The following is a 55,167-nucleotide window of genomic DNA, read 5'->3' on the forward strand; positions in this document are numbered from 1 at the left end:
CCCCCCCCCCCCCCCCCCCCCCCCCCCCCCCCCCCCCCCCCCCCCCCCCAAAAAAAAACGACACCCCCCCAGATTACTACGCGTCTCGTGGGCTCGGAGATGTGTATAAGAGACAGACCCCGAACTCATCCGACATCGGAACCCGAGCACCCATCGCCTATCGCGATGCAGCGAACCGCTCGATCGTCGCCGACGGCGTTACATACGCCTACCGCGAGCTGGGCCCGACGGGCGGTGTGCCCGTCGTGTTCTTCGTCCATCTGGCTGGCAACCTCGACAACTGGGACCCCCGGGTCATCGACGCGATCGCCCAGGAGCGCCACGTCATCGCGTTCGACAACCGTGGGGTCGGTGGATCGACCGGAACGGTCCCGCACACCATCGAGGAGATGGCCGCTGACGCCGTCAGGTTCATCGGGGCGCTCGGTCACGACCGGGTCGACGTCTTCGCGTTCTCCCTCGGCGGGATGGTCGCCCAGGCGCTCGTGCTCGCCAACCCCGACCTGGTCCGCCGGCTCGTCCTCACCGGCACCGGGCCCAAGGGCGGCAAGGACATGGACAAGGTCGCGCGCGTCACCTACTACGACATCCTCCGCGCCACGCTGACCCGCTCTGACCCGAAGGAGTTCCTCTTCTTCAACCGCGACGAGACCGGCAAGCAGGCAGCCAAGGCCTTCGTCCGCCGCCTCGGGGAGCGCACCACCGACCGCGATCGGAAGGTCTCGACCCCTGCCTTCCGCACCCAGCTGAATGCCATCAAAACCTACGGGCGGTCGGCCCCGGCCGACCTGTCACGGATCACTCAGCCCACACTCATCGCGAACGGCGACAACGACCGCATGGTCCCCAGCGCCCTCTCTCACGACCTGCACCGACGCATCCAGGACTCGGAGTTGATCATCTACCCCGACTCTGGCCATGGCGGGATATTCCAGTTCCACCCGGACTTCGCACCCGTCGCAGTGAAGTTCCTCGGCCCCGCCTGACCACGCGGCCGCCTCGTGGTCACCCGGTCCTGCGGCTCGGCGGCTCAGCGCTCCAACGAGCCCGCACGCCTGACCGCCCGAACGGCTCGAGGAGGCCCGAGCAACCGCGCACACATGCGCAGCGGCTCCCGCGACGCGGACAGCAGTTTCCCGAGCACATCGGCGGCCAGACCTCGGCAGCTCCGGCAACCAACGACCTTCCGCAGCGCATGCCGACCACCTTGAACCAGCGTCATACCGCCGCGTATGGCAATCGTGCGGTAGGGCGGCGGAGGGGGCCGGTCCCACCCTCGACGGCTGTCTCCGGGCGTCAGCGGAATCTCAGGCGGGGAACACGCCGCTGGAGAGGTACCGGTCGCCGCGGTCGCAGACCACGAAGACGATCGTCGCCCCCTCGACCTCCTCGGCTACTTGCAGGGCGGTCCAGCAAGCGCCGCCCGCCGAGACACCTCCGAAGATGCCTTCTTGGCGGGCCAGCTGGCGGGCCGTCTCCTCGGCGTCGGTCTGGGTGACCTCCACGGTCCGGTCCACCGCCGAGGGGTCGAAGATCTTCGGCACGTACTCCGGGGGCCAGGCGCGGATCCCGGGGATCTTCGAGCCCTCCGCGGGTTGTGCCCCGACGATCTGGACACCGGGGTTGCGTGACTTCAGGAACCGCGAGACCCCGATGATCGTGCCAGTGGTGCCCATCGCGGACACGAAGTGTGTGATCCGTCCGTCGGTCTGGCGCCACAGCTCCGGGCCCGTCCCGTCCTCGTGGGCACGGGGGTTGTCCGGGTTGCCGAACTGGTCCAGGACCCGGCCGTGGCCCTCCCGCTCCATCCGCGTCACGACGTCGCGGGCCTCTTCCATGCCGCCGCGCGCCGGGGTGAGGACCAGGTCGGCTCCATACGCCTTCATCGTCTGGATCCGCTCGGTGGAGGCGTCCTCGGGCATCACGATGACCAGTGGGTAGCCGCTGATCGCCGCCGCCATCGCCAAGCCGATCCCGGTGTTGCCGGACGTGGCTTCCAGCAGGGTGTCGCCGGGAGAGATCTCCCCTCGCTCCTCGGCGCCGCGGATCATGCTGATCGCCGGCCGGTCCTTCACCGAGCCGGCCGGGTTGTTCCCCTCGAGCTTGGCGAGCAGCAGGTTGCCGCGGCGTTCGTTCTCCAGCCCCGGAAGGCGCTGCAGACGCACCAGCGGCGTGCCGCCGATGACGTCCTCCATCGTGGGGTACAGCGGAGGCTTCCTCACCCGCCGCAGTCTATGGCGGCGGTCGCCGCAGAACCGCAGCCGACTGCTCGACCTCCACGTATCCACCGAGCACGAAGAGGTCCGCGAGGATGACGTTCGTCCGGGAGGCCGACCACCCCTGCCAGAAGGGTCCGAGGCGCGTCCTTTCGCCGCGAGGCGACGAGGTTCGGCGTCTCCCGAGGTTCGCGGCTATAGGTCCCTGGGGTGCGCTGCCCTCCATGCCGACCACGCGTCGCTGCCGTGGCGAGCGGCACCGACCAGCCGCGCCAGCTGCCAATATCAGATGCCGTGGGGTGGTTGAGGATTAAAATACAACTTGTGCGGCACCCTTGCCGTCCACTCTCGGAGGTGGCTTCATGGACGTGGTTTTCCTCATCGGTCGCATCCTCTACGCCTACCTGTTCCTCGGGTCCGCGGTGGGGCACCTGACGAAGGCCGACGACATGGGCGGCTATGCCGCCTCCAAGGGCATCCCGGCCGCCAAGGTCATGGTCCGCCTCTCCGGGGTGCAGATCCTCGTCGGTGGACTATTGATCCTCCTCGGCGTCTGGGGTGACCTTGGATCGCTGCTCATCGCACTTTTCCTGCTCGCCACCGCCTTCCTGATGCACCCGTTCTGGAAGGAGACCGAGCCGATGGCCGAGCAGATGGAGATGATCCAGTTCAACAAGGACGTGGCGCTGGCGGGCGCCGCGCTCGCGTTCTTCTGGGTCTTTCAGAACGGTGTGGGCCTGACCATCACCGACGGGCTTTTCTCCTAGCGAGCAGCGCCTCATACCAGCACGTCAAAGCCGTGCGCTGAGGCGTCCCCAACCCCGGCCAGGGTTCGAGTGTCCGTGTCGGTGCCGAGGTCCCGGGCGAATCGTGCTCGGGTGCGTGAGGTCGACCGCCGACGGCCCGTCGTAGGCTCGCGCCATGAGCGAACGGGTGGCGGTCTACCTCGACTTCGACAATGTGGTCATCTCCCGTTACGACGACGTCCACGGCAAGCAGGCGTGGCGGCACGACGATCCGCGCAAGCATGGGTGGTCGACAACCTCAAAGGACCCGGTCGACGCGAAACTGGCTGCGGCGCGAGTCGACATCGGGGCGATCATCGACTATGCGGCGTCCTTCGGCAGCGTGTCGCTGAGCCGGGCCTACGCCGACTGGTCGGTTCCTGCGAACGCGGCGTACAAGGAGGAGCTGATGGGGCGAGCTCTTCACCTCGTTCAGCTGTTCACGGCCTCCGGGGTCAAGAACGGAGCCGACATCAGGCTCGCCGTCGACTCTGTCGAAGACCTCATGCGCCACCCCGAGATCACGCACGTGGTCCTTGTTGCTGGAGACTCCGACTACGTTCCACTCGCCCAGAGCTGCAAGCAACTCGGTCGCTACGTGGTCGGCATCGGCGTAGCCGGGTCGACCAGCAGGGCGTTGGTGTCAGCCTGCAACGAGTTCATCGACTACGCGCACCTGCCAGGGGTCACTCCGCCGCCGGTGGCCAAGCCGGTAGAGACCGCGGCGCCGGCCAAGAAGGCCGTCGCGAAGAAGACTTCCCGGAACTCTACGTCTGCGGACCTCGCGGCAGAGGAGGCGACCAGCCTCCTCGTCCGTGCCATTCGGGTCGGACTACAAAAGGGCGATGACGACTGGGTCTACGCGGCGGGGGTGAAGAGCCAGATGCAGCGAATGGATCCGGCCTTCACTGAGAAATCGCTGGGGTTCACCAGCTTCCGAGCGTTCGTGGAGTCGCGGAGCGACAAGGTGGAGACGAGACAACTCGCCAACGGCCAGTTGAGCGTACGGCTGGCCTGAGCTGCCGCCCAGGCCATGGCGGCTGCCTGACGGTGCGTCACTTCGCCGCGAGGCGACGACTTGCGTCCCAAATCAGCCGAGTGAAGACGCACCAACGCCCGCAGCGCGACGAGCTCAACAACCACACCTGCCGCCACTCACGAGGGCTCGACGTGGGCTGTTGTTGACATGCCGAACCGCTACTCGACGAAGATGCCGACCGAGACCACCGCACGCGTGCTCGCAACGGAACAGTCCAAGACGGACAAAATCCCCCAAACCTGTGACAACCCTCCGGTCACGGCCGAGACTTGCCGGACAGGGGGACACCGACCATGGGAAAGCGTCCTCACGCACTCACAACGCGAACGTAGACAGGGACCAACCCATGACTGACAATCCGACCCAGCCCATGCCCGCCCCCCAGGGGGTGCCGCACCTTCCGCCGCCCGTCGGCCAGCCAGTCAGTGCGCTGACCGACACGCCGCCGCCGAAGCAGAAGATGGGCCGGGGCAAAAAGGCAGGGCTCTGGACCGGAGGCATCGTCGCCGCGCTCATCGTCTTCGGCGCAACTCAGGGCACGCCGCCGGCGACCACGCCGACTGCGGCCACCGTCAACTCATCGAGCCCGTCGACCCCCGCGGCAGCCGCCCCAGCCACCCCCACCGTTGACCCTTCCATACAGGCGTCGCTCGACAAGGTCGCCGCAGACAAGGCAGCCGCCGATGCCAAGGCAAAGGCCGCCGAGGAGGCAAAGGCCAAGGCCGCCAAGGCAGCCGAGGACGCCAAGGCCAGAGCCGCGGAGGAGGCGAGGAAGAAGGCCGCCGCCGAGGCCGCGAAGAAGAAGGCGGCTGCCGACGCGGCAGCCAAGAAGGCGGCTGAGGAGGCAGCGGCGCGAACCGCCGGGCAGGAGCAGGCCATCGGCAAAGCCCAGGAATACCTCGACTACCAGGCCTTCTCTCGGAGAGGGCTGATCGAGCAGCTCCAGTACGAGGAGTTCTCCAAGGCCGACGCGACCTACGCGGTCGACCACATCACCGTCAACTGGAACGAGCAGGCGGCGAAGAAGGCGCAGGAGTACCTCGACTACCAGCATTTCTCGCGCAACGGGCTCATCGGCCAACTGCGGTATGAAGGTTTCACCAAGTCCCAGGCCACCTACGGCGTCAAGGCTGCGGGCCTTTGACCCAACCACCGACCTGGTGTCTCCCAGTAGAAGGCGCCTCGTTTCGCACCTGACGGTGTGAGCGAGCCCGCCTACGATGCCAGCACTACGTGCGTGACAGGTCGATGACGATGGGGGCCATTGGGCTAAGCGGAGGCCCTGAGCTCCGGCCGCAGCTGGCGCGTCACAGCGCCGCGAGCGGTCAGTGGCACCACTGCGGACCTGCCGACTCGCGGGGCTACAACCACCAGGACAACCCGCTCAACGCTCTCGGGCGGACCGTCCTTGGAGGCTGGGCCAAGATGGGGCGGTGGAGCCGCACCCTGAAGCCATCCGCGTCCTCATCGTCGACGACCACGCCCTCTACCGGCGTGGACTGCGGACCGTGCTCGCCGTTGAGGACGACATCGAGGTGGTCGGCGAGGCGGCAGACGGGGTGGCGGCGGTCACCCAGGCGGAGGCGACCGTTCCCGACGTCATCGTGATGGATGTCGGTATGCCGAAGCGGGGCGGCATCGACGCCTGCCGACTCATCAAAGAACGCGTCCCGTCGGCGCGCATTCTCATGCTCACCGGCTCAGAGGACGAGGCCGACCTTTTCGACGCCCTTCGCGCGGGCGCCACCGGGTACCTCCTGAAGAACGTGACCGACGAGATCGCCGACGGGATCCGCGGCATCTTCGACGGCCAGTCCCAGATATCGCCCTCGATGGCGACCAAGCTGATCGGCGAGTTCACGCGGATGAGCGAGCGCTCCTCGGGATCGGACGCCGCGCTTGGAGTCGAACCGCCACACCTGACCGAGCGGGAGCTCAGGATCCTCGAGCTCGTCGCGCGGGGCCGGAGCAACAACGAGATCGCCGACGAGCTGGTGATCTCGGTGAACACCGTGCGCAACCACATCCGCAACATCCTCGACAAGCTACAGATGCACTCGCGGCTGGAGGCGGCGTTGTACGCCGTGCGCCGGCGACTCATCGACCCCTGCGAGTGAGCCCTCGACCTGACAGGCCTGAACGAATGCGTCTGGCCCCTGACGACCGTCAGGAGCAGCGTCACATCGCCGCGTGACGCTCGGCGCCCTGCCGGACGGGCACAGGAGTCAGTCGAGGTGGGCGCCGGTCTCTCGGGGGAGGAGGGCCGCTACCAACGTCTCAACCAGCCAGTCCCGGTACTCCCTCTCCGTCCAGCCGCACTGGGTGACGAGTGCCTCGTAGTTGGCTTGGCCGCACACGGTGTACACGATGTCGCCCGCCCGCTCGGCGGTCAGCCCGGGGCGTAGCACTCCGCGCTGTTCGAGCATCTTCCCCAGGCCAGCGCGCAGGCCGTGCCGCCGCTCCGCCGCGATCTGCTCGCGCAACTCGATCAGCGATGTATGGCTGGTCGAGGCCGCGTCGAGCACCCGTAGCAGGGGACCGACCCGCGACCAGATTCCTGGCTGGGTGGCCGCATACAGCTGCAGCTGCCGCACCGGGTCCGGTTCGTCGATGATCCGCCGGATCGCCGGGCGTTCGATCACCGGAACGTCAGCACGCTCCGCGCCCCCAGCCACGGCTGCCCGCACCGCGTCACCGAGGAGGCCGGCCTTCCCGTTGGCCGAGCGGTAGACAGTCTCCACCGCAACGCCGGCCTCAGTCGCGATCGCCGGGATGGTCGCCCCCGCGAACCCCCGCTCCACGAACAGCCGGTGGGCAGCCTCGACGATGCGCGTGCGGGTGCGGGCGGCCTGCGCCCTGCGCAACTGCGAGTCGTACTTGCGTCTTGCGTTGCTCGACATTGAGGAGAACGATACTGGCATCAATATGGGCGACGGGGGGCTCCCCCGCCATCGAGAACAGGTGGAAGTCATGTCCAAGCTCATCGAAGCCAGCGCCGACATCGCCCGGACGCCGCATGATGTTTTCGACTACGTCTGCGACCCGGCACGGCTGCCGGACTGGCAGCCGTCGGTGGAAGTCGCCGCGTTCGAACCGCCCGGAGTGCCCGCGGCGGTGGGCGTGCACGGGCACGAGGTCCGGCGGGTTCCGGGCGGCGGGCGGACGTTCCGGTGGGAGGTCACGGAGTGTGAGCCAGGGCGGCGTTGGAGCATCAGAGGCATCGACGGCGCCGTCCGCGCGCACGTGACGCTCGCGTTCGCTCCGACGAGTGCGGGCACCGGCACGCACGTCGACTACCGGCTCTGGTTCGAAGGGCATGGCATCGGCAACCTGATCCGGCTGCTCGCGAGCAAGGGCGCGCGCAAAGAGGTCCCTGCGAACTTGGCGCTGCTCAAGCAGCGGCTCGAGGCGACCAGCGCGCGGCGCTCGAACGGATCGGACCTCTAGCGACGCAACCGGCACTCGGGTATCTCCAACAGTCGGCCGTCTACGGACGTGCACCGCGCCGCGAGGAGCGGCGCGTGAGGGGCTTATGTCCGCCGCGTCGACGACCAGGTCCGCAAGGTTGCCCGCGTCTCCCGACGGTTCACGGCACTATCCGGCCACCAGACCACACAGGTCGCGCTCAGGCGAACCGACAGCCGGCACAGCGTGAACGTGGGCTCGCCGGCAGGCAGGTCGTTCCGAGAGCGCCTTCCTCGCGGTGTGCGCGAAAATGCCCTCGTTCCGCTTGTGATCGGGTACGGCTGCGACATGGCAGTCCCCGATCTCCTGGCCCGCGTCGCCTCGTCCGCTGGTGGACAGATACTGCGCGTCGCAACCCAAATCGCCGCCGCCCGGCCGGCTACCAAGCCCCTCCACCCGCGCGGCTCCGTCGTCCCAGGCACACTGCACCGGTTCGGCGCCGAGGAGGAGACCGGCGCCGCATGGCTGGACCAAGTCGGTGAGGACCACGTGCTGGTACGGCAGTCACGAGCGGTCGGTACGCCTGCCCCCGTGCCAGACATATTCGGGCTCGCAGTCCGGGTCCCGAGCGACGGCGGCCGGCACGGCGATCTGCTGTTCGCCTCGACCGGGCTTGGACCGCTGACCCGTTACACGCTCACGCCGGCCCGGTCGCCCTACCAGAGACCGCTGACGACATTGCTGCCATATCGGACGCCCGCCGGTGGAGTTCTGCTTTCTGCGGTCTTTCACGACGCGACGACGGTGGCGCTTGCCTGGGCCATCGGCTCGGGCCGGTGGCACCCATTTGCGCAGCTGGTCCTTCACCCCGCCCCGGTCGGTGACGAAGACGCCCGGCTGTCATTCGACCCCATCCGCAACCCCTTGCCCGGCCTGGACACCTACGCCTGGGTTCGCCGGCTCCGCGAGCCGGCCTACGCCACCGCTCGACGTTCCCGCGGGTCTTGACCGCTTGAGCCGCAGTCGCGACGCGAATCGGGTCGGCACCGTCCACCTGACGGCACTCGACGCCAGCGACGAGTGCCCCACTCCGCCCGTGTGTGTCGCGGACGCCGCACTGGATACCGCAGCTGCTGAAAGACTCGCGTCATGGCAGCAGGCCGCCCTGGTGACCACTGGCGCACGACATCTTCGTCTGGAATCGGCCGGCGTCCGGCGAACCGGCTGACTCGCTGATCCGCGAGATCGCGGCGTCGGGGCGCCCAACGACTGGAGGACGACGACGCCTTGGGCAAGCGCCTCGGAACCTGTGGCCCCAATGGGGTCAGGTCGACGATGAGGCAGCCCGCTCATGGCCGTGGTGCGCAAGGGGCCGGCCGGTGGCATTCTTCGTCTGAGGGCTAGGTGAGAGGCAGATGTAGATGGCCCGCGATGCTTCCGTCGACGACAAGTGGCCAGCGAAAAGGTTCCACGTGGGCCGCGTACAGCGCGTCGCGAACACGGTGATCGGGACTCTCGCTTCCTGGGGCCTCGTACCGCACACGTACACGCTGTCCGTCCGCGGCCGGAAGACCGGTCGCTTGCACTCGACACCGGTCACCCTGGTCGAGACGGGCGACGAGAAATGGCTGGTCGCACCGTACGGGCCGGTGCACTGGGTGCTCAACGCCCGCGCCGCCGGCAGGGTGACTCTCAGCCGGCGCCGCACCTCGACCGAGTACGACGTGCGGGAGCTTCCGCCGGCGGAGGCGGCGCCGGTGCTGCGGCAGTACCTGCAGGTGGCTTCGGCCACACGGTCCTACTTCACCGCGTCCAAGGACGCCCCTGTTGAGGACTTCCTCAAGGAGGCGGGTCGGCATCCCGTGTTCGCCCTCGTTCCGACGACGCGCCCCTGAGGACTGTGTGACCTGCCAGGCGCGACCTCGGGTGCAGCCGCAGTCCGGATCAGGCGTCAGTTTCCGCAAGGTTTCGATCGCTGGGAGGGCCCGCCTGAACCGGGACTCCGGCGACGAGGACGGCGACGGGTCGGCTCAGGGCGGACAGATCTCGGGAGAGGTCGCCATCCACGACGAGCACGTCGGCGACATGGCCCGGCGCCAGCCGGCCGGTCACTCCCGGCAGGCCACAGGCTCGAGCGGTGACGGAGGTCGCCGCGGCCAGTGCCTCAGCGGGGGAGTACCCGGCTTGGACCATCTCCTCGACGACACGCCAGACGTTGCCGTGCTGCTTGGCGGGGGCCATCCCCGAGTCGACGCCGGTGATCACCTGGATGCCGTGCTGCCGGAAGCTGGTCAAAGCCGTGATGCGAGAGGCGTAGAACTCATCGAAGTCCTTGACGCCGAACCGTTTCATCAGCTCCGCGAGCGGTGGCGGCGGCGCAGGCATCAAGGCGTGGAAGCTGCGGTCGTTGCCCATCGTCAGATCCACGTACACGCCTCGGCGAGCCACCTCGTCCAGGAGTTGCTCACCGATGCTGGACCCGTGCGCCGCCGAGAGCCCGCTGAAGTGCTCGATCCCGTCGACGCCGGCCGCCGCCGCATTCTCCATGGCGACCAGCGAGTGGGCATGCGCCACGAGTGGAAGCCCGGCCCGGTGTGCCTCATCGACCAGCACGGCCAGCTGCGCTGCGGTGAACTGCGCGCCCAGCTGCGTCACGCCGTCCGGAAAGACGGCTCCATGGGCTTTCGCTCCCGCTACCCAGGGGTAACACTGGGTTAGGAGGCGAGGCCAGTGAGCAGTGACGTCAGGGAGGACCCGTCCACCGAGCAGGCCGACCGCACCGGCCGTGTCGACGCCAGCGAGCAGGAGTCCCGCGCGGTCGTCGAGGCGGCGCGCGAGAAGGGGTGGGAGCGACCGAGCTTCGCCAGGGGCCTCTACCTCGGCCGCTTCGACCTCGACCTCGTCCACCCCCATCCCCGGGCCGACCCTGCCGACGACGCCCGGGGTGAGGAGTTCCTGATCCGGATGCGCGAGGTCTGCACCCGCATCGACGGCACCCGCATCGAGCGCGAGGCACAGATTCCCGACGAGGACGTCAAGGCACTGGTTGATGTGGGCGCCTTCGGCATGAAGATCCCGCGCGAGTACGGCGGGCTCGGGCTCACCACGTCGTCCTACGGCAAGGCGCTGATGCTCGCCAGCTCCGCCCACCCGAGCATCGGCGCGCTGCTGTCGGCCCACCAGTCGATCGGCGTCCCAGAGCCGGTCAAGCTCGTCGGCACCTCCGAGCAGAAGGAGGCGTTCCTGCCCCGCTGCGCCGCGGGCGCCATCTCCGCGTTCCTGCTCACCGAGCCCGACGTGGGGTCCGACCCGGCCCGGCTGGCAACCACGGCCATCCCCACGGCGGACGGCACGGCATACTTCCTCGACGGCGTGAAGCTGTGGACCACCAACGGCGTCGTTGCCGAGCTGCTCGTGGTCATCGCGCGGGTGCCCCCGCATGACGGCCGGAAGGGAGGCATCACCGCGTTCGTCGTCGAGGGCAGCTCCCAAGGGATCACCGTCGAGCGACGCAACTCCTTCATGGGGCTCAAGGGGATCGAGAACGGCCTGACCCGGTTCCACCAGGTGCGGGTCCCCGCAGAGAACCGGCTCGGCAACGAGGGCGACGGCCTCAAGATCGCGCTCACCACCCTCAACGCCGGGCGGCTGGCCATCCCCGCGATGTGCGCGGCGGCGGGCAAGTGGGCTCTGAAGATCGCGCGCGAATGGTCCTCCGAGCGGGTGCAGTGGGGCCGGCCGATCGGCGAGCACGACGCCGTCGCCGAGAAGATCGCCTTCATCGCCGCCACGACGTACGGCCTGGAGTCGGTGCTGGAGCTGTCGGCGCAGCTCGCCGACGCCGGCAGCAAGGACATCCGGATCGAGGCCGCACTGGCCAAGCTGTGGGCCAGCGAGATGGCGTGGAAGATCGCCGACGAGCTCGTGCAGATCCGTGGAGGACGGGGATACGAGACCGCCGAGTCCCTGCGCGCCCGCGGCGAGCGAGCCGTGCCCGCCGAGCAGATCCTGCGCGACGTGCGGATCAACCGCATCTTCGAGGGCTCGAGCGAGATCATGCGCCTGCTCATCGCCCGGGAGGCCGTCGACGCCCACCTCAAGGCGGCCGGCGCGCTGGCGGACAAGGACGCGACCATCCAGGACAAGGCACGGGCCGCGCTGGGAGCCAGTGGGTTCTACGCGAAGTGGCTCCCGCACCTCGTGGCCGGCCGCGGCACCGCGCCGATGTCGTACGCCGACTTCGGACCTCTCGCCGAGCACCTGCGGTTCGTGGAGCGGTCCAGTCGCAAGCTGGCGCGGCACACCTTCTACGGCATGTCCCGCTGGCAGGCCAGGCTGGAGTACCGGCAGGTGTTCCTCGGCCGGGTCGTGGACATCGGCGCCGAGCTGTTCGCCATGACGGCCGCATGCAGCCGGGCGGAGATGCTGCGCGTCGACGACGACGTGCGCGGCCGCCACGCCTACCAGCTCGCCGACGCATTCTGCGACCAGAGCCGGCTGCGGGTGGAGACGCTGTTCGCCGCCCTCTGGAGCAACACCGATGCCACCGACTCGCGGCTGGCGCGGGGTGTGCTGGCCGGCGACTACACCTGGCTCGAGGAGGGCGTGCTCGACCCCAGCGAGGGCACCGGACCGTGGATCGCCGCGTGGTCGCCGGGGCCCAGCGAGGCGGAGTCGGTCTGGCGCCCCCTCCGGTGACCACCGGGCTTGCCACCTCGCACGCCATCATCCGCGAGAGGTGATCTCTCGCAATGCCTGCTCGGTTTGCCGGGCGATCGCGTCCCCGTCGTCCGATTCCAGCACCTGCACCGCGTCGGCCGCCCAGTGGCTCCAGTCCTGGATGGCCTGGTGCACATCGCAGATCAGCCGCATGGAGAGCACGTTCGTGTGCATCCGCTCGGGAAACGGCTGCTCGCCGCCGGCCATCGCTCCGAGCTGTCGGAGAGACTCGCGCGCCTGTTCGCCGATCAGGTCGATCGAGGCGCGCAGCTCGGCCAACCCGGTCTGGTCGCCGAAGAACACCTTGAGGGCGGCTTCGGACTCGACCTGGGTCGGTGCGCTCGGTTCGGCCAGCCACGCGCGCAGCGCCTTTCGGCCGGCTCGGTTGATTCGATAGACGGTGCTGGCCCGCTTGCCGGTCGCAGTCTTCTCGGCATCGGCCCAGCCGAGGGCGACGAGCCGCTTGGCCTCCAGGTACACGGCGCGCTCGGCGCGCGGGAAGAACCAGCGCAGGCTGCGCTCCGACTGGCGGGCGAGCTCGTAGGTCGTCCAGGGACGGACGGCCAGCAGGCCGAGCACCGCGTAGGAGGTGGAGGTGGGGCGAAGGTCGGCCATGGGCTTGACCATACTGCATGATGCAGTATATCAATACTGCATCATGCAGTAACCGCCTTGGAGGAACGCCATGATCACCACCGTCCCCCCGCTCGCCCGCACGGACCTCGGCGTCGGCGACCCGGCCCTTCTGCACCTGCCCGGCTGGTGCGGCGGTCGCGAGGTCTTCGATCCGCTGCTGGAACACGCAGCGCGGCACCACCGCTCGATCTCGGTCGACCTGCCCGGCCACGGCGACTCGCCCCGACTTGCGACGGACTTCGGTGCCGCTCAGGTGGCCGACGCCGCTGTGGCGCTCATCGCCGCCGAGCAGCTGACGCGCGTCGTGCCGGTCGCCCTCTCGCACGCCGGCTGGACGGCCTTGGAGGTGCTGCGTCGGCTCGGCCCCGATCGCGTACCGGCCGTCGTGCTTCTGGACTGGATGCCGCTGGGCGCGCCCCCGCAGTTCGGCGATGCCCTCGCCGCGTTGCAGGATCCGCAGGCGTGGCTCGCGGCGCGGGCCGGCCTGTTCACCATGTGGGGTGAGGGCGTCGACCACCCGGCGGTGCTCTCGTACATCGCCTCGATGGGCGGCTACGGCTTCGAGGCGTGGTCACGCGCGGGACGGGAGATCGCCCGAGCCTTCGCCGCGGAGCCCGTGCGGTTGGCGGCCTTCGGCCGCCTCCCCCGGCCGGTGCCGGTCCTGCACGTCTACGCGCAACCGCGCGACGACGCGTTCCTCACTGCGCAGCGTGCGTATGCCGTGGAGCACCCGTGGTTCAGCGCCGCCCGGCTCGAGGCGAGCAGCCACTTCCCGTCACTCGAGGTGCCGGAGCAGGTGATGGGCGCGATCGGCGACTTCCTGAGCGGGCTGCGATGAGCGGACTGCTCGTCACCGTCGCGCACCCCGACGACGAGACGTTCGGCTCCGGCTCCGTCATTGCACTGGCAGCCGAACGCGGCCTCGACGTCACCGTGTGCTGCGCGACGCGCGGCGAGGCGGGCGAGGCACCGGGGGTCGAGGCAGACCTGGGCGCCCTTCGCGAGGCCGAGCTGCGAGCGGCGGGCCGCGTGCTCGGCGTCTCCCGCTTCATCCTTCTCGGATATCGCGATTCGGGAATGGATGGTGCTCCGGCGCCCGGCACCCTGACCGCTGCACCTTTCGAGGACGTCGTCGCCGACCTCGACCAGGTGATCGACGAGGTCCGACCCGATGTGGTCGTCACGACCGATCCTGACCACGGCGACGGCCACCGTGATCACGTGGTGATCGGCCGGGCCACCGTGGCCGCGGCGTCCCGGCGGGCGGACCTTCGCGTCTACGGCTGGGCCCTGCCCCGCGACCTGCTCACGCGCTGGTTCGCCGAGCTCGAGCACGTCCGTCCCGAAAGCGCCCACTTGGACCTCGTCCGGCAGGGGCTCGGCCGACCGGAGGAGCAGATCACCGCGGCCCTGGACGTCGCACACCTGCAGCCGCTGCGCGAGCGGGCGATCGCGATGCACCGCAGCCAGCGCTCGCCTTATGAAGGGATGCCACCCGGTCTGCGCGACGACTTCCTGCGCACCGACCGCCTCGTCCGGTTGCACCCGAAGTGGCCGATCGGCGAACCGGACCACGACATCTTCTGAGCCGGCGTCCGGGCGTTGAAGTGCTGTTGCCCTGTCACCGCGGGTGTCAGATCGGGCGGTAGACCACCTGGCTCAACGGTGTGCCAGCCAGTCTCCGTAGAACAGCGCGAGGCCCGCTGAGGCGCAGAGGCCGGCGATGATCCAGAAACGCGCCACGATCGTCACTTCGGACCACCCGACCATCTCGAAGTGGTGGTGCAGCGGCGCAATCTTGAAGACGCGCTTGCCGGTGAGCTTGAAGCTGACGACCTGGATGATCACCGACGCCGTGATGATGACGAAGAGGCCGCCGAGGACGACGAGAAGCAGCTGGGTGCGGGTCATGATGGCGAGCCCGGCCAGCGCTGCACCCAGCGACAGGGAGCCGGTGTCGCCCATGATGATCTCGGCCGGGGAGGTGTTCCACCACAGAAACCCGAAGCACGCGCCGGCGATGGCGCAGGAGACGACCGCGAGGTCGCGTGCGTCGGTCACGTCGTAGCAGCCCGGCCCCGGCGCGACCGTGCAGCCCTGGTTGTACTGCCAGAGCGCGATGGCTGTGTAGGCGCCGAAGACCATGACCGATGCGCCGGGCGCCAGACCGTCCAGGCCGTCGGTGATGTTGACGCCGTTCGAGGCGCCCGCGATGAGAACGCTCGCCCACACGATGAACAGCAGCAGGCCCCCGACCGGGCCGGCGACGGCGAGATCGAGACCGGTGTCTCGGATGAAGGAGACCGCCGTCGATGCCGGTGTCCGTCCGCCTGAGGTCGTCAAGAGCAGGGCGCCGAGCGCGAAGACGACGGTGACGAGCGTCTGACCCAGGAGCTTCTGTCTGGACGTGAGGCCGAGGCTGCGTTCCTTGCGGATCTTGATGTAGTCGTCGAGGAACCCGACGACGCCCAGTCCGACGAGCAGGAACAGTACGAGCAGGGCGCTCAGCGACATGCCGCGGTGGCTCGCCTTGAAGACCCCGGACGCGCCGAGCCCGGCCAAGATCGCGTGCGAGGCGAAGTAGCCGGCCAGCGCTGCCCCGATGATCACCGCGCCCCCCATCGTGGGCTTGCCGCGCTTGACGTGGTGGTGTACGAGGTCGTCTCGGATGAACTGACCGTACCGATGCCGGACCAGGAGCCGGATGAACGGCTTCGTGCAGAGCAGCGCCACCGCCATCGAGATCGCGCCGGCCAGCAGAACGTTGACCATCGTCCCTCTTGCCTGTCCTTTCCTCCACGGTCGGGTTGCGTCGTGGCCGAGCCCTGCCGGCATGCGTTGGCCGCGTGGCCGGTCAGGTGCCCGTCAACCTTAGGCGCCATGACGACGCCGGCCCAGGATCCGTACGTCTCGGGCATTCTGGTGGTCCGTCCAGGACCGACTGCACAGCGCCAACATCAGCCGAGGAGCGCGCGGATGTCACTCACACGGATCCACAACCTGTCCATCTCGCTCGATGGGTTCGCCACCGGCGAGCCGCAGTCCGCCGAAGCACCCTTCGGGCATGCGGGCGAGCGGCTGCACGAGTGGATGTTCGGCACTCGGTTCTGGGACGCGGGCGGAACTGCCGGGGTCGACGACGCCTTCGCTCAGCGCCATGGTCCCGGCATCGGCGCCGAGATCATGGGCGCCAACAAGTTCGGCCCACCCGGATGGCGGGATGACCCGGACTGGCAGGGCTGGTGGGGCCCGAACCCGCCGTTCCACACACCGACCTTCGTTCTCACGCACCATCGGCGGTCCTCGATCGAGATGGAGGGCGGAACGACGTTCCACTTCCTCGACGCTGCCCCAGCCGAGGCACTCGACATCGCCAGGGAAGCAGCCGGCGGCCAGGACGTGCGGGTCGGCGGCGGCCCCACCGTCGTCCGTGACTTCCTCGCCGCAGGGCTCGTCGACCACATGCATCTCGTCCAGGTCCCGATCGTGCTCGGTCGCGGCGTCCGTGTCTGGGACGGCCTGGAGGCGCTCGAGGATGCCTACGACGTCGAGGCGGTCTCCTCTCCCAGCGGCGTCACCCACCTCACCTTCACGCGCAAGGCCTCGTGACCGTCGCCTCAACGGAAAGCCCACAGGGCAGACGAGCTCAGCCGCGACGAGGCGGGGCCGTGCTTCCTCGGACGACCAGCTCGGTGGGAAGCGTGGTGGACGCGCTGGGCGCGGTGCCGCCGTTGAGGAGGTCGAGGAGCAGCCGGCCGGCGAGGACGCCCTGTTCTGCCGGTCGTTGCCGCACCGTGGTGAGATCGCTCAGCTCGGCCACGGGGTGGTCGTCGATTCCCACCACCGACACGTCATGCCCAGGCTGGAGCCCGGCGCGTCGCAGGGTGCGGATCGCGCCGAGAGCCACCTCGTCGGAATGGGCGAACACCGCGGTCGGAGGCTCGGGGTGCCCGAGGAGCCGGCTCATCGACGCGGCTCCATGCTCGCCCCCCCAGGGCGCGGTGACGACAAGGGTGGGGTCGACCTCGATGCCGGCGCGCTCGAGCGCCTCGTGGTAGGCGGGTGATCGAGTCGAGCTCAGCCCCGGTTGGTCCGGGTCGAAGGCCTCGAGCATCCCGATGCGGGTGTGGCCGAGATGAAGCAGATGGTCGACGGCCTGCCGGCTCGCTTCGTGGTCGTCGATGTGCACGCAGGGGTAGGCGGCCGACTGTCCGCCGGCTGCGACGATGTGGACGCCCATGGTCTCGAGGCGGGCGCGCTCGGCGTCCTCCACCTGGAAGCCGATGACGACGACCGCATCGACCTTGCGCCGGGCCGGGAGGCGCTCGAAGAAGTCGTGCCGGTCCCGGACGCCGCCGACCTGGTAGAGCAGCACGTCCAGCTCGGCCCCGCGCAGGACCGAGTCGAGGCCCTCCACGACCGAGCCGAAGAACCACCGGGAGAGGTGAGGCACCACGAGGGCGACCCGCCCGGTGTTGCCCTTCGCCAGCCGTGAGGCCTCGGGCGACACGACGTAGTGGTTGTCCTCGGCCACGCGTAGCACGCGTGCGCGGGTCGCCGGGGCGACGTTCTTCGCGTTGCTGAGGGCGCGTGACGCTGTGCCCACGCCGACGCCGGCCATGCGGGCGATGTCGGCCAGGGTCACCTTCGCCGGTGTCACGTCTGCCACGGCGACAGGATAGACGACTGGAAACGCTTTCACCATCACCTTGGTCCCAGTGGTTGGAGGCTGCGCCTTGAGACTAGGGGCGTTTCGAATCGCGTACTGCTCTCTTGACATGCGTGACCAGTCGGCCTCATCATCGTGACTGGAAGCGTTTCCAGTGCTTCCCGCTCACTGTTCGAGTGACTGTCGGCGACACCAGGTGGCCGGCCCCCTTCAACGGCGCAGGAGGAACTCCCATGCACTTCGCAGGTCACCGTTCGCGTTCAACCCGCCTCTGCCTGGCGGGTGCACTGGGCGCCCTGTCCGCGGCGGGCGTGGCCGCCTGTTCGGCCCCCGGCCCCGCCTCCTCCAACGTCGCCGCGGTCGACTCGATCCCGACGTCCGTCAGCACCTCGGTGGGCACCCAGCCGGTGACCCTCAAGCTCTACGACGGCCAAGGGCTCAAGGCGGTCGACGACGCCCTCATCGCAGCCTTCACGAAGAAGTACCCCAACGTGACGATCACGCCGACCTACGACCCGGACAACGTCACGACGCAGAACCAGCCTCGGCAGATCGCCTCGGCGACGCCCCCGGACCTCGTCCGCGTCATCTCGGTGACGGCCGGCACGAAGAACCACCTGCTGACCAACCTCGACGCGTACGCGGCGGCCTACGGATGGGACCAGCTGCCCGCCTCCCAGCTCGCGCAGTTCCGGGAGAAGGACGGCGTGGCCGGTTCGGGATCGCTCTACGCCAAGGCCAGCGGGTTCACCATGACGGGCCTGTACTACAACAAGAAGCTCGCCGGGCAGGTCGGCATGACGGCGCCGCCCACGTCGGTGGAGGCACTCACCGGCCTGATGACCAAGGCGAAGGCGGCAGGCCTGACCGGCATGGTCGTCGCGAACAAGGAGGGCGGCGGGGTGTTCCCGTTCCAGCTGCTGCTCAACTCCTCGATGGGCCCGCAGAAGGTCGCTCAGTGGGTGTTCAACGCGCCGGGGGCCACCATCGACACACCAGAGGCGGTGGCGGCCGCCAAGCAGGTCCAGGAGTGGAACCAGGCCGGCCTGTTCCCGCCGTCGGTCAACGCCCTGGACGCCACCGCCGCAGACGCCCTGTTCGCCGGCAACAAGGGTCTGTTCTTCCCCTGGGGCAACTGGGACGCCGCCAACCTCGACAAGACGATGCCAGGCCAGGTCGGCTTCTTCCCCATGCCTCCAGTGACCACCGGCGGCCAGGTCGCCGCGATGTCCGACGCGGCCACCGCGTTCGGCATCCCGTCGAAGTCGAAGAACAAGGACGCCGCCGCCGCCTTCCTGAACTTCCTCTCGAGTGACGAGGCCCGCCAGATCGCCGTCGACAACGGCTTCATGCCCACGGGCACCACCTCGCAGAAGGCCCCGACCATCAAGCCCGACTCCGTGCTCAACGACGTCAGCAAGGCCTTCGCCACCGTGTCGGCGGCCGACGGACAGGTGCCCTTCGTGCAGAACGCCACGGCCGGCATCTCCAACCAGGCCTGGAACCCGGAGAGCCAGCTCCTGCTCGGCGGCAGCTCCACGCCGGAGCAGTTCGTCAAGAACGTCCAGACCACGTACGACGACGAGCTGAAGCGATGACCACCGTCGACGGCCTCACCGGCCGCGTCGACGCCACCGGCACTGTCCCCCCGACCTCGCGCCGTAACCTGCGGCCGGGGACTTCGGACCGAACCGCAGGCCACCGCACCCGCTCACGCGCTCGGTGGGCCGGATGGCTCTTCGCCCTGCCTGCCCTGGTCATGTACGCCGTCTTCGAGCTGTACCCGATCTACACGGCGTTCCAGTACTCGTTCTTCGACTGGGACGGCATCAGCGTGGCCACCCCGGTCGGGCTCCAGAACTACACGCGGGTCTTCACCGAACCGCAGCTGCTGGCCTCGATCGTCCACTCCTTCATCCTCATCGCCTTCTTCACCTTCCTGCCGGTGCTGCTCGCCCTCGTCATCGCCTCGATCGTCCGGGAGATCAGGTCCACGTGGGCCGGCGGCGCCGCCCGGACGTTGATGTTCCTGCCGCAGATCATCCCCGGAGCAGCGTCGGCGATCGCCTGGACGTGGATGTACTCCCCGGACGGCGCGGTCAACCAGATCCTGCGTGCGGTCGGCCTGCAGTCCGCCACTCGCGCCTGGCTCGGCGACTTCACCTGGGCCCTGCCGGCAGTGGGCATCATCGGCACCTGGCTCGCCACCGGCCTGTGCACCCTGTTGCTCATGGCGGGCATCGGCAAGATCGACGCCAGCCTCTACGAGGCGGCCTCGCTCGACGGCGCGAACCGGATCCAGCAGTTCCGAGCCATCACGCTGCCCGGCCTGCGCTCCGAGATCGGGGTCTGCGTGACCATCACGATCATCGCCGCCCTCGCCAGCTTCGACGTCGTCTTCATGTCCACCCAGGGCGGCCCCGGCTATGCCACCCAGGTCCCCGGCGTTCAGGTCTACCAGCTGGCCTTCACCGAGAACCGCATCGGCCAGTCGTCGGCTCTGGCCATCGTGCTGAGCTTGATCGTGCTGGCCGTCATCCTGCCCATCCAGCGCTTCTTCCGAGAGCGGTGACCAGTGATGCTCGCCTCCTTGCGTGACAACGCGCCCAAGACGGTCCTGCTCGGCGCCGCCGCCCTGTTCTCCGTCTTCCCGCTCCTGTCGATGTTCTCCGCCGCGCTGCAACCCCAAGGCAGCGCCCCGGCCGGCATCTCCTTCCCCGTGCACCCGCAGTGGCACAACTTCATCGACGCCTGGAACGTCGCCAACATCACGACCCTCGTGCGCTCCAGCGTCGTGCTGGTCATCGGTGTCGTCCCGATCGCCATGCTCATCTCCGCGATGGCCGCCTACGCCATCGCGCAGCTACGGATCCCGTTCGGCAACGTCTTCTTCCTGCTCCTGCTCCTCGGACTGACGCTGCCGTACGAGATCGTCGTCGTCCCGCTCTACTACCAGATGCAGCAGTTCGGACTGCTCAACAGCCAGCTCGGGCTGATCCTGCCGCTCATCGGCCTGAACATGCCCTTCGCCGTGTTCTGGATGCGCACGCATTTCCAGTCGGTGCCCGCCGAGCTGTCCGAGTCCGGCTCCATCGACGGCGCCGGCCCGTGGAAAGCCTTCCGCCACATCCAGCTTCCGCTGGCCGTCCCCGCCCTCGCATCGCTGGGGGTCCTGATGTTCCTCAGCACGTGGAACCAGTTCCTGCTCGCCATCGTGCTCATCGACGACCCGAACAAGCGAACCATGGCGGGCGCCCTCCAGGGCTTCGTGGGGGCCCACTCCACCGACGTGGTGCTGCTGAACGCCGGGGCGCTGCTCATCATGGCCCCGACGATCGTGGTGTTCCTGGTCTTCCAGAGGTACTTCATCCAGGCGATGCTGGCCGGCTCAGTCAAGGGCTGAGACATGACGAACGCGACCACCGCACTCCCAGAAGGCAACCCACTCATGGTGACCCACACTCTCCCCAGCACGCCGGACCAGGACTGGTGGCGACGCGCTGTGATCTACCAGATCTACCCCCGCAGCTTCGCCGATGCCGACGGTGACGGCATCGGAGACCTCCCCGGGATTCGGAGCCGGCTGACCTACCTGGCCGAGCTCGGGGTCGACGCCATCTGGCTCAGCCCGTTCTACCCCTCGCCTCTGGCAGACGGCGGCTACGACATCACTGACCACCGCGCCGTCGACCCGCGACTCGGAACTCTCGACGACTTCGACGCCCTGGTGACCGACGCGCACGGTCTCGGCATCAAGGTCATCATCGACATCGTCCCCAACCACACATCCGACCAGCACCCGTGGTTCGTCGAGGCACTGCGGTCCGGGATCGACTCCGCCGCCCGCGAGCGCTACATCTTCCGCGACGGCGCCGGAACCGACGGCAGCCAGCCTCCCTCGGACTGGCGCTCCCACTTCGGCGGAGCCGCGTGGCAACGCATCGAGGACGGACAGTGGTACTGCCACCTCTTCGCGCGGGAACAGCCCGACCTCAACTGGGACAACGAGGAGGTGCGCCAGTACTTCCTGGACACCCTGCGCTTCTGGGCCGACCGAGGCGTCGACGGCTTCCGCATCGACGTCGCGCACTCCCTCGCGAAGGACCTCTCCCACCCGCTGCGCAGCCAGCCGAACCTCGATGGCCTGCTGCCCCTGGACGGCTCGGACCCGCTCTACGACCGTGACGAGGTCCACGAGATCTACCGCTCGTGGCGCAAGGTGTTCGACGAGTACGACCCGCCGAGGATGGCCGTCGCCGAGACGTGGCACCCCGCCTCCAGCCGCACCTACCTGTACGCCCGCCCGGACGAGCTCGGCCAGATCTTCGACTTCTCCCTGCTCAAGGCAGAGTGGCACCCCGACCAGTTCAAAGCCGTCATCACCCGCTCCATCCAGGAGCACGCCGACGTCGGGGGAGCACTGACGTGGGTGCTCTCCAGTCACGACGTGCCACGTCATGCCACCCGGTACGCGCTGCCCATCGGAACCGACCTCGACGCGTGGCTGCGCAGCGACGGCAAGCACTTTCCGCTCGATCCGCAGACTGCCGCACGCCGAGCGCGCGCCGCGACCGTCATGATGCTCGCCCTGCCGGGGTCTGCCTACCTCTACCAGGGGGAGGAGCTCGGGTTGCTCGAGGTCGCCGACCTGCCGACGGCGGCCCTGCAGGACCCCGTCTACGAGCGCACCGGTCACCGCCTCAAGGGCCGCGACGGATGCCGGGTCCCGATCCCCTGGACGCCGACGGGACCATCGTTCGGCTTCGGCAGCAACGGGTCCTGGTTGCCACAGCCGCATTGGTTCACCGACCACGCGGCCTTCTCCCAGCGGGACGTTCCCACCAGCTCGCTCGAGCTCTATCGAAGAGCGCTGACGCTGCGTCGTGACCTCGCGCGATGCGAGGACTTCCGGTGGACCCAGACCGGCGACCCACAGGTGCTGTGCTTCGCTCGCTCCGATCGGTGGCACTGCGCCATCAACTTCTCGGCACACCCGACCACCGTTCACGGGCGGCTCATCCTGAGCAGCGAGATACACGGAAACCCCTCCGCGCCAACGACGTTCACCCTCGCTCCGGAGTCCGCGGCCTGGTTCGAGCCTCTGCCCCCGCCGTAGCGCGCCCTGGTCACGTCCTCGAGCGTGTGGACCCGCACCTGCGACCAGTCAGGCGAACACCTGGACCCCAGCTCGTTCGACCACGAAGGCCCACACGGTGCCCCGGCCTCTCCCCTCAGATTGGGGCTTGCCGGGGGACAGGGCGCAGGTACGTTGGGTAGATGCAGACCATCAATCTGGGAAAGGCGGATGGGCTGCCGCCGGTGGATTGGGACGCGGTTGTTGCCAAGCTCGACGCGGGTTCGGCGCCGGCTCCCGACGCAGCGAACACGCGGACGACGTGGCTGTGCACCATCAACGAGGACGGCAGTCCACACGTGACCGCCGTCGGTGCGGTCTGGGTGGACGGCGCGTTCTGGTTCCAGACTGGCGGCGGTACGCGCAAGGGCCGCAACGTCGCGCGCGATCCTCGGTGTTCTGTTGCGGTGTCGATCCGTGACGCGGACGTGGTGATCGAGGGTGTCGCAAACCGGGTGACCGAGCCGGGCCAAGTGGCACGCATCGCGAAGGCCTGGGCGGACAGCGGTTGGCCGGCGGAGCCCGACGAGAGCGGGTCGGGCATCACCGCGCCGTTCAACGCGCCGTCCCAAGGACCGCCGCCGTGGAACGTCTATCGCATCGAGCCCCGCTCGGCCACGGTGGTCCTCGCGACGGAACCGGGCGGCCTGACCCGCTTTCAGTTCTGAAGCGTCACCGCCGAGGTTGACCATCTTGCGGGACGGGCATGCCTTGGCTGAGTGCGTCACTTCTCGTCGTCAGCGCGTACAGCGGCCAGAGCCGTCCCCGCGATGCTGCGCCGTTTCCGCCACGCCGTGCCAGGACACGCGCGTCGCACACGAGGCCAGGTGATCGCGGACCGGCAGTCTCGCCAGTGGGCGACAATGCTCGGTGTCGATCCTCTTCCGGTTGGAGGCCTGGTCGTGCCGCTCAGCGATTTTCCCGTCAGAGCGTCCATCGCGGTATCTGACATCGGACGCGCCATCGCGTTCTACGAGGGCCGACTTGGCCTGCGGGCGGTGGAGTCCGGCCCCAGCGCGACGATCCCGGACGGCAGCCGCGTGTACGCCTGCGGTGGCGGCTGCCTGCTCAACGTGTACCAGTCGGCAACAGCGGGAATGTCGTCGGCGACTGTGGCCACGTGGTACGTCGACGATCTGGCCCGGGTGGTCGACGAACTGGCGGCGGCCGGTGTCGAGATGGTCCGGTACGACGAGTACGAACATGACGCGAACGGGATCGGCCCTCGAGCCGGTGGCGGTCACATCGCGTGGTTCCAGGACCCCGACGGCAACACGTTCGCGATCGAGGCCAGCGCCTGAGGCCCCAGCGCGAGGGCCCGCGGGTTCCGGCCCGTGCCAAGACGCCGCCTCCTCCGCAGCTGCGCTGCTACCGGCCCGAACCGGTCGATCAGTGCAATGCGACATGGGCGACCCATTTGACTTCAACTTTGATTGAGGTTCGAGGGTGGGAGCTGAACGGGCGGGCTCCGCCGCCTGTGACCCGAGAGTTAGGGGACGAGCGATGCGCGCAGTTCGGGTAGCCGAGTTCGGAGGACCCGAGGTCCTGGTGCCTGTGCAGATGCCAGATCCCGTGGCCGAAATCGGGGAGGTCGTCATTCGGGCCGAGGCCATCGACACCATCTACCTCGAGACGCAGATCCGCGGCGGCTGGGGCGAGGCGTTTGGGATCGAGCCACCGTACGTGCCGGGCGGCGCGGCCGCCGGGACGGTGGTGTCGGTGGGCCGTGGCGTGGATCTGTCATGGGTGGGTCGTCAGGTCCTGGCCGGGGCCGGGACCAGGGGGACGTACGCCGAGCTGGTCCGCACCAGCATCGATCGGCTGGTGCCCGTGCCGCACGGTCTCGGCGTGCGGCCGGCGGCTGCCTTGGCCCACGACGGCGTGACCGCCATGGGAATCCTGGAGGGGCTGACGATCAAACCGAGCGACCGGGTACTCATTCTGGGTGCGGCGGGCGGCATGGGGACTCTGCTGGTCCAGCTTGCACACGCAGCGGGTGCTCAGGTCGTGGGGGCCGCCCGCGGGCCGGAGAAGCTGGATCTCGTCAGTCGACTGGGCGCCGACGCGGTGGTCGACTACTCCGGCGACACCTGGCGTGAGCACGTACTCGAGGCCCTCGGCGGGCTGCCCGTCGACGTGTTGCTTGACGGGGTCGGAGGCGAACTAGGGACCGAGGCGTTCGAGCTGGTGGCCCACGGTGGCCGCGCATCGGTCCATGGCGCAGCGAGCGGCGGCTTCGCCGAGCTGGATCCTGCGGATGTCGAGGCACGGGGCATTGTGGTGCGGGGCATCGCCGGCCTGCAGTTCGAGCCGGCAGACATGGTTCGGCTGGCCACGAGCGCACTCGCGAAGGCAGCGGCCGGTCGACTGTATCCGTCGATCGGGCGGGAGTTCCCTTTGTCCGAGGCAGCCGATGCGCACCGGGCGATCGAAGCTCGTGCGGTCCCCGGTAAGTCTCTGCTCATCCCATAGGCAGACGTCGCGGAGCGGTGCCCATCCGGGGCATCCAGGTGTGTACGGTGTGAACACAGCTGGGCTGATCCGCTTTCCCGGGCGGACCCCGGCCGGCTGGCCCCTGGGTCCGCCCATCACACATGGAGGCAGGCAATGAGGCTTCTGCTCACCTCTGGCGGCGTCACCAACCCGAGCATCCGCGATGCGTTGGTGGATCTGCTGGGCAAGCCGATCGCCGACTCGAGCGCCCTGTGCATCCCGACCGCGCAGTACGGACACCCGTGGGTCGGCCCTGGCGTCAAGGCGTGGCAGTTCATCAGCGGTAACTCCGAGAACCCGATGGTCGACCTGGGGTGGAAGTCCGTCGGTGTTCTGGAGCTCACCGCACTGCCGAGCATCGACGAGGAGCGGTGGGTGCCCCTGGTCCGGGACACGGATGTGCTGCTCGTGGCGGGCGGCGACGTTCTCTACCTCTGCTACTGGATGCGGCAGTCTGGTCTTGCCGACCTGCTTCCGTCGTTGAGCGAGACGGTCTGGGTCGGGTTGAGCGCCGGGAGCATGGTGCTGACCCCCGAGGTCGGGGAGGACTTCATCCAGTGGCGACCACCGAATGGGGACGCCAGCACCTTGGGCATCGTCGACTTCTCGATCTGTCCCCACCTGGCTCCGGACGGCATGCCTGGCAACTCCATGGCCGAGGCGGAGCAGTGGGCGGCCGGCATCTCGGGTCCGGCCTACGTCATGGACGACCAGACGGCCATCACGGTGCTCGACGGTACGGTCCGGGTCGTCTCAGAAGGGCAGTGGAAGCTGCTCGCATAGCCGGCCGTCGACCTCCTGGCTGCGGAGGGCGTTGTTGCCCATGGCCTGCTGGATGGGTCTATCCGCCGGTTGTCGGCACTCGTCCGTGCGGATGACCGGACGCGGTGCGTAAGGTTCACCGCGACAACGCCGGCAGGAGGCAGGGCATGGATTCGTCGGGTGAACGCGAGCTCCTGATGTTCAGCATCACGCCCCCACGGGCCTCGACGCCGCCTGAAGAGGCTCATCGAATCGCACAGGTGACCATCGATCGACTTCGCCATCTGAACCTCGACGCTCTCATCGTCTACGACATCGACGACGAGAGCGACCGCAATCGCGACGAGCGCCCGTTTCCCTACCTGCCGACGCAAGACCCCGGTGACTTCCACGCGCAGCACCTCACGGACTGGGACCGCCCCGTCGTCGTCTACCGCTGCGTCGGCAAGTACGCCAAGAGCGACCTCGAGGCGTGGCTTGCTGCACAGGACCCTCGGCAGGTGAGAACGGTGTTCGTGGGAGCGTCCTCGAGCTCGAAGCGGGTTCTGACCACTCTCTCGGAGGCGCATGACGTGTGGCGCAGCGTTCGGCCCGAGCTGCTGTTGGGCGGAGTGGCGATACCGGAGCGACATTCGAGCACCGGCCGGGAGCACGAGCGGATGCTGCGCAAACAGCACGACGGCGCCTCCTTCTTCGTCACGCAGGTCGTGTACGACGCACCCGCAGCCATGAGCATGGTCTCCGACTACCACTACGCCTGCGTCGATGTCGGGCAGGAACCGGCGCCGGTGATCTTCACGCTCTCGGTCTGCGGCTCGCTGAAGACGTTGGCGTTCCTGGAATGGCTCGGAGTCGACATTCCGCGCTGGATGCGCAACGAGCTCGAACGGTCCGACGATCCCCTGTCGGCCTCGTTCGACTACTGCTTGGCCACCGCCAGGGAGCTGGCAACCTTCTGCCGCCGTCTCGGCACCCCGTACGGGTTCAACGTCGAGACCGTCTCCATCAGGCGCACCGAGATCGACGCCGCCGTGCGCCTTGCCGAGCGCCTTGCCGAGCGCCTTGCCGAGCGCCTGCAGGCATAGATCACGGAAACAGTCCCCCGGTCACCGAGCGATCCCCGAGCGTCACTCGCACAGGGACCTGAGGCGATGCCAGCCTCGTCGCCTCTGAACCAGCCGCGCGGGCACGACGTACTCGTTCCATCACGGTGGGTCACTCTGCGCCGCCGCAGGGACGCGAGCGACGTCCGAAGGGAGGGAGCTCGGTTGGGAACGGGCACGGATCGGCTGCACCTGAGAGCCTCGCCCCCAGGTTCTCCTCGCACGCCCGGTCCGACCGCGTTCGAGCAGCCGACGCCGCCCATCTTTCTGAGGGCGGCTGCTGCGCGACCAGGTAACCAGCCCGCGCTGGACGGGGTCCGTGGGGTGGCAATTCTCCTGGTCCTCGGTCAGCACGCCCCCACCAGGCCCTTGATCGACGGGTTCGTCGGCGTGACGGTGTTCTTCTGCCTGTCGGGGTACCTCATCACCAGCCTGCTGGTCCGCGAACTCCACACGGGAACCATCGACGTCCTGGCGTTCTACCGCCGGCGCGCGGCGCGCCTCTACCCGGCCTTGATGACTGTCACGGCGGCGACCATCGTGGTGCTGCTCGTAGGTCAGCACGAATTGAGTGTCGGGCAGGTTCTCGCACCCGCCGGAGCAGCTGCAACCTATACGACAAGCCTCTTCGACTGGGTCGGCCACCCCTTCGCCACTCAGGACTACTTCAACTACACCTGGACGCTGTCCGTCGAAGAGCAGTTCTACCTGTTGTGGCCGTTCGCGCTGCTCTGGGTCTATCGCCGCAGTCCACGGCTGTTCGCCGCGCTCACCGTTTCGCTCATCGGGATCACCCTGGCGCTCGACCTCGTCCTCGGCCTGACTCAAGACATCCATTTCGACCCGCACGAGTATTTCGGGACCGACACGAACGCGCTGCCGATCCTGGTCGGCTCGGTGCTCGCCGTCGTCCTTCACAACGGCTGGCTGTCCGGAGCGGTAGAGCGGCTTGCACCCTTCGCGATGCTGGCGGTTGCCCTCCTGCCTGCCCTGGCCTATCGCAACGACACGAACCACACCTCATTGGCGATCGTCGCGGGGACCGGGCTGACGCTGGTGATCCTGGCCGGTGTCGTGACGCGGCCGGGCTCGGCGGTCGGACACCTGCTGGCGAGCGCTCCGCTGCGGTTGCTCGGCGAGCGGTCGTACTCGGTCTATCTCTGGAATGTCCTGGCGAGGATCGCAGTACTCGATCTGTTCGGACACTCGGTGGTCGGTGACGTCGTCTGGGTCGCCATGTTCCTCGTCCTGGCCGAGGCGAGCTTCAGGTTCGTCGAGCGCCCGCTACGCGCGAGGTTTGCGCTGCGGCCTGCTGCATCCGGGGCGGCGTGACCCCGACAGGATGGGCGGTGACGGCCTTGGTCGCCCTGGCAACCGGGTTGGCCGTCGCTGCGATGACGCTGGTGCCCTGGCGGGTGGCACACCCGAGCGACGCCGCGCGAGCGGCGGCGCTGGGCGACATACCCGCCGACGTGGTCACCAGAGGTCGGGCACTGCACGCTGCACTTCGCCCGAGCTCCTACGGTTCTCTGCTGGCCGGACTGGCGGCGGCGTTGCTGCTCGGTCTCACCCCGGCCGGTGCCCGCATCGTCGCCTGGGCGGCGCGGCCGTTCGGCGGACACTGGCTGGCCGAGGCCGTGCTGGGCGGCCTCGTCGTCCTGATGCTGCTCTGGCTGGCGCCGTTGCCCTTCGCCGCGTGGCGCCACACCGTCCTCCGCGACTACGGGCTGTCCACCCAGACCTGGCGCGGCTGGGCGGTGGACCTGCTCAAGAGCGGTGCGGTCGGCGTCGTGACGGGAGCGGTCGTCCTCGCCGGGTTCTACACGGTGACCCGGCTGGCGCCGGACTGGTGGTGGGCGTTCGGCGCCGCGGGTGCCGCGGCCCTGGTGGTCCTGCTGTCCTTCGTCTTCCCCATCCTCGTCGAGCCGGTGTTCAACAGGTTCACCCCGATGCCGGCAGGGCCGTTGCGTGACGAGCTGCTCCTCATGGCGGGCCGGGACGGCCTGCCGGTGCGAGAAGTGCTCGTCGCCGACGCGTCCCGACGGACCACCGCGCTCAACGCGTACGTCTCCGGCTTCGGTGCCACCCGACGCATCGTCGTCCACGACACCTTGCTGCGCGAGGCACCTGCTGGCGAGGTGCGCAGCGTCGTCGCCCATGAGCTGGGTCATGCCAAGCGCCGCGACCCCGAAGGGGGCACGTTGCTGGGTGCGATCGGCGCCGCGGCGGCGGTCGTGGCGCTCTACCTCGTGGGCCACTGGGATGCCCTGCTTCGCCGAGCCGGAGTGGACGCCATCGCCTCACCGCGAGCGATCGGCCTGGTCCTCGCCGTCGGGGCGCTGGTGGGCCTGGTCACCGGCCCCCTCCAGGGCCTCGTCTCCCGCCGGGTCGAGGCTCGTGCCGACCGGCACGCGCTACGGCTGACCGGTGACCCCGCCGCCTTCGCTGCGGTGCAGCTGCGGCTGGCGACCGTCAACATCGCCGATGTCCACCCGCCCCGCATCGAGTACGTGCTGTTCGCCACGCACCCCGACACCCTGGAACGCCTCGCCGCCGTCAGGAAGCCAGCGGGGCGCCGACGAGGCACCTGACAGGCGCTCATCAGCAGTCCTGCCAACTCTTCGTCAGATGGCGCGAATGCGGCCACGGCCACGAGCGTCGAGCGGGACCACAACCCGCCGCGAGCCCGGCCAGTGCCTCACCGCAGGTCTGGCGTGGTGGCGGCCGGCTCGTGGTGTTCGGGGCTCTCGCGTCGGGCTGCGTGTAGGCGCGCGTGGGTGATCGCCTCGGGGGTGGTGGCGAACAGGTGCCGCTCGTGGGCGAGCTGCTCGTAGACGCCGAGCCGGTGCAGCACCTTCTGGTGGGTCGGGCGCACGCCGGAGAGCATGACCGTGACGCCGCGAGACTCGAGCCGGCGGATGGTGTCGGCCAGGACTGCGGCGCCGGTCGCGTCGATCACGCTGAGCCGGGACATGCGCAGGACCACCACCCGCACGTCACTGACCTCCGAAAGCTCCAGCAGGAAGTCGTGCGCAGCAGCGAAGAAGAGCGGCCCCTCCAGGCGGTAGGCGACGATGTGCTCGTCCCGCAGCGCCTGCTCCTCATCGAGGTGGCGCTCATCCTCGAGGGGCACCTCCTCGAGCTTCGCGACCCGGGCAGCTTGGGACAGGGCGAAGCCGCCCGCCACGACGAGCCCGAGGATGACGGCCGTGACCAGGTCGAAGACGACGGTGGCAACGGCCGTGACCATCAGGACGATGGCGTCACCGCGGGTCGCCCGCAGCAGGGCCCGGACGCTGGAGACCTTCACCATCTGCACTGCCGTCGCGATCAGGACGCCCGCCAGCGCGGCCAGCGGGATCATCGAGACCCAGTGGGCCGCGACGAGCACGATGACCATCAGGAGGAGCGCGTGGGTCACGGCGGCCGCCCGCGACGCGGCGCCGGTGCGGACGTTGACGGCGGTGCGGGCGATCGCCGCCGTTGCCGGGATGCCGCCGAGGATGGGTGAGGCGACGTTGGCGAGACCCTGTCCGAAGAGCTCGCGGTTGGAGTCGTGACGCTGGTTGACCGTCATCCCGTCGGCGACGGAGGCGGACAACAGGCTCTCCAGCGCCGCCAAGGCCGCGACGGCGACGGCGGGTAGCACCAGTGCGTCCCAGTGCTCGAAGGACGGCAGGCCCGGTGCCGGGATCGTGGAGGGGATCGCGCCGATCGGCTCCGCGCCCAGGTGCAGCACACCGTTGAGCGCCGTTGCGACCACCACGGCGATGAGAGAGAAGGGCACGCCGGGACGCAGTCGGGCGCCGATGAGGATCGTCGCAGCAGCGGCGGCGGAGATCCCGATCGAGGACCACAGCGGGGCATCGAGACCTGCAGACAGCGCAGCCCCGGCCAGAGCCAGCACCTTGTCTGCGTGCACGTGCACCCCGAGCGCCGAGGGAAGTTGCTGCAGGCCGATGATGACCGCGATGCCGATGGTGAAGCCCTCGACCACGGGGACCGGGACATACCGGATGAACCGCCCGGCCCTCACGAACGCCAGGCCCACCAGGATCAAACCTGCCAGCAGGCCGACCGCCAAGACGGCCTGGGTGCCGTACTGGCCGATGATCGGGACCAGGACGACGGTCATCGCCCCTGTCGGGCCGCTCACCTGAACGTGACTGCCTCCGAAGAGCGCCGCGACGGTTCCGGCGACGATCGCGGTGATCAGGCCCGCGCCCGCGCCCATGCCGGAGCTGGCACCGAAACCCAGGGCCAGGGGGAGCGCCACGAGGCCGACGGTCACGCCGGCAAGGACATCCCGACGTGGCTGTCTGCGCATCGCTGCCCAGTCCGCCCGGCGCGGCAGCAGCTGCTGCAACCGGGTCTGGGCCTCGGACCAGCCGGACCGGAGGGCTGCTGCCGTCGACGCCCGTGCCGATCCCCCGGATGTGCTCACCACTGGGCCTGGTCCGCTTCGCGGGCCAGCGCGGCCTCGACCTCCGACTGAGCCGTCGCAATCCGTCCCATCACCTGCCGGGCGGCGAGCAGCATCTCGCGCACCTCGGGCACCGACAGGGCATACAGCACGTCGCCGTCGGCACGGCGGGAGACCACCAGGGACGCTCGGCGCAGCACCGCCAGCTGCTGTGAGAGGTTGCTCGGCTCTACGCCGATCTGTGCGAGCAGCTCGTGGACAGCATGCTCACGCTGACTGAGCAGCTCGAGAATCCGGATGCGGGCCGGGTGACCTAGGGTCCGGAACAGCTCCGCCTTCGCCTGATAGAGCGGTACTGCCACCGACCCACCTACCTGTCGAGTTTTGCACTTGAAGAACTTTGCAATCCACCACGATACCTCACTGGCGGATCGGGCTTGTAGCCGTGTGTCGGAGCCTCAGGCGCGTGCCGCACTGTCCACGACGACGTTCATGACCGCCAGCGTGGGTTCCGCCTGAAAGCGTCGGAACAACGCCGGAGCGGCAGGTTCCGTCGATGTCCTCATCGCGTCCAGGGCGGCGCGATCCCGCCACAGCGAGTGGATCGCCCAGTGCCCTGCCCCGTCTCCGAGCAGCCGGGTCTCGAGCAAGCCATCCGGGAGACCACCGGTCAGCATGCTCTCGAAGTCCGCCACCAGGTCCTTGCTCCGACTGTCGTCCACGTCGGCGGACACGATCGTCAGAATGCTCATGAGGCCAAGATCCAGTGCAACGCGTGTCTTGCACAGTCCTTCAGCTCAGAACGACCCCGCGTGTCTTGGCAGCTGCCCGGGCGTCGGCACGGCTCGACTCGGCCCGCGGCGGCTCACTCCAGGGCGCGGGCCAGCTCGACGAGGTCACGCGCCTCGACGTCCGGTGCCGTGAAGTAGCTCGGGTAGCGGGTCCCGTCCCGGTTGAGCCACCCGGTCCGCAGGCCCGCTCGAGCCGCACCGTCGATGTCCCAGGGATGGACCGCGACGAGCATCGCATCTGCCGCGGCCACCCCGCACGCCTCGAGGGCGTAGGCGTACGACGCGGGGTGCGGCTTCCACGCGCCGGCGTCCTCGACGCTCAGCAGCGTCTCGAACGCGTCCGTCAGGCCGGCGCGCTCGAACAAGCCCTGCGCGACACTCGTCGATCCGTTGCTGAGTGTCACCAGGCGCACGCCAAGCCCACGCAGCGCCCGAACACCGTCGCCGACGTCGGGGTGCACGCTCAACGAGCCGAACGTGCCCATCACGTCGTCCACCAATGGCTGGACGTCGGCGCCACCGCTGCTTGCGGCAGGGGCACCTGCTTCGCGCGCGGCCAGTCGAACCCGGAGCGTCTCGGAGGCGAGGTCGGCGAAGCGGGGGTTCACGCCGACCGAGGTCAGGGCGAACCCGTCACGCAGAAGCGAGGCGAACCACGGCTCGACCGCGCCCGAACCCAGCCCGACCCGGGCGAAGCTGTCCGCGAGCGGAGACATGTCGCTCAAGGTCTCGTTGACGTCGAAGATCAGGATCGACGGCGTCCGGGCCGCCGCCCCCGCGCCAGCTGTCGGTGCGGTCATGTCCAGATCCCGTCGTCGATGAGCGTGGCCGCGGTCGTGCTGTCGTCCATGAACGACCCGTACCCGTGCGCGACCTTCACCGCGCACACGCTCCTCGAGGGTTGCACCCGCCTACGCTGGGGACGTGGAGGAGCGAGACTCCGGCGTCACCCTTGCCGAGCTCCTCGCTGCGTTCTCCCTGGCCACCGATCTCGGGCTGGGCCAGCCCATGGAGCACCTCCTGCGCAGCTGGCAGATCGCGTCACGGCTTGGATGCCTCGCCGGGCTGCCGGATGACGAGCAGCCCACGCTCTTCCACGTCGCGATGCTGTCCTGGGTCGGCTGCGTGGCCGATGCCCCCGAGGTGACCGCCAACTTCGGAGACGACATCGTCTTCCGAGCCGACAGCTACCAGACCGACCTCGGCGGCCTCTCGGGAATGGTGTTCTTCATGGCTCGCGCGGGCCGTGGTCAGCGGCTGCCGCGACGCGTGCGAGCGGTCGCGACCCTGGCGGCCACGGGGGGCGCGCCGGTGCTGCGGGGCATTCAGGGCCACTGCCTCGTCACCTCGACCCTGGCCAACCAGCTCGGCCTGCCGCAGCAGACGTCGACGGCCGTGCGCCAGTTCTTCGCGCGGTGGGACGGACACGGCGTCCCACGGGGCCTGCACGGTGAGGAGATCTCACTGGTCGTCCGTCTCTTCCACCTCGCCGACATCGTCGAGGTGCATCACCGACATGGCGGCATCCCCGCAGCGGTGCGGGTCGCGCGAAAGCGCAGCGGGCGCCAGTTCGACCCCGGACTGGTCAAGACGTTCTGCGCTCACGCGCGCGAGGTCCTGCCCGCCGACACCGACGAGCACGACGCCTACCACCTGTTCGCCCGACAGCCCGGTCTGAGGGCCCGCCTCGACCACCAGCAGCTCGATGCCGCGCTCGAGGCCCTGGCCGACTTCACCGACCTGCGTTGCCCGACCCGCGCCGGCCACTCCCGCGGCGTCGCCGTCCTCGCGGCCGCCGCGGCCCGCCTGCTTCGGCTGCCCGCCCGCGACGTCACCACGCTGTACCGCGCAGCCCTGGTCCACGACATCGGGCTGCACGGTGTTCCGGCGACGATCCTGAACAAGTCGGGCCCCCTGACCGCCCACGAGCAGGAACGCCTGCGCGCGGCCTCGTACTTCACCGAGCGTGTGCTGGCTCGGCCCGCCGCCCTGGCCCGGCTGGGGCAGATCGCCGGCATGGCTCACGAGCGGATGGACGGTAGCGGGTTCCACCGCGGCATCGGCGGCCAGGCGATCCCGCTGCCGGCGCGCATCCTCGCGGCCGCCTGTGCCCTTCACGAGCTGCTCGAACCGCGGTCCAGCCGTGCCCCCTACCCGCTCAAGGAGGCGGCGGGCATGATCCGTGCCGACATAGCGGCGGGGCGCTTCGACCAGCCGGCCGCGGATGCCGTCCTGGCGGCGGCCGGGGCCGGCACGCGGCGACGTGTGGGCGGCCCCGCCGGTCTCACGCCACGCGAGCTCGAGGTGCTCGGCCTGATCGCCCGCGGGGCCGCGACCGCCGACATCGCCGCCCAGCTCGGGATCTCACCCAAGACGGCAGGCACCCACATCGAGCGCATCTACGCCAAGTCCGGCGCATCCAACCGTTCCACCGCCACCCTCTTCGCGCTGCGCAACGGCCTGCTCGGCGCGCTCGACGACGGGCCGGGCACGCCGGTCACCTCGTGAGCCACGTACGCCCCGAACCGCAGCGCGTAACCAGACCGGGAAAGCCGCGATCCGTAGGGAGTTCACCCGACGACGGACACCGGTGGCGTCCCTAACGTGAGCCGTGGACGCCGAGACCGCGGCGCTCGACGAACCACACGGGAGGGATGCAGCATGAGCAAGTCAGTGATCAGCCTGAGTACCGGGCTGGAGGACACCGAGAAGGTCACCGTCGCCTTCCTCGTCGCGGTCGGCGCAGCCGAGACCGGCCGCCAGACGCTGATGTTCCTCACCAAGGAAGCCGTCCGCCTGGCCGTTCCCGGCGTGGCCATCGGCACAGCGTGCGAGGGCTGCCCCCCACTGACCGACCTGATGAAGCGGTTCGAAGCAGCCGGCGGCAGCTACTACGTCTGCCCGATCTGCTTCAACGCCAAGCACCTCGAGGCCGAGGACCTCATCCCTGGAGCCCAGCTCAACGGCACCGTCCCGATGTGGAACTGGATCGGTGACGAGCCGGCCGTCACCTTCAGCTACTGACCTCGACCAGGCAGCCAACGGTGCGCAGCCCCGCCTCCCTGACCAGCGCGATCGACCCCGGGACGGGGGAGGCCCCCTGGCCCGGCCACGAGTACGTCCGTGGCTGGGGCGTACCGGACCCTGTGGCATCGCGACCCCTCGCGAGCTGGCGCTCACCTCTCCTCAACCGCGCCCGCGAGCGGTTGTCCCGAGCCCTGGGCCTGGGGCGGCTGCGGCCCTCCGGCGTGATGCCGAGCGGCCACACCGGACTGCTGATGCCGGAGCGGATGTACCTCGTCTAAAGGTCGGCAGCCGTCTCGACGGCATCGACCTCGGCATCCCGACCCGCCTGAGGCGCAACCCCGTGATCGGCGAGGTCCCGTTGCCCGCCCGCGGGGTGCTCGCCATCGGCCAGGCCATGTGGTCGGTCCGTGACGCCACGGGTACGACATCGAGCGACGGCACGCACGCCAGGCGCAGGCGTCACGCAGGTCTACCAGCACCTCGCCCTGACACCCGACGCCACCTTCCCCTGCCGAACCGGGCGGCTGCGCGCGTCCGCGCTCAGGCGTCGACCCGAGGGTCGGGCAGCACATCGCGCCACGAGTACTGCGGTGAGAAGCCGAGCAGGTCGCGGGCCTTGTCGATGGAGTAGAAGGTCTCGTTGCGCCCCATCGGCCGACGCAGCTCGACCCCGTCGTAGAAGCGCTCGCGCACCTCGTCGGTCGTCGCGGCGACGGACATGTCGGCGTTGGCGACGTTGAAGACCTCGTAGCCGAGCCCGTCGACGTCGAGGCAGCGCTGGACCATCTGGCCGAGGTCGCGCGCGTCGATGTAGGCGAAGAGGTTGCGCCGTCGCAGCGCCGGATCCTCGAGGAAGGGCGGGAACATCTCGGCGTACTCGCCCGGCTCGATGACGTTGTTGATCCGCAGCCCGTACACGTCGGCGCCGGTGCGGGCCTGGAACGACCGTGCCGTCACCTCGTTCGCGACCTTCGACATCGCGTACGAGTCCTCCGGAACCGTCGGGTGCTCCTCATCGACGGGCACGTAGAGCGGCCGCCGCTCGCCCTGGGCGAAGCAGATGCCGTAGGTCGTCTCCGACGACGCGAAGACGACCTTGCGGATGCCGAGCCGGGTGGAGGCCTCGAGCACGTTGTAGGTGCTGAGCACGTTGGTCGCATACGTCCTCGCGTCCGACGTGAGCAGGATCCGTGGGATCGCGGCGAAGTGCACGACGGCGTCGTAGGCCGGCGTGGTCGCCGGCTCCAGCTCGTCGAAACGTGCCAACCCGGCGAGGGCGGAGTACGTCTCGCCGATGTCGGTGAGGTCGACCGTGAGGTCGTCGACCGCCGGGTGCCCGAGCGGGACGAGGTCGGCGTTCGTGACCTGGTGCCCCTGCTCGGCGAGGAACGGCGCGACGTGCCTGCCGGCCTTGCCGCTGCCTCCGGTGAAGAAGATGCGCATGGCTCGATCCAACCAGCCTCGCCGCCCACCAGGGGCGCGGCCGCGGCTCGGCGAGGCCGGACGACCCGGCCGCCCGCTTTGACATGATGGCCGCATGGAGGGACCTGCCGCCGCGCACCAGGGCGGGCGCGCCCAGCCGTGACGCCCGCACGCGGTCATGCCGATGCCAGCGGGCCCGAGGCCGCCCAACCCGACGCCGACGGGCCCGATGCCGACCGACCTGACGCCGACCGGCCCGACGCGGACCACGAGACCGAGAGCCGCGCCCTGCTCGCCGAGCTGGGCACCGCCATGATCGCGACCGGCCAGCCGGTGCAGGAGATCGAGGAGGAGCTCGCCGAGGTGAGCGCCCGGCTGGGGTACCCCGACGTGCAGTCGGCGGTCGGACCCACCGGCCTCATGGTCACGCTCACTCCGGGCGGCCCCTCCACCTACCGCTCGGCGCCCGCCGGACTGCGGCTGCACCAGTCGGCGAGCGTGCGCCTCGTCCGCCACCAGCTCCTCCACGACGGCCTGACCATCGCCGGGGCTCGCGAGGAGCTGGCAGCGACGACGAAGCGTCCGGTCCAGCAACCGGCATGGCTCGTCGCGCTCGCGTGGCCCGTGCTCGCCGTCGGCATCGCGCTCATCCTCCAGCCCGGGTGGGCCAACGTGGCCGCCGCGGCGGTCGGCGCCCTCATCGTGCTGGCGCTGGTCCAGCTCGCCGCGCGCTACGAGGTGGTCCAGGCGCTGCTGCCGACCCTCGCCGCGTTCGCCGTGTCGCTCGCCGTCTTCGGTGCCGCCGACGCCGGCCTGCTCGAGGGCCCGCTGCGCACCGTCCTGCCGCCGCTGGCCGTCCTGCTCCCCGGCGCCCTCGTCGTCAACGGCATGTCGGAGCTGGCCGCCGGGCACATGCAGGCCGGCTCCGCCCGGCTCACCTACGGCCTGGCCCAGCTCGGCCTCTTCGCCCTCGGACTCCTCATGGCCACAACCCTGCTCCGCGTGCCCACCTCGACCCTCGTCAACCTCCGCGTCGACGACATCGGGTGGGCCGGCGCCCCCGTCGGGCTGCTGCTCGTCGGCGCGAGCATCTGCCTCATGGAGGGCGTGCCGCTGCGGCTGCAGGGCTGGGTGCTTCTCGTCCTGGGCCTCGCCTTCAGTGCGCAGGTCGCCGGGCAGGAGCTCGGTTCCGTCGCCCTCGGCGGATTCTTCGGAGCCATCGCCGCGAGCCTCGGAGCGAGCGTCGTCGAGCTGCGTCGTCCCCTGCTGCCCCGCCTCGTGCTCTTCCTCCCCGCCTTCTGGCTGCTCGTGCCGGGCAGCCTCGGCCTCGTCGGCGTCACCGAGCTGGCAGCCGGCCATGAGTCCGCCACCGACGTCGCCCTCGGCCTGCTCGGTGTGGCCATCGCGATCTCGCTGGGCCTGCTCGTCGGGTCCTCCGTCGGCCGCGCCCTGCGTGGACGCTTCGCCGCCCCGGTCGACCCTGTCGCCAGCCGAGACACGTCGGACACCCGAGGCTGACCGGTCTCGACCGGACCGCAGGGCGCTCGAGGCCCCGCGGACCGTAGGCTCGTGGGGCCAACTGGCACCTGAACCAGCATGCCGAGGAGGCACCGTGTCTCAGACCTCATCGCGGATCCGGACGATCCTGCCGCCGTCGAGCCGCACCGCTCTGGGGGCGACCGTCGCCGGCGGTCTGCTGACCGCCCTGGCGTCGGCCCCCGAGCGGCTCGGCCGGCTCCTGCGCGACCGCTACCCGATGGTGGCCGTCACGGGCATGACGGGCGTCGGCAAGAGCCAGCTCGTCGACCGGCTGACGCGCCGCGCCCCCGACGAGGCCTCGGCCGAGGTGGGTTCGGCGGTGATGGAGCGCCGCACCCGCAAGGGCGCCCGGCTGCACGGCTTCCGCTTCCTCGTCGTGCCGGGCGACAACGCGGCCACGCGCCTCGGTGCGCTCGACGAGGTCTTCCACGACGAGCCGGTCGACGGGGTCATTCACGTCGTCGCCAACGGCTACGCCACGCCCCGGCGCGCCGGGGGCACGACGGGCGCGGCCACCGCGACGCGTGAGGAGCAGCTCGCCGCCGAGCTCGAGGACTGGACGATCACCTCGCACCGGATCGCCTCGATGGCCGTCCGCCGCAACAAGCCGATCTGGCTCGTCATCGCCGTGACGAAGACCGACCTCTATCCCGACGACGTCGAGGAGGTCGTGCGGTACTACTCGCCCGGCAGCGGCTCGCCCTTCGCCGACAAGATCGACGCCCTGCGCGCGCTCGCGGGCGGCGCAAAGCTGTCCATCGACGTGCTCGCCGTCTCCAGCCAGGGCGGCGACCGCAAGGCGCCGATCTCCGAGAAGCGCGCCGCGGCCATGGTCGACGCCCTCGCCGACCGGTTGGGTCGGCTCAGCGGCCACGCCTGAGTGACGTGTCCGAGGTCAGCCGGCGGGACCAGACCTCGTGTCGGTCCCACCGGCGCTCCGAACCGCGGCGAAGATCCGCTCCGGCGTGAACGGCAGGTCGGTGAGCTCGGCACCGAACCCGGCCACGGCGTCGGAGACGGCGTTGACGACCGCTCCGAAGGCGCCGATGGTTCCGGCTTCGCCGACGCCTTTCGTGCCGAGCGGAGTGGCCGGCGTCGGCGACTCGACGTGCCGCACGTCGATGGGTGGAACCGTGGTCGCGAGGGGCAGCAGGTAGTCGCTCAAGGTGGTCGTCAGGAGCTGTCCTTCGGCCGAGTAGGCGTGCGACTCGTACAGGACCTCGCCGATACCCAGGGCGATGCCCCCGCGGATCTGCCCGTCCACCACGGCACGGTGGACGATGCGGCCGCAGTCCTCGACCGCGAGGTACTCGACCACCTTCGGGACCAGAGTGGTCGGGTCGATCTCCACGGCGGCCAGGTGTGCGCCGATCGGGTACACCTGCTGCGGGTCGTGGACATGACTGGCCACGGTGCCCGGTTGGCAGTCCTTCTTCGCGACGTCGCGCAAGGCGTCGACGACGCACGCCGCGACGCCGACCGCGCCACGCGAGATGAAGGTTCCACTGCCGTCGGGGCAGACCGAGGTGTCGCCCTCGATGACATCGATGATGTCCGGGTCGAGGCCGAGCTCGGCTGCGGCCAACGCTCGGTACGTCTCGGCGTGACCCTGGCCGGCGTCGGCAGCGCTCGTGTAGATCTCGATTCGCCCGTCTTCGGCAACCACGACGCGGGCCGCGTCCGTACCGGGCAGCGAGGTGACGCCGCGCCGCTGGTAGTCCGCTGACCCGCTCGCGCTCATCTCGTTGAACACGCCCAACCCCACTCCGACCAGGCGGCCCGCCCTGACGCCCTCGGCCCGCCATCGGCGTAGCCGCTCGTAGTGCGGCTCGAGCAGTGCGAAGAGCTCTTCGTAGTCACCGGAGTCGAGTCTGCGGCCGGTCGGGCTCGTCCAGGACGGGTCGCGCACGACGTTGCGCCGCCGGATCTCGAGTGGGTCGACACCCAGCCCGGCGGCGAGGAGGTCCATCATCCGCTCGGTGGCGAACACCGCCGCGTTCTGGCCTATCCCGCGGCACGGCCCGACCGGGGACTTGTTGCTCGCGATGGCCTGGATCTCGACACGCAGGGCGGGGAAGACGTACGGGGCGAACAGGCTCATCGCCGCCACCCCGGCCTCGGGCATCGCCGTCGCCGGCCAGATCGAGTACGCGCCGACGTCGGCGTGGACTCTGGCGTCGATGCCGGTCAGCCGCCCGGAGCGGTCTGCGCCGGCGCGGACCGTGACCACGGTGTCGTGCGCGTGGGTGCCGGCCAGCAGGTTCTCGGCGCGGTCCTCGATCCACCTGACCCGCACGCCCAACCGCCGGGCGAGGGCGGTCACGGCGATCTCTTCGGCGTAGAGGTTCGCCTTCATGCCGAACCCGCCGCCGACGTGCGGTACGACAACCCGGATCGACGTCTCGTCCACCCCGAGAGAGCGGGCGATGCCGCCGCGAACCAGATGCGGCAGCTGGGTCGAGGTCCACACCGTCGTCACGCCGGTCGCCGCGTCGTGATCGGCCACGACCCCGCGCGCCTCGAGCGGCACGGCCGACTGCCGCGCCGGCCGAAACGTCCGCTCGATCACGAGGTCGGACCGGGCGAGCGCCTCGTCGACGCCGCCCGAGTCCACGGTTCGCGACAGCAGCACATCGTCGCGCGCCGCCTCGTGGACCGGGGTGTCGACCAGAAGGGGCGAGTAGTCGATGGTGACGGCCTCGGCGAGGTCCTCTGCCTGGTAGCGGTCCCCGGCCCACACCATCGCGACGGGCTCGCCCACGTAACGGACCCGCTCCACGGCCATGGGGTGCCAGGCCACCGGAACCATCCCGCCCGCTTCCAGCATGATGGCGCGAAGCCCCAGCTCGGCGCCGCTCACGCCGTCGTGCGTACGCAGATCGACCGAGTGGATCTTGGCGTGCGCGACGCGGGACCGGACGAAGCAGACCTCGACGCCGCCGCGTGGCAGGCGACGAACTCCCCGCCGCCGGTGACCAACCGCACGCTCGTGTCCGTACTCAGTCGAGACACTCGTACACCGCCTCGACGATCGGCTCGTACCCGGTGCACCGACAGACGTGCCCGATCAGCAGCTCCCGCAGCTCGGTGCGCGTGTACCGGTCCCCCGAGCGGACGAGCTCCTCGGCTGCAAGGAGGACACCTGGCGTGCAGAACCCGCATTGGAAGGCGCCGTGCCGTAGGAACGCCTCCTGCAGCCGCGACAGTCGCCCGGACGCGCTCAGTCCCTCGATCGTCGTGACCTCCGCGCGGTCGGCCTGGACGGCGAGCATCAGGCACGAGCGCACCGCGGCGCCGTCCACCAGCACGACGCACGCCCCGCACACCCCTTGCTCGCACCCGACGTGCGTGCCGGTCAGCCGGAGCTCATCGCGGAGGAAGTCCGCGAGGCTCGACCGCGCCGCGACGGCACCGGCCCACCTACGCCCATTCACCGTCACCGCGACCTTCGGCTGATCGCTCATGACTGTGCCCGTGCCTGCGTGACGACGCGGCCGACCAAGGACGCCGCGACGTGTCGCCGGTACTCCGAGGCGGTGTCGATCTCCGACCTGGCGATCTCGACGACGGCCTCACCCGACCGGCCCTCTTCCGCGGCTCGCCCGGTGGCGGCCAGCAGCTGCGGCCGGTCTGCGGTGCCGAACACCGTCACCGTCGCGTCGTGGCACACGGCGCCGGCCAACGCATAGTCCCCCGGTCCGCGCCGCGTCGCTTCGGCGAAGCCGAACCTCGCGTCACGGGTCGGCAGCAACACCTCGACGAGCAGCTCGTCAGCCGCCAGCGACGTCGCGTGCGCGCCGACGAACAGGTCTGCGGCGTTGATCTCGCGCCGGCCACGCACCGAGGCCGCCACGATGACAGCACCCATCGCCAGGGCCAGTGCCGGCCACTCGGCCGCCGGGTCGGCGAACGCCAGTGACCCGCCCACCGTGCCACGGTTGCGCACCTCGAAATTCCGATCTGCCGTACTCCGAGCCGCAACAGCGATGGCAGCGAACGGTCCCGCTCGATGTCACGGTGCCGGGTCGCCGCACCGATCCGCAGGACCCCGTCGGCACGCGAGATCCCCGTCAGCTCCTGGACCCACTGCACGTCGACGAGGTGCCCGGGCCGGGCCCGCCGCAGCGCCATGAGAGGGAGCAGACTCTGGCCCCCGGCAAGCACCCTCGCATCCGACCCGTGGCGCGCCAACAACTGCACCGCGTCATGCACAGAGGCGGCCCGGTGGTACTCGAACGGTGGCGGTTTCACACATCCTCCAGCGAGGGCATGCGGCGTGGGTCCACGCTACGCGGTCCGCCATCCGCGGGTCACCCGAACGCGTCGATGACGACGCTGCTGCTCACGGCACGAGCCTCGGCCCGCTCAGCGCAGCCTTCGGAGCACAGACGCCAACACGGCTGCCAGGGCGAAGGTCCGAGCCAGTCGCGCGGGACTGAAAGGAGACAGACCCACGAACGCGGCCACCGACGTCCCGACGCCCTCGATCGGCTTGTTGGCCGCGGGCACCTCCTCGACGTACACGCCCGGCGCCAGGTACTCCCGCTGCTTGCTGCCCGTGTTCGCGTCCTGCATGTCCATGCTGACCTCCTCACCCCAAGGGTGCATCAGTGAGCGCGGCGACGCAGCCGATCGCGCGGCCGGACGTGGCCTCGCGGGCCCGTTCGACACCTCGCCGTCAGGCCGCATCCTCCTCGAGGACGCTGGCGTAACGGGCGAGGTACAGCGGCCAGCCCTGATCGTCGTCGACGCCCGCGCGCAGCTGCGGCCAGCCGGGACCGTGACGGTCGAGGTACCGGTGCTCCAGCTCGACACGGGTCCGGTCCGGACCGTCGGCGACGAACCGCACCTCCACCTCGCTCGCGTTGTCCGGGTCGGTCTCCAGCTGCCACGTCGGGCCGATGTCCCAGCTGAACACCACCCGGTCCGGCGGGTCGTAGGCCAGAACCCGCGCCCACCGGCACTCGCTGCCATCCTCGCCGTGGTCGACGATGTGTCCACCCACGCGGGGCTCGAAGGTCGTCGACACGATCGGCGACGCGAGCAGGTTGTGCTCGCGGGGCTTGATGGCATCGAACCGGCCCGTGAACGCCGCGAACGCACGCTCCGGCGTACCCGGAACCACGACGTGGTGCCGTACCACGGGGGTATCAGTGGTCTCCGTCATTCCTCCTCCTTCATCAGGTCCTCGAAGCCGGACATGGTCCGCCTCCAGAACGCGTCGAGCTGGTCGCGCAGGGCGGCCACCCCGGCCTCGTTGAGCCGGTAGATCCGCTTGGTTCCCTCGGCGCGGTCGTTGACCAGGCCGACCTGCTTGAGCACCTTGAGGTGCTGGGAGACCGCAGGTTGGGTGATGGGCAGTGCCTGGGTCAGCTCGCCGACAGTCCGTTCGCCCTCGGCCAGCTCGGTCAGGATCGAGCGTCGGTTGCGGTCAGCCAGCGTGGTCCACGCCGCGTCATCTCCATAAGTCATAACGAATGTAAGTTACGACCGATGAATGCTCCGGTCAAGGGTCCTCGTGTCCCTCCGCGTGCCGTCACCGCTCCTGCCGGAGGTGCTGCACGACGACGTGCCAGGCGTGGTCCCGTTCGTCAGGAGTCCACCGACTCCCGTACAGGGTCACCTGTGCCAGCCGGTCGCCCCTGACGAGGAACGCGACGTCGACGAGGCCGGTCTCCGTACCCACGCTGGCGGTGCCCAGCCCCACCCCGTCGACCGTCCTCACGGACGCCAGAGCACACGTTGCGAAGGCGTGCCGCTCGAAGGCGACCGCGCCCCGCGGATCACCGGACGCCAGGGTGTACTCGGCGTAGGTGAACGAGCGTTTCGACGGCCCGGGGCTGCGCCCGTCCTCCGTCGACTGCGTCCGAGCCGCGGACGCGCCCTCGACGACCCTGACCCGGGCCGCGCCGAACGTCACGAGGAACTCTGCCGGGTCGGGCATGGCCCACGTCGTCGGGTCCCGGCAGCTGAACCGCTTCACGAGCGTGCCGTGGCAGTGGATGACGTCCGACCCGTCACGCCCCGGCAGGACGAGCCGCACGCCGACCTCGCCCGGGAACGCCTCAGGGAACAGCTGCGGTCCGGGCAAGGTGCTGCGGTGGCCGTCGAGGTCCTCGTTCGCGCACTCGGCCGCCTCCGGCAGGGGCGCCACCCGGTCGATCGTGGTCATGACGGGCGCGGGGCTGGCGGGCAGACGAGTGCCGATGCTTCCCGGAGGCATCGCCGTGGTGCAGGCCGACAGGGTCACTGTGGCCACGGCCAGCCCGGCCCACCTGGCCACGCCGGCTGTGCCCGAACGCCTGCCCCTCACGGACGCACCGAGGAGTCCGCGCCGCCGCGACGTCGCGCGCCGCTTGGGCGGCCGGTCGCCGCCGTTGCCCACCGTTCCAGCCTAGACGCGGTCGCGCTGGAGCCTGCCACGGATCGAGGACCACCCGGCCGCCCGGCGAGCGTGAGACGCACCGGCCGGTGTCAGCGAGTCGGATCGGGGGCTGACACTCGCTCGTCGGTGGTGCTGAGGGTCGGCGCGCCGACGGCGAGGCCTTCCTCCGGTTCGGGCGCGGACGCGCGTGCCTCGGCGAGCGCCTCGGCCGGCACGTGCCGCTCCAGGAACCGGCGGGCCAGCCGCGTCGAGGGATGGATGCCGATCGCGGCGACGACGATGATCCCGGCGATGAGCAGCCAGCCTCCGGCACCCCAGTTCATCGCGAGGAACGTGTAGAGCGCGGGAGCCCAGACCCGGCCGAGGGTCCCGCTGAGCTCGGCGGCGCCCTGGTAGGCGCCGCGTTGGCGTGGGTCCATCAGCTCGGCCTCGAACGACCAGCTCGCCGCAGACAGGTACAGCTCGGCGCCGGTCACCGTGACGTGCCCGAGCCAGACCAGCGCGATGGTCACCCAGCCGACGGTGTCGTGCGTCGCCAACGTGATGAGGCAGGACACGACGAAGAAGCCGGCCGAGAGCCGAATGGCCTTGAGCGCCGTCGGGATGTCCCTGACCCCGCGGGAGGTCACCATCGGCAGGAAGATGCACATGACGGTGTTGGTGCCGAAGAGGAACGCCAGCAGCACCCGCGGCGCGTCCGTCTTCTCGACGAGCCACAGCGGGATGACGACGTTGAGCAGCACCTGGTTGGTCCAGAACACGCCGCCGAAGAACGTCGTGAGGAGCCACCCCGGGTTGCGCAGCGGGCCGGGTCCGGAGACCTTCACCTTTCGGTCCTCGGCGCTGCGTTCGTCATGGGCCGCCTTGGGGAGGCGGATGATCGCGGCGGCGTTGACGAGGAAGGCCACCGACGTGAACCACGGCAGGGCGTGCAGGACGTCGTTGGAGTGGAACGCGAGGGCGACGCCGCCGAGCATCGAGCCGACCGTGAAGCCGACGTTGAGCGCGGAGTACATGTACGCGCGCGACCGCACCCGCTCGTCCGGCGGGAGGACGTCGATCGTGTACGCGCCGTACGCCGCGCCGCCGAGCGCGCCGATGACCTCCATGCCGACGGCCATCACGATGTAGCCCTCGAAGCCGTTGATGAGCGGCCAGAACGCGAACATCACCGCCTGCCCCGCTGCACTGACGGCCCACATCCTCTTGGGCCCGAAGCGGTCGACGAGCTTGCCCATCGGCAGGGCAGCGAGGAACGCCGCGACGCCCGCGATGGTGAGGCCGAGACCGACCTGAGCGGCCGAGAGCCCGACGATCTGCGTGAAGAACACCGCCGAACCGGTCATGAAGGTGCCCTCGCCGAGGGCAAAGAGCAGCGACTGGACGGACAGCCGTCCCGCCAGCGGCGACGGCGGGCGGGCGTGACGGAGGACGGCGTCGAGAACCACCCGAGGATTCTGCAGACCCGGACGGCAGGTGTCACCGCATTTACCCCGTCCCGTGCCGAAGGAGAGGCGGCAGCCGGCCCGGTGGTTCCGGCGCGGCACGCCACCGCGGCCGCTCGCCGTAGAGTTCCTGGGTCGGTTCCAGTCGAGAGGAGCGCGCCATGGACGATGCCGTCTCCGGGAGCGAAGCCACCCGGGCCGCGTTGAACCACAGCCAGCTCATCGATCTCACGACGACCGGCCGGCGAACCGGTCGACCTCGGCGCATCGAGATCTTCCTGCACCACGACGACGACCAGCTGTTCATCACGGGCCTGCCGCGGGCCGATCGCACGCGGGACTGGATCTACAACATCGACGCCGATCCGCACGTCGTGATCCACCTGAAGCAGTCAGTGGTCGCCGACGTGCCCGCGACCGCGCGAGTCGTGACCGACCCTGACGAGCGCCGTCCGTACATCGAGGCGGCCGCCAGGCGCTGGCGTCGCACGGACGTCCCGGAGATGCTTCGACACAGTCCGCTCATCGTGCTCACCGTCGACGACTCCGGCGACCGCGGGCCTGGCCGATAGAGGCCCAGGCGCGAGAGGACGGACGAAGTCCGCACGCCGGAACCGCGACAGGCTCGCCGCCTTCGCCGCGGCGTCGTACCGTGAACCGGTGGCCAGTGTGAGCGTCCGGTACATCGTCGACGACATCGATGCCGCGATCGCGTTCTACCGCGACCGGCTCGGGTTCACCGAGGTGATGCACCCCGCGCCGACGTTCGCATTGCTCGAGAACGGTGCGCTGCGCCTGGTGCTCAGCGCCGCCGGGGGCGGTCCGGGCGGCGGCCAGGCGATGCCCGACGGGACCGCCCCGACCCCCGGTGGCTGGAACCGCTTCTCGCTGCAGGTCGACGACCTCTCCACGCTCGTCGAGCGACTGCGCGGCGAGGGCGTGAGGTTCCGCAACGAGATCGTCGAGGGCATCGGCGGGCGGCAGATCCTCGCTGAGGATCCGGCGGGGAACCTGGTCGAGCTGTTCGAGCCGACGCGGGACGAGGCGCGGCTCGGTCCGAGCTAGGCCAGTCAGCTGGGGTGCACGCGTCCTACCCGCTCGTCGGCCAGACGGGGCCCTGGTCGGTCCAGGTGACGCCCTTGTTGTGGCAGAGGCAGAACGGGTGGCCGACGGGATCGGTGTAGACGCGCCAGCCGTGGCCGTCGGCGCCGATGAAGTCCTGCTTCAGGATCGCGCCGAGGGCCAGGACGCGGCTCTGTTCCGCCTCGATGTCGTCGACCTCGAAGTCGAGATGGAACTGCTTGGGGTGCTCGGCGTCGGGCCACGTCGGGGCGCGGTAGTCATCCACCCGGATGAAGGCCAGGTCGATCTCGCCGAACCGGATACCGGCCCAGCTGCCGTCGCTGCCGCCGTTGACCGGCCGGCCCGTCACCTCGGAGTAGAACGCCGCCAGCTGCATCGTGTCCGGGCAGTCGATGATGAAGTCGGTGAGTCGCAGCACCCGTGCGATCTTGCCACGAGGCAACCGGATCGTGACGGCCGATGCGCCGCCTTCGCCCGGGTGTCACCGGACCTGTGCGCGCGGTCCTTCAGGGACTTCCGGTCACGCGTCGTGGGGGGCCGACGGACGCCATGGCTCGTGCTGGTGCGAGAGCCAGACCTCTTCGGGGGCGAGTGCCCGGACCAGTCGCTGGCCGTCGGTGCGCGGGTGGTCGAGCTCGTCGAAGAAGACCGCCGTGTCACCCGCGATGACGATGGAGCGGTCGCCCGTCTCGACGACGACGACCTGCGAGCCTCGCGTGTGGCCGGGCGTCGGAACGAGCCGGATCCCCGGCAGCAGCTCGAGGGTGCCGTCGACGGGCACGTACTGCACCCCGGGCGCCTCGACCCACTCGCGGATCGTGTAGTCGTCCTGGCTCCGCGCGTCCTCCAGCTCCGCGCGTTGGACGTAGACCGGCTTGCCCGGGAAGAGGTGGTTGCCGCCGCAGTGGTCGAAGTGCAGGTGCGTGTTGACGACGACGTCGATGCCGGCCAGGTCGAAGCCGGCCTGCTCGCTCAGTGGGGTCAGGCGAGGATCCATGTCGTCGACCGCCGGGTGCAGCTGCGTCATGCCGGTGTCGACCAGCACGCGCGCGTCGGGATGGTCGATGACGTGCACGTAGACCGGCATCCTTTCGCCCTCGGCGAGCAGCTCCGCGACGAGCACCGGCGTGACGGTGGCCGTCGGGCCCTCGCGTCCCGGTCGCTCGGCCTTCTCGGTTCGTGGATCGCCCATGGAGGAGAGTGTGGGGCACAGTGGCCGGCCCGCGGTGGCTCTGCGGCGCCGTTTCCTCACGCGTCACTCGTCGCCCGTACTCCGTGCGGGCCTGGACGTGTTGCAGGACCTTGTGCTGGAGTCGGTCAGGACATCGAGACGGGAGCCGATGAACCATGGCAGACCTCAGCGACCTGGCGGCCGCCGAGCGACGAGACCTGGCCGACTACCTCGACACGCTGACGGCAGCGGAATGGGACCAGCCATCCTTGTGTCCCGGCTGGTCGGTGCGCGACGTCGTCGGCCACATCGTGAGCTACGACGTGCTGAGCTGGCCACGGTTGCTGGCGCTGACGGCCCGCTCGGGCTTCTCCCTCAGGCTCGCCAACCAGCGTGGCGTCGAAGAGAGCCGACGGCTCGGCACCGAGGAGCTCGTGGCGCGGCTTCGCGCACACGTCGTTCCGCGGGGGATCACCACCGCATTCGGGTGCGCCGTCGCGCTGACCGATGCCCTGATCCACCAGCAGGACATCCGACGGGCACTGGCTCACCCTCGCGACGTCCCTCGAGAGCGACTGGTCGCAGCGCTGAGCTTCGCACCCCGCGCCCGTGCCCTACCAGCACCGGCCAACATCCGCGGGCTGCGCGTGGTCGCCACCGACCTGCCGTGGGCCCATGGGACCGGGCCGGAGGTCCACGGCCCGGCCGAGGCGCTCCTCGTTGCGCTCGCGGGGCGTCCCCAAGCCCTGCAAGACCTGCACGGACCGGGACTCGACGCTCTCGCAGGCAGGGTGAACACGTAGGGCCAACCTGTCGACGCCGCAGCCGAGGAGCACGACGATGTCCGCCGGTTCCCGCCTGACCTGACAGGCCTGCGACCCGGTCTCGGACCGGAACGCCTACGTGGTGGGCGCCCAGGCGGGCGCGATGTCCCGGTGGTAGGACCTGCCGGCGAGTCTGCTGAGCAGAAAGGTCACCGGGGCCGGAATGGCCGAGCGGAGGTAGGTGCGCTCCGCCTCGGGCATCCCGTCCTGGATCCACGCCATGAACCGGCCCGAGACGGCGAGGGATGCGGGTCGCAGCTGCTTCTCGACGACCTTCCACTCGGGCGTCCCGAGGTGCGGCAGCAGGAGCGGCTCGAGGTCGTTCTCCTCGTGATGCAGGTGTCGCTCGACGACGTCGTTCGCCTTCAGCACGGCGTCCCTGGCGGCATGGGCGTCGCCGGCGGACCCGCTCGAGGCGTAGGTGTCCATGGCAGTGCGGGCACCGGCGAGTGCGTCCGCCATGGCCTGATGCTCCGTCTCCATGACCTCGACCAGCTCCGTGGCCCCTTGCACCTTGGCCAGGAACGGAAAGACGTGGGTGTCCTCGCCCTCGTGGTGGTGCTTGAGCTGGTCGTGCAGGTGCGCGTAGGCCACCTGCAGCTGCTGGGCGCGGGCCCGGTCACCGTCGGGGGCGGTGGCGAGGGCGGACTCGAGGCGAGCGAGGTCGCGACGCACCGCCGCGTGGATGACACGATTCATCGTCATGGGACCTGTCATGGTCGAGACGATAGCCATCCGCACCCGACGCGGCTGCCGGAACCGGCGCGGCCACGGCCCAGCTCGGACCAACCACCGCACCGCACCAGCCGCAGGTCGCACGAGCCTTGCCGCGGTCTCTCCTGCCTAGGCGTCGCGGGGACCGCGTTCGTCCCTCGCGCTGTTGGGGTGGATCGTCTCTCCCCGGGCGAGCATGGCCACGAACTGCTCGATGCGTCGCCTTCGGGTCTCGGCCCGCTTCGCCGTCTCGACCCGGTAGAGGATCGCGTAGCGGTTTCGGCTGTTGAGCTTCTCGAACATCGCCCGCGCGGAGGGATCGGAGTCGAGGGCTTCCGCGAGGTCGGTCGGCACCTCGATGCTCGCCGGTCCGGCGTACGCGGCGTGCCAACGGCCGTCCGCCTTGGCGCGCTCCACCGCGGCGAGTCCGGACGCGTGCATCCGCCCTTCCGCCATGAGGCGCTCCACGATGGCGACATTGCGCTGTGACCACCCGCTGCGCCGGGTGCGGGGCGTGAAGCGCTGCCGGTAGCTGTACTGGTCGCCGCCACGGATCTGCCCGTCGATCCATCCGTGACAGAGCGCCTCGTCGAGCGCCTCGTCGTAGGTGAGGCTGGTGGGCGCGGCCGCGCCCTTCTTCGCCAGGGTCAGCCACACCCCGCGGTCATCACCGTGGTGTTCGTCGAGCCAGGCGCGCCATGCGGCGCCGTCCGCGACCGTCAGGGCAGGCAGCTCGTCACTCACGACTCCAACCTTCGCACGGGCCCAGAGGCGGCAAGCCATCCGTGACAGCAGCCTGCACGTGTCATCGCGGCGCCGTCCGCGCCGTGTGCGCTGAGTTCCCCAAAACCGGAACAGCCCTCGACGGACGGAGCACACTGGACGTGACGAAGCGGGTGCATCGTGGTCGAGCGCCGATCGGCCCAGGTTCAGGTGGCGTCGGCTGGAGGAGTCATGAAGCGAACCCGTGCGCTGTGGTCGGCAGTGGTCCTGGTGGCGGCGGCGGTGCTCGCCGGCCCACAGGCCTCGTCAGGGAGTTCGAGCGGGCCTCTGGATCCACTCTGTGAGAGGCATGCGACGCTCTGTCCCGACCCGAGCTCCCGGCAGGACTACGAAGGCGGCTACGTCGGCCACGACGAGCCGGCCCTGCTCTTCTACTCGACCCGAGCCGGCTCGGGGAACTCGGCCACCTGGCAGCTGCGGCTTCCGCGTGAGGCGCCCACACTGCCGAAGCAGGACGGCACCGGCGGCACGTGGAACTTCCAGCGGAGCGTGGCGTTCTGGTACGGCATGGACCTGTGCGAGACCCAGAGCTACCCCAACCCGGGCGTTGCCTGCACCCCCGACTCGGACAGCAACATCAAGACGAGCAGCGACCACTCCGCACCCGACTGGATGGGCAACCACGTCGGGACCGGCTTCCTGGAGCTGCAGTTCTACCCGCCCGGATGGGTGCCTGAGCCGAACGTGTCCTGCGACCCGACGAAGTGGTGCGCGGCCATGGTGGTCTTCGGTCTCTCCGCAACCCGGACCCAGGTGAACAACGCCGACTGCCTGGACCGCGCCGGTGAGGAATGGGCGGACTTCGCGTTCATCACCAGGAGCGGCACGCCGCAGGCACCACCGGACCCGCTCAACGCCACCCTCGCGACCTTCACGCCCGACCCGGCGCAGGTGCTGTACATGGACGCCGGCGACACCCTGCAGATCTCGATCCACGACTCGGCGGCCGGGCTGGTGAACTCCATCACCGACGTGACGAGCGGGCAGAGCGGGTCGATGACGGCCAGCATCGCCAACGGCTTCGCACACCCGCTGTTCCAGCCCTCGGCGGTCGGCTGCACGGAGGAGCCGTACGCCTTCCACCCGATGTACGCCACCTCCAGCGAGCAGACGCTGGTGCCCTGGACCGCGCACACCTACAACGTCTCCTTCTCCGACGAGATCGGCCACTTCGAGTACTGCGACCGCGCCAACACGCTGGGCAGCTGCGTCAACCCCGGCGTCGGGGAGACGAAGAAGGACGTCGACGACACGGCCTGCTTCAACGCCACCGAGTCGCTGCTGGCGCCCGTCGGTGGCTGCATCGCCACCGACCGTGACTTCGACGGCACGTCGTACCAGCGCGACTGGTCCGGCACGCTGGCCGACCCCGCGCAGGACCGGCTGGTCCACTCGGGCTCCTTCCAGCTCACCAGCCCACAGACCGACGGGCACAACTACAGCCGGATGGCGTTCGAAGCGGACATGCCGGCCATCGAGCCGCTGTCCGTGTGTGCCCTGGACGGCGCCGGTTGCGTCAACCCGCCGCCGGGCGCCCAGTTCTACCCCATCTACTCGACCCGGTCCGGGCCGAACGGCGCCTGCGCCTGGCAGGAAGGCGGCACGTTCATCCCCGGCACCACGAACACGTTCGGCGGCACCTCGACGTCCGAGTACGGACCCGAGCTCGCCACCTACTACCCCGGCGATCCAGGGTTCCCCGAAGGCACGTTCGTCGACAACTTCCGCACCGTGCTGCCTCGCAACCCGTGCCCGAGCAGCGGCCAGCTCCCGTGAGGCACGACGTACACGACAGCCGTGTACTGCACCCGCGCGGCACGGCCCCTGCCATCAGCGGCGGCCGAGGCCGAGCGGCCTCGTGAAGACCTGCTCGCGTTCGGTCGCCTCCGTCAGGTCGTGCCGGCGTGCCACGAGCAGGGACTGCACGTCGACGAGCCCGAGGACGTCGCCGCCCTCGCCGAGGACGGCGGCGCCGCCGTGGCCGTGTTCGGCGAAGACGTAGGCGACGTGTCGCAGCGTGTCGCCCGCATCGACGACGTGGTGGCCTCCGTCGATCGCGAGCCGGCGCGCCTCTTCCAGCGCCTCGGGCGAGGTGCGCATGACGTCGGAGGCGAAGAACGTCTCGAGCGGGTCGGTGGTGTAGTCGCGCGTCAGGTGCAGTCCTCGGCGGGCGATCTTCTCCGTGAGGACCGAGCGCTGGAGGATGAGGACGGAGACCGCGTACGCCGCCGAGGATGCGATGAGCAGGGGCAGCAGCGCATCCCAGGCGTGCGTCAGCTCGAGGGTGAACACGACGCCCGTCAGTGGCGAGCGCATGACGCCACCGACGACCGCCGCCAGGCCGAGCATGGCCCAGAACCCCGGGAACACGCCGGGCAGGACGAGCCCGACCGCGGCCCCGAGCGCGCCACCGATCATGAAGACCGGGGCGAGCACGCCCCCGGACGTCCCGGACCCCAGCGACAGCGACCAGATGAGGGTCTTGACGACGAGGATGCCGACGATGAGCCCGGTGGTCGCCCGTCCGGTGAGCAGCTGGTCGATGACGTCGTAGCCGACGCCGAGTGCTCGCGGCTCGACGAGCCCGCCGACGCCGATGACCAGACCCCCGAGTGCCGGCCACCACATCCAGTGCAGGGGGAGCCGACGGAACAGGTCCTCGGCGAAGTAGACGAGCCACGTCGCGCCGAGGGCCACGAGGGCGCCGCTGAGGCCGACGAGGGCGCTGAGCGCCTCGGCCGTCCACGTGATGGAGACGCCGCCGGTGGGTACCGGGAAGATCGCGCCGGTCCCGATGAGTGGTCCCCGTACAGCCGTCGCGACGGCGACCGCGGCGACGACCGGCACGAAGCTGCGTGGCCGCCACTCGAACAGCAGCAGCTCGACCGCCAGGAGCACGGCGGCGAGGGGGGCGTTGAAGGTGGCGGCCATCCCGGCCGCGGCACCCGCGACGAGGAGCGTCTTGCGCTCGTCGGCGGTGAGCCGAAGGTGCTGCGCGAGGATCGAGCCGATGGCGCCACCGGTCATGATGATCGGTCCCTCGGCGCCGAACGGCCCACCCGACCCGATGCTGACCGCCGCCGAGATCGGTTTCAGCACAGCCACTTTCGGCTCGACCCGGCTGCCGCGGATGAGGATCGCTTCGATCGCCTCGGGCATGCCGTGCCCGCGGATCTTCTCCGACCCGTAACGGGCCATGAGGCCGATGACGAGGCCGCCGACCACTGGCGCGAGGAGCACGAGCGGCCACGGGTGGTGCGTCGCACCGGGCGCCACGAGTGAGGTGTCGAGCCGCTGGTAGAAGACGACGTTCGTCGTCAGGCCGATGAGCTTGAGCAAGGCGTACGCCGCGAAAGCGCCACCGGCCCCGACCGGCAGTGCCCACGCGGCGATGACCAGCATCCGCGGGTGGACGTTGAAGTCCCCGAGCTCGACCTTGGCCCCGGTCACAGCGGCACCGGGCCGGTCAGGTCGTGGTGGCGTCGGCGGAGACCGTCGTGCAGCGCGTTGAGGCTGTCGGTGAGCGAGCCGAGCGCCTCGGCGTCGAGGCCCCGGAGGACGCGGGTCAGCTCACGAGAACGCCACGCGAGCACCGCGTCGATGACCGTGTCGCCGTGCTCGGTCAGGGCGAGCAGCACCCGGCTGCGGCTCGCCGGGTCGCCGGTGCGGGTGACGTGTCGCGACGCGACGAGCCGGTCGGCCAGGCGCGTGATCGACGAACCGTTGACCCCGAGCACGGTGGCCAGTCGGGTGCACGACGACTCTCCCTCGTCGCGCAAGGCGAAGAGCAGCCGCATCTGCGGCAGCGACACGTCCCCGACCTCGTCGACGCTCCGGACTGCCAGCCCGAGCAGGTCGCGGGTGATCTGCTGCAGCGCGGCCACGGTGGCGGCGGTGACTTGCTGTTGCATTCGACAAGTCTTGCAGAGAGCAAGGAGCCGGTGTCAAAGCCGTCTAGACACCGGGCCGGCCGGCCGACGGGCAGGCGGGTGTCGAGGTGATCGACGGTCGGGTGGCAGCACCACGGTGCGCGACCCCGGCGACGGAGGCCGGGCCTCAGGGCCAACGGGCCGTGAAGTAGGCGACCACCAGGGCGCACAGCGAGACGCCCACCAGCCACGCCCCCACCTGCGTCTCGGTGGTGCGCCGCGCCGAGACGTCCTGGCCGGACCGCCCCGGCCCGGGAAGGGACCCCCACACGATCAGACCGATGCCCACCACGAGCAGCACGCCGACCCCGGTCCAGAAGAAGGTCATCGCCCGGCCCCCTCGTCGACCCGGGCACACCGGCGGTGGCGCCGGCCGCTCCCGACCGGCGTCATCACGCCCCGGAGGGCGCGGTCGACCGACGGGCGATCGTCAGGCCGTCGAAGGCGGTCAGGACGACGGCCTCGACGCGGTCGTCGGAGGCCACGAGGTCGTTGAAGTCGCGCAACGCGGTCGTGTTCGTATCGGTCACCTCCGGATCGGCGATCCGGCCGCTCCACAGGACGTTGTCCGCGAGCAGCAGACCTCCGGGCCGGACGCGCGGCACCAGCTCTTCCCAGTAGGCGGCGTACCCGGGCTTGTCTGCGTCGATGAAGACCAGGTCGATGTCCG

59 protein-coding genes and 1 pseudogene (1 of these 60 only partly in view) are annotated in these 55,167 nt (G+C 69.9%); 32 read left to right on the forward strand and 28 right to left on the reverse strand.

What is annotated here, in order from left to right:
• The first annotated feature begins 152 nt into the window (after positions 1 to 152).
• The gene (locus ACPYOM_RS01370; RefSeq protein WP_481344641.1) at positions 153 to 986 is read left to right on the forward strand and encodes an alpha/beta fold hydrolase; all 834 of its coding nucleotides are present in this window, start codon (positions 153 to 155) and stop codon (positions 984 to 986) included.
• 321 nt (positions 987 to 1,307) lie between these two features.
• Here the strand turns inward: ACPYOM_RS01370 and cysM are convergent, their stop codons facing one another.
• On the reverse strand, positions 1,308 to 2,222 hold the full coding sequence (gene cysM / locus ACPYOM_RS01375) for a cysteine synthase CysM (protein WP_481344591.1): 915 nt from the start codon (positions 2,220 to 2,222) through the stop codon (positions 1,308 to 1,310).
• Positions 2,223 to 2,578: 356 nt separating this feature from the next.
• On the opposite strand from cysM, the gene ACPYOM_RS01380 reads away from it, so the two are divergent.
• The 4 genes from ACPYOM_RS01380 to ACPYOM_RS01395 all read left to right on the forward strand — a co-directional run bounded on the left by ACPYOM_RS01380 (position 2,579) and on the right by ACPYOM_RS01395 (position 6,157).
• Positions 2,579 to 2,983, forward strand: coding sequence for a DoxX family protein (locus tag ACPYOM_RS01380; RefSeq protein WP_481344592.1), 405 nt, complete (start codon positions 2,579 to 2,581; stop codon positions 2,981 to 2,983).
• Between the two features lie 154 nt (positions 2,984 to 3,137).
• Positions 3,138 to 4,019 carry an NYN domain-containing protein gene (locus ACPYOM_RS01385; RefSeq protein WP_481344593.1) on the forward strand — a complete coding sequence of 294 codons (882 nt, stop codon included), beginning with the start codon at positions 3,138 to 3,140 and terminating at the stop codon, positions 4,017 to 4,019.
• Between the two features lie 367 nt (positions 4,020 to 4,386).
• Positions 4,387 to 5,184 (forward strand): Ltp family lipoprotein, encoded by a 798-nt coding sequence (locus ACPYOM_RS01390; protein WP_481344594.1) that lies wholly within the window; start codon positions 4,387 to 4,389, stop codon positions 5,182 to 5,184.
• A 289-nt stretch (positions 5,185 to 5,473) separates the two neighbouring features.
• Positions 5,474 to 6,157 (forward strand): response regulator, encoded by a 684-nt coding sequence (locus ACPYOM_RS01395; protein ID WP_481344595.1) that lies wholly within the window; start codon positions 5,474 to 5,476, stop codon positions 6,155 to 6,157.
• Between the two features lie 108 nt (positions 6,158 to 6,265).
• Here ACPYOM_RS01395 and ACPYOM_RS01400 read toward each other — a convergent pair whose 3' ends face one another.
• On the reverse strand, positions 6,266 to 6,940 hold the full coding sequence (locus ACPYOM_RS01400; protein ID WP_481344596.1) for a TetR/AcrR family transcriptional regulator: 675 nt from the start codon (positions 6,938 to 6,940) through the stop codon (positions 6,266 to 6,268).
• Positions 6,941 to 7,010: 70 nt separating this feature from the next.
• Here ACPYOM_RS01400 and ACPYOM_RS01405 point away from each other — a divergent pair, with 70 nt between their 5' ends.
• From ACPYOM_RS01405 to ACPYOM_RS01415, 3 genes are all read left to right on the forward strand, one after another.
• Positions 7,011 to 7,487 carry an SRPBCC family protein gene (locus ACPYOM_RS01405; RefSeq protein ID WP_481344597.1) on the forward strand — a complete coding sequence of 159 codons (477 nt, stop codon included), beginning with the start codon at positions 7,011 to 7,013 and terminating at the stop codon, positions 7,485 to 7,487.
• Between the two features lie 306 nt (positions 7,488 to 7,793).
• Complete coding sequence (locus ACPYOM_RS01410; RefSeq protein ID WP_481344598.1) at positions 7,794 to 8,453, forward strand: hypothetical protein; 660 nt, start codon at positions 7,794 to 7,796, stop codon at positions 8,451 to 8,453.
• Between the two features lie 464 nt (positions 8,454 to 8,917).
• Complete coding sequence (locus tag ACPYOM_RS01415) at positions 8,918 to 9,340, forward strand: nitroreductase family deazaflavin-dependent oxidoreductase (RefSeq protein ID WP_481344599.1); 423 nt, start codon at positions 8,918 to 8,920, stop codon at positions 9,338 to 9,340.
• 49 nt (positions 9,341 to 9,389) lie between these two features.
• Here ACPYOM_RS01415 and ACPYOM_RS01420 read toward each other — a convergent pair whose 3' ends face one another.
• Positions 9,390 to 10,250 carry an amidohydrolase family protein gene (locus ACPYOM_RS01420; protein WP_481344642.1) on the reverse strand — a complete coding sequence of 287 codons (861 nt, stop codon included), beginning with the start codon at positions 10,248 to 10,250 and terminating at the stop codon, positions 9,390 to 9,392.
• Between ACPYOM_RS01420 and ACPYOM_RS01425 the strand changes: the two genes are divergently transcribed.
• On the forward strand, positions 10,176 to 12,143 hold the full coding sequence (locus ACPYOM_RS01425; RefSeq protein ID WP_481344600.1) for an acyl-CoA dehydrogenase family protein: 1,968 nt from the start codon (positions 10,176 to 10,178) through the stop codon (positions 12,141 to 12,143). The genes ACPYOM_RS01420 and ACPYOM_RS01425 overlap by 75 nt on opposite strands.
• A gap of 27 nt (positions 12,144 to 12,170) precedes the next feature.
• Here the strand turns inward: ACPYOM_RS01425 and ACPYOM_RS01430 are convergent, their stop codons facing one another.
• Positions 12,171 to 12,779 (reverse strand): PadR family transcriptional regulator, encoded by a 609-nt coding sequence (locus ACPYOM_RS01430; protein WP_481344601.1) that lies wholly within the window; start codon positions 12,777 to 12,779, stop codon positions 12,171 to 12,173.
• Positions 12,780 to 12,849: 70 nt separating this feature from the next.
• On the opposite strand from ACPYOM_RS01430, the gene ACPYOM_RS01435 reads away from it, so the two are divergent.
• Together ACPYOM_RS01435 and ACPYOM_RS01440 are read left to right on the forward strand one after the other, a co-directional pair.
• Positions 12,850 to 13,638, forward strand: a complete 789-nt coding sequence (locus ACPYOM_RS01435) for an alpha/beta fold hydrolase (protein WP_481344602.1) — start codon at positions 12,850 to 12,852, stop codon at positions 13,636 to 13,638.
• Positions 13,635 to 14,387 (forward strand): PIG-L deacetylase family protein, encoded by a 753-nt coding sequence (locus ACPYOM_RS01440; RefSeq protein ID WP_481344603.1) that lies wholly within the window; start codon positions 13,635 to 13,637, stop codon positions 14,385 to 14,387. The genes ACPYOM_RS01435 and ACPYOM_RS01440 overlap by 4 nt, the downstream gene beginning before the upstream one ends.
• A 72-nt stretch (positions 14,388 to 14,459) precedes the next feature.
• Here the strand turns inward: ACPYOM_RS01440 and mraY are convergent, their stop codons facing one another.
• Positions 14,460 to 15,572, reverse strand: a complete 1,113-nt coding sequence (gene mraY / locus ACPYOM_RS01445) for a phospho-N-acetylmuramoyl-pentapeptide-transferase (RefSeq protein WP_481344604.1) — start codon at positions 15,570 to 15,572, stop codon at positions 14,460 to 14,462.
• Between the two features lie 204 nt (positions 15,573 to 15,776).
• On the opposite strand from mraY, the gene ACPYOM_RS01450 reads away from it, so the two are divergent.
• Positions 15,777 to 16,409 (forward strand): dihydrofolate reductase family protein, encoded by a 633-nt coding sequence (locus ACPYOM_RS01450; protein WP_481344605.1) that lies wholly within the window; start codon positions 15,777 to 15,779, stop codon positions 16,407 to 16,409.
• A gap of 37 nt (positions 16,410 to 16,446) precedes the next feature.
• Here the strand turns inward: ACPYOM_RS01450 and ACPYOM_RS01455 are convergent, their stop codons facing one another.
• Positions 16,447 to 17,469: a LacI family DNA-binding transcriptional regulator gene (locus tag ACPYOM_RS01455; protein ID WP_481344606.1), complete on the reverse strand. Its 1,023-nt coding sequence runs from the start codon at positions 17,467 to 17,469 to the stop codon at positions 16,447 to 16,449.
• Positions 17,470 to 17,702: 233 nt separating this feature from the next.
• Here ACPYOM_RS01455 and ACPYOM_RS01460 point away from each other — a divergent pair, with 233 nt between their 5' ends.
• The 11 genes from ACPYOM_RS01460 (at position 17,703) to ACPYOM_RS01510 (ending at position 29,552) form a co-directional block, all read left to right on the forward strand.
• On the forward strand, positions 17,703 to 19,067 hold the full coding sequence (locus ACPYOM_RS01460) for an ABC transporter substrate-binding protein (RefSeq protein ID WP_481344607.1): 1,365 nt from the start codon (positions 17,703 to 17,705) through the stop codon (positions 19,065 to 19,067).
• Complete coding sequence (locus tag ACPYOM_RS01465; protein WP_481344608.1) at positions 19,064 to 20,041, forward strand: carbohydrate ABC transporter permease; 978 nt, start codon at positions 19,064 to 19,066, stop codon at positions 20,039 to 20,041. Before ACPYOM_RS01460 ends, ACPYOM_RS01465 begins: the two co-directional genes overlap by 4 nt.
• Positions 20,042 to 20,059: 18 nt before the next feature.
• Positions 20,060 to 20,872 (forward strand): carbohydrate ABC transporter permease, encoded by an 813-nt coding sequence (locus ACPYOM_RS01470; RefSeq protein WP_481344609.1) that lies wholly within the window; start codon positions 20,060 to 20,062, stop codon positions 20,870 to 20,872.
• Positions 20,873 to 20,917: 45 nt separating this feature from the next.
• Positions 20,918 to 22,585, forward strand: a complete 1,668-nt coding sequence (locus ACPYOM_RS01475) for a glycoside hydrolase family 13 protein (protein WP_481344643.1) — start codon at positions 20,918 to 20,920, stop codon at positions 22,583 to 22,585.
• Positions 22,586 to 22,746: 161 nt separating this feature from the next.
• Positions 22,747 to 23,271, forward strand: coding sequence for a pyridoxamine 5'-phosphate oxidase family protein (locus ACPYOM_RS01480; RefSeq protein ID WP_481344610.1), 525 nt, complete (start codon positions 22,747 to 22,749; stop codon positions 23,269 to 23,271).
• A 159-nt stretch (positions 23,272 to 23,430) separates the two neighbouring features.
• Positions 23,431 to 23,904 carry a VOC family protein gene (locus ACPYOM_RS01485; RefSeq protein ID WP_481344611.1) on the forward strand — a complete coding sequence of 158 codons (474 nt, stop codon included), beginning with the start codon at positions 23,431 to 23,433 and terminating at the stop codon, positions 23,902 to 23,904.
• Between the two features lie 247 nt (positions 23,905 to 24,151).
• Positions 24,152 to 25,075: a zinc-binding dehydrogenase gene (locus ACPYOM_RS01490; protein WP_481344612.1), complete on the forward strand. Its 924-nt coding sequence runs from the start codon at positions 24,152 to 24,154 to the stop codon at positions 25,073 to 25,075.
• A gap of 135 nt (positions 25,076 to 25,210) precedes the next feature.
• Positions 25,211 to 25,879, forward strand: coding sequence for a Type 1 glutamine amidotransferase-like domain-containing protein (locus tag ACPYOM_RS01495; protein WP_481344613.1), 669 nt, complete (start codon positions 25,211 to 25,213; stop codon positions 25,877 to 25,879).
• 146 nt (positions 25,880 to 26,025) lie between these two features.
• Positions 26,026 to 26,943 carry a methylenetetrahydrofolate reductase gene (locus ACPYOM_RS01500; RefSeq protein WP_481344614.1) on the forward strand — a complete coding sequence of 306 codons (918 nt, stop codon included), beginning with the start codon at positions 26,026 to 26,028 and terminating at the stop codon, positions 26,941 to 26,943.
• 66 nt (positions 26,944 to 27,009) lie between these two features.
• Positions 27,010 to 28,293 (forward strand): acyltransferase family protein, encoded by a 1,284-nt coding sequence (locus tag ACPYOM_RS01505; RefSeq protein WP_481344615.1) that lies wholly within the window; start codon positions 27,010 to 27,012, stop codon positions 28,291 to 28,293.
• A gap of 17 nt (positions 28,294 to 28,310) precedes the next feature.
• Positions 28,311 to 29,552 (forward strand): M48 family metalloprotease, encoded by a 1,242-nt coding sequence (locus ACPYOM_RS01510; RefSeq protein ID WP_481344616.1) that lies wholly within the window; start codon positions 28,311 to 28,313, stop codon positions 29,550 to 29,552.
• Between the two features lie 107 nt (positions 29,553 to 29,659).
• Here ACPYOM_RS01510 and ACPYOM_RS01515 read toward each other — a convergent pair whose 3' ends face one another.
• From ACPYOM_RS01515 to ACPYOM_RS01530, 4 genes are all read right to left on the reverse strand, one after another.
• Entirely contained in the window at positions 29,660 to 31,288 is a 1,629-nt protein-coding gene (locus ACPYOM_RS01515) for a SulP family inorganic anion transporter (protein ID WP_481344644.1), read from the reverse strand.
• A gap of 113 nt (positions 31,289 to 31,401) precedes the next feature.
• Positions 31,402 to 31,746, reverse strand: coding sequence for an ArsR/SmtB family transcription factor (locus ACPYOM_RS01520; RefSeq protein WP_481343408.1), 345 nt, complete (start codon positions 31,744 to 31,746; stop codon positions 31,402 to 31,404).
• 96 nt (positions 31,747 to 31,842) lie between these two features.
• Positions 31,843 to 32,136, reverse strand: a complete 294-nt coding sequence (locus tag ACPYOM_RS01525) for a hypothetical protein (protein ID WP_481344617.1) — start codon at positions 32,134 to 32,136, stop codon at positions 31,843 to 31,845.
• Between the two features lie 113 nt (positions 32,137 to 32,249).
• Positions 32,250 to 32,975, reverse strand: a complete 726-nt coding sequence (locus ACPYOM_RS01530) for a haloacid dehalogenase type II (RefSeq protein WP_481340895.1) — start codon at positions 32,973 to 32,975, stop codon at positions 32,250 to 32,252.
• A 124-nt stretch (positions 32,976 to 33,099) separates the two neighbouring features.
• Between ACPYOM_RS01530 and ACPYOM_RS01535 the strand changes: the two genes are divergently transcribed.
• The 3 genes from ACPYOM_RS01535 (at position 33,100) to ACPYOM_RS01545 (ending at position 35,480) form a co-directional block, all read left to right on the forward strand.
• Positions 33,100 to 34,683, forward strand: a complete 1,584-nt coding sequence (locus ACPYOM_RS01535) for an HD domain-containing phosphohydrolase (RefSeq protein ID WP_481344618.1) — start codon at positions 33,100 to 33,102, stop codon at positions 34,681 to 34,683.
• 153 nt (positions 34,684 to 34,836) lie between these two features.
• Entirely contained in the window at positions 34,837 to 35,199 is a 363-nt protein-coding gene (locus tag ACPYOM_RS01540) for a DsrE family protein (protein ID WP_481344619.1), read from the forward strand.
• 122 nt (positions 35,200 to 35,321) lie between these two features.
• Positions 35,322 to 35,480 carry a hypothetical protein gene (locus ACPYOM_RS01545; protein WP_481344620.1) on the forward strand — a complete coding sequence of 53 codons (159 nt, stop codon included), beginning with the start codon at positions 35,322 to 35,324 and terminating at the stop codon, positions 35,478 to 35,480.
• A 262-nt stretch (positions 35,481 to 35,742) separates the two neighbouring features.
• On the opposite strand, the gene ACPYOM_RS01550 is transcribed toward ACPYOM_RS01545, so the two are convergent.
• Positions 35,743 to 36,645: an NAD-dependent epimerase/dehydratase family protein gene (locus ACPYOM_RS01550; RefSeq protein ID WP_481344621.1), complete on the reverse strand. Its 903-nt coding sequence runs from the start codon at positions 36,643 to 36,645 to the stop codon at positions 35,743 to 35,745.
• 138 nt (positions 36,646 to 36,783) lie between these two features.
• Here ACPYOM_RS01550 and ACPYOM_RS01555 point away from each other — a divergent pair, with 138 nt between their 5' ends.
• Together ACPYOM_RS01555 and ACPYOM_RS01560 are read left to right on the forward strand one after the other, a co-directional pair.
• Positions 36,784 to 38,142 carry a threonine/serine exporter family protein gene (locus ACPYOM_RS01555; RefSeq protein ID WP_481344622.1) on the forward strand — a complete coding sequence of 453 codons (1,359 nt, stop codon included), beginning with the start codon at positions 36,784 to 36,786 and terminating at the stop codon, positions 38,140 to 38,142.
• A 94-nt stretch (positions 38,143 to 38,236) separates the two neighbouring features.
• Entirely contained in the window at positions 38,237 to 39,043 is an 807-nt protein-coding gene (locus tag ACPYOM_RS01560) for a P-loop NTPase family protein (RefSeq protein WP_481344623.1), read from the forward strand.
• A 15-nt stretch (positions 39,044 to 39,058) separates the two neighbouring features.
• On the opposite strand, the gene ACPYOM_RS01565 is transcribed toward ACPYOM_RS01560, so the two are convergent.
• From ACPYOM_RS01565 to ACPYOM_RS01605, 9 genes and pseudogenes are all read right to left on the reverse strand, one after another.
• The gene (locus ACPYOM_RS01565) at positions 39,059 to 41,113 is read right to left on the reverse strand and encodes a xanthine dehydrogenase family protein molybdopterin-binding subunit (RefSeq protein ID WP_481344645.1); all 2,055 of its coding nucleotides are present in this window, start codon (positions 41,111 to 41,113) and stop codon (positions 39,059 to 39,061) included.
• Between the two features lie 49 nt (positions 41,114 to 41,162).
• Entirely contained in the window at positions 41,163 to 41,627 is a 465-nt protein-coding gene (locus tag ACPYOM_RS01570; RefSeq protein WP_481340903.1) for a (2Fe-2S)-binding protein, read from the reverse strand.
• Positions 41,624 to 42,109, reverse strand: coding sequence for an FAD binding domain-containing protein (locus ACPYOM_RS01575; RefSeq protein WP_481344624.1), 486 nt, complete (start codon positions 42,107 to 42,109; stop codon positions 41,624 to 41,626). Before ACPYOM_RS01575 ends, ACPYOM_RS01570 begins: the two co-directional genes overlap by 4 nt.
• A gap of 62 nt (positions 42,110 to 42,171) precedes the next feature.
• A pseudogene (locus tag ACPYOM_RS01580) lies at positions 42,172 to 42,414 on the reverse strand (FAD binding domain-containing protein); the annotation flags it as partial.
• A gap of 114 nt (positions 42,415 to 42,528) precedes the next feature.
• Positions 42,529 to 42,744 carry a hypothetical protein gene (locus tag ACPYOM_RS01585; RefSeq protein ID WP_481340905.1) on the reverse strand — a complete coding sequence of 72 codons (216 nt, stop codon included), beginning with the start codon at positions 42,742 to 42,744 and terminating at the stop codon, positions 42,529 to 42,531.
• A gap of 97 nt (positions 42,745 to 42,841) precedes the next feature.
• A complete protein-coding gene (locus ACPYOM_RS01590) occupies positions 42,842 to 43,330 on the reverse strand; it encodes an SRPBCC family protein (protein ID WP_481340906.1) in 489 nt (162 codons plus the stop codon).
• Positions 43,327 to 43,635 carry an ArsR/SmtB family transcription factor gene (locus ACPYOM_RS01595; protein ID WP_481344625.1) on the reverse strand — a complete coding sequence of 103 codons (309 nt, stop codon included), beginning with the start codon at positions 43,633 to 43,635 and terminating at the stop codon, positions 43,327 to 43,329. The genes ACPYOM_RS01590 and ACPYOM_RS01595 overlap by 4 nt, the downstream gene beginning before the upstream one ends.
• Positions 43,636 to 43,699: 64 nt before the next feature.
• A complete protein-coding gene (locus ACPYOM_RS01600) occupies positions 43,700 to 44,335 on the reverse strand; it encodes a hypothetical protein (protein WP_481344626.1) in 636 nt (211 codons plus the stop codon).
• Between the two features lie 302 nt (positions 44,336 to 44,637).
• On the reverse strand, positions 44,638 to 45,996 hold the full coding sequence (locus ACPYOM_RS01605; RefSeq protein WP_481340909.1) for an MFS transporter: 1,359 nt from the start codon (positions 45,994 to 45,996) through the stop codon (positions 44,638 to 44,640).
• Between the two features lie 158 nt (positions 45,997 to 46,154).
• Between ACPYOM_RS01605 and ACPYOM_RS01610 the strand changes: the two genes are divergently transcribed.
• Positions 46,155 to 46,565, forward strand: a complete 411-nt coding sequence (locus ACPYOM_RS01610; RefSeq protein WP_481340910.1) for a nitroreductase family deazaflavin-dependent oxidoreductase — start codon at positions 46,155 to 46,157, stop codon at positions 46,563 to 46,565.
• Positions 46,566 to 46,653: 88 nt separating this feature from the next.
• Entirely contained in the window at positions 46,654 to 47,058 is a 405-nt protein-coding gene (locus ACPYOM_RS01615; protein ID WP_481344627.1) for a VOC family protein, read from the forward strand.
• A 25-nt stretch (positions 47,059 to 47,083) separates the two neighbouring features.
• Here the strand turns inward: ACPYOM_RS01615 and ACPYOM_RS01620 are convergent, their stop codons facing one another.
• On the reverse strand, positions 47,084 to 47,494 hold the full coding sequence (locus tag ACPYOM_RS01620) for a VOC family protein (protein WP_481340912.1): 411 nt from the start codon (positions 47,492 to 47,494) through the stop codon (positions 47,084 to 47,086).
• A gap of 102 nt (positions 47,495 to 47,596) precedes the next feature.
• Positions 47,597 to 48,268, reverse strand: coding sequence for an N-acyl homoserine lactonase family protein (locus ACPYOM_RS01625; protein WP_481344628.1), 672 nt, complete (start codon positions 48,266 to 48,268; stop codon positions 47,597 to 47,599).
• A 155-nt stretch (positions 48,269 to 48,423) separates the two neighbouring features.
• On the opposite strand from ACPYOM_RS01625, the gene ACPYOM_RS01630 reads away from it, so the two are divergent.
• Complete coding sequence (locus ACPYOM_RS01630; protein ID WP_481344629.1) at positions 48,424 to 49,050, forward strand: maleylpyruvate isomerase family mycothiol-dependent enzyme; 627 nt, start codon at positions 48,424 to 48,426, stop codon at positions 49,048 to 49,050.
• Between the two features lie 96 nt (positions 49,051 to 49,146).
• Here ACPYOM_RS01630 and ACPYOM_RS01635 read toward each other — a convergent pair whose 3' ends face one another.
• Positions 49,147 to 49,788, reverse strand: coding sequence for a hemerythrin domain-containing protein (locus ACPYOM_RS01635; protein WP_481344630.1), 642 nt, complete (start codon positions 49,786 to 49,788; stop codon positions 49,147 to 49,149).
• Between the two features lie 126 nt (positions 49,789 to 49,914).
• On the reverse strand, positions 49,915 to 50,529 hold the full coding sequence (locus ACPYOM_RS01640; protein ID WP_481344631.1) for a YdeI/OmpD-associated family protein: 615 nt from the start codon (positions 50,527 to 50,529) through the stop codon (positions 49,915 to 49,917).
• Positions 50,530 to 50,739: 210 nt separating this feature from the next.
• Here ACPYOM_RS01640 and ACPYOM_RS01645 point away from each other — a divergent pair, with 210 nt between their 5' ends.
• The gene (locus ACPYOM_RS01645; protein WP_481344632.1) at positions 50,740 to 52,344 is read left to right on the forward strand and encodes a hypothetical protein; all 1,605 of its coding nucleotides are present in this window, start codon (positions 50,740 to 50,742) and stop codon (positions 52,342 to 52,344) included.
• 54 nt (positions 52,345 to 52,398) lie between these two features.
• On the opposite strand, the gene ACPYOM_RS01650 is transcribed toward ACPYOM_RS01645, so the two are convergent.
• From ACPYOM_RS01650 to ACPYOM_RS01665, 4 genes are all read right to left on the reverse strand, one after another.
• Complete coding sequence (locus ACPYOM_RS01650; RefSeq protein ID WP_481344633.1) at positions 52,399 to 54,018, reverse strand: chloride channel protein; 1,620 nt, start codon at positions 54,016 to 54,018, stop codon at positions 52,399 to 52,401.
• Entirely contained in the window at positions 54,015 to 54,479 is a 465-nt protein-coding gene (locus ACPYOM_RS01655) for a MarR family winged helix-turn-helix transcriptional regulator (protein WP_481344634.1), read from the reverse strand. The genes ACPYOM_RS01650 and ACPYOM_RS01655 overlap by 4 nt, the downstream gene beginning before the upstream one ends.
• Positions 54,480 to 54,624: 145 nt before the next feature.
• A complete protein-coding gene (locus tag ACPYOM_RS01660) occupies positions 54,625 to 54,825 on the reverse strand; it encodes a hypothetical protein (RefSeq protein ID WP_481340920.1) in 201 nt (66 codons plus the stop codon).
• A gap of 64 nt (positions 54,826 to 54,889) precedes the next feature.
• Positions 54,890 to 55,167, reverse strand: the final stretch of a protein-coding gene (locus tag ACPYOM_RS01665) for an O-methyltransferase (protein ID WP_481344635.1). Its footprint extends 394 nt past the window's final position; 278 of the gene's 672 nt are visible here — the last part of the coding sequence; the start codon falls outside the window, past its right edge; it ends in the stop codon at positions 54,890 to 54,892.

This window comes from Monashia sp. HAY1-2A (assembly GCF_056755315.1).

Bases quoted from the DNA above. Each gene is read 5' to 3' on its own strand.
- ACPYOM_RS01600 (WP_481344626.1), bottom strand. From the start codon at position 44,335: ATGACCACGATCGACCGGGTGGCGCCCCTGCCGGAGGCGGCCGAGTGC.
- ACPYOM_RS01570 (WP_481340903.1), bottom strand. From the start codon at position 41,627: ATGAGCGATCAGCCGAAGGTCGCGGTGACGGTGAATGGGCGTAGGTGG.
- ACPYOM_RS01635 (WP_481344630.1), bottom strand. From the start codon at position 49,788: ATGACAGGTCCCATGACGATGAATCGTGTCATCCACGCGGCGGTGCGT.
- mraY (WP_481344604.1), bottom strand. From the start codon at position 15,572: ATGGTCAACGTTCTGCTGGCCGGCGCGATCTCGATGGCGGTGGCGCTG.
- ACPYOM_RS01465 (WP_481344608.1), top strand. From the start codon at position 19,064: ATGACCACCGTCGACGGCCTCACCGGCCGCGTCGACGCCACCGGCACT.
- ACPYOM_RS01390 (WP_481344594.1), top strand. From the start codon at position 4,387: ATGACTGACAATCCGACCCAGCCCATGCCCGCCCCCCAGGGGGTGCCG.
- ACPYOM_RS01610 (WP_481340910.1), top strand. From the start codon at position 46,155: ATGGACGATGCCGTCTCCGGGAGCGAAGCCACCCGGGCCGCGTTGAAC.
- ACPYOM_RS01430 (WP_481344601.1), bottom strand. From the start codon at position 12,779: ATGGCCGACCTTCGCCCCACCTCCACCTCCTACGCGGTGCTCGGCCTG.
- ACPYOM_RS01380 (WP_481344592.1), top strand. From the start codon at position 2,579: ATGGACGTGGTTTTCCTCATCGGTCGCATCCTCTACGCCTACCTGTTC.
- ACPYOM_RS01525 (WP_481344617.1), bottom strand. From the start codon at position 32,136: ATGAGCATTCTGACGATCGTGTCCGCCGACGTGGACGACAGTCGGAGC.
- ACPYOM_RS01405 (WP_481344597.1), top strand. From the start codon at position 7,011: ATGTCCAAGCTCATCGAAGCCAGCGCCGACATCGCCCGGACGCCGCAT.
- ACPYOM_RS01625 (WP_481344628.1), bottom strand. From the start codon at position 48,268: ATGGGCGATCCACGAACCGAGAAGGCCGAGCGACCGGGACGCGAGGGC.
- ACPYOM_RS01515 (WP_481344644.1), bottom strand. From the start codon at position 31,288: ATGCGCAGACAGCCACGTCGGGATGTCCTTGCCGGCGTGACCGTCGGC.
- ACPYOM_RS01440 (WP_481344603.1), top strand. From the start codon at position 13,635: ATGAGCGGACTGCTCGTCACCGTCGCGCACCCCGACGACGAGACGTTC.
- ACPYOM_RS01410 (WP_481344598.1), top strand. From the start codon at position 7,794: ATGGCAGTCCCCGATCTCCTGGCCCGCGTCGCCTCGTCCGCTGGTGGA.
- ACPYOM_RS01450 (WP_481344605.1), top strand. From the start codon at position 15,777: ATGTCACTCACACGGATCCACAACCTGTCCATCTCGCTCGATGGGTTC.
- ACPYOM_RS01495 (WP_481344613.1), top strand. From the start codon at position 25,211: ATGAGGCTTCTGCTCACCTCTGGCGGCGTCACCAACCCGAGCATCCGC.
- ACPYOM_RS01630 (WP_481344629.1), top strand. From the start codon at position 48,424: ATGGCAGACCTCAGCGACCTGGCGGCCGCCGAGCGACGAGACCTGGCC.
- ACPYOM_RS01530 (WP_481340895.1), bottom strand. From the start codon at position 32,975: ATGACCGCACCGACAGCTGGCGCGGGGGCGGCGGCCCGGACGCCGTCG.
- ACPYOM_RS01435 (WP_481344602.1), top strand. From the start codon at position 12,850: ATGATCACCACCGTCCCCCCGCTCGCCCGCACGGACCTCGGCGTCGGC.
- ACPYOM_RS01505 (WP_481344615.1), top strand. From the start codon at position 27,010: ATGCCAGCCTCGTCGCCTCTGAACCAGCCGCGCGGGCACGACGTACTC.
- ACPYOM_RS01585 (WP_481340905.1), bottom strand. From the start codon at position 42,744: ATGGACATGCAGGACGCGAACACGGGCAGCAAGCAGCGGGAGTACCTG.
- ACPYOM_RS01400 (WP_481344596.1), bottom strand. From the start codon at position 6,940: ATGTCGAGCAACGCAAGACGCAAGTACGACTCGCAGTTGCGCAGGGCG.
- ACPYOM_RS01500 (WP_481344614.1), top strand. From the start codon at position 26,026: ATGGATTCGTCGGGTGAACGCGAGCTCCTGATGTTCAGCATCACGCCC.
- ACPYOM_RS01460 (WP_481344607.1), top strand. From the start codon at position 17,703: ATGCACTTCGCAGGTCACCGTTCGCGTTCAACCCGCCTCTGCCTGGCG.
- ACPYOM_RS01660 (WP_481340920.1), bottom strand. From the start codon at position 54,825: ATGACCTTCTTCTGGACCGGGGTCGGCGTGCTGCTCGTGGTGGGCATC.
- ACPYOM_RS01550 (WP_481344621.1), bottom strand. From the start codon at position 36,645: ATGCGCATCTTCTTCACCGGAGGCAGCGGCAAGGCCGGCAGGCACGTC.
- ACPYOM_RS01645 (WP_481344632.1), top strand. From the start codon at position 50,740: ATGAAGCGAACCCGTGCGCTGTGGTCGGCAGTGGTCCTGGTGGCGGCG.
- ACPYOM_RS01540 (WP_481344619.1), top strand. From the start codon at position 34,837: ATGAGCAAGTCAGTGATCAGCCTGAGTACCGGGCTGGAGGACACCGAG.
- ACPYOM_RS01385 (WP_481344593.1), top strand. From the start codon at position 3,138: ATGAGCGAACGGGTGGCGGTCTACCTCGACTTCGACAATGTGGTCATC.
- ACPYOM_RS01480 (WP_481344610.1), top strand. From the start codon at position 22,747: ATGCAGACCATCAATCTGGGAAAGGCGGATGGGCTGCCGCCGGTGGAT.
- ACPYOM_RS01655 (WP_481344634.1), bottom strand. From the start codon at position 54,479: ATGCAACAGCAAGTCACCGCCGCCACCGTGGCCGCGCTGCAGCAGATC.
- ACPYOM_RS01595 (WP_481344625.1), bottom strand. From the start codon at position 43,635: ATGACTTATGGAGATGACGCGGCGTGGACCACGCTGGCTGACCGCAAC.
- ACPYOM_RS01475 (WP_481344643.1), top strand. From the start codon at position 20,918: ATGGTGACCCACACTCTCCCCAGCACGCCGGACCAGGACTGGTGGCGA.
- ACPYOM_RS01590 (WP_481340906.1), bottom strand. From the start codon at position 43,330: ATGACGGAGACCACTGATACCCCCGTGGTACGGCACCACGTCGTGGTT.